This is a genomic window from Kibdelosporangium persicum (genome assembly GCF_013280595.1).
Lineage (GTDB): Bacteria > Actinomycetota > Actinomycetes > Mycobacteriales > Pseudonocardiaceae > Kibdelosporangium > Kibdelosporangium persicum.
This window is the reverse complement of sequence record NZ_JAAATY010000016.1, coordinates 56,643-111,327: the sequence shown is the minus strand read 5'-3', so window position 1 is coordinate 111,327 and position 54,685 is coordinate 56,643. Positions and strand designations below refer to the sequence as shown.

Here is a 54,685-nt window from a genome sequence, read left to right as displayed (position 1 = left end):
ACGACTGGCGGGGACACGATGGCGTGTGACGAGCCGCCGGTGTGCGTGCCGTGTGGCGGTGTCTACCGGGTTGTGTCCAGCCGTGCGGCGCCTCCGCTGCCCTGATAGACCATCGTGCCGTTCGAGGAGCTGATCTAGGTGTAGTAGGGCTCGGGGCGGTTGTCGAAGCCGTGCTGGATGCGTAGCCGGATGGATGGGTGGATGGTGAGTTCCGCCAACTTCGGCTGGTCGATCCAGGCGGCTTCCTTGCTTTCGCTGCTGGTGCGCAGCTCGCCGCCGACTGGGCGGGCGCGGAAGCAGATGGAGAACTCCTGGCGGACTTCGCCGTCGTCGTATTCGATGACGTGCTGGGGGTTGGAGTAGATGCCGATCAGGCCGGTGACCTCGATGTCGATGCCGGTCTCCTCCTGGACCTCGCGTACGGTCGCTGCGGTGACGGTTTCGCCGGGTTCGATACCTCCGCCGGGGATGGCGTAGAGGTCATTGTCGGTGCGGCGGATCATCAGCAGGTGGTTCGCCTCGTCCAGGACGAACGCGCTGACTGCTGCCCTGATGGTGCTGGCGGTGGGTGCGTCGGGGTCGTGGAAGTGGTCGATACGGGCCATGCTGCTTGTCTACCCGGTGTAGGGCTACGACCGGACGGGGAACGCTCTCGATGGCCTGTTCGCGGCCGAGCAGAAAGACGAAGGCCGTCACCCCGTGCAGCGGGTGACGGCCTCGGTCAAGGTCGGGTCACGGGTACATGGCCAGCCAGATGGCGATGTAGTGGCAGATGGCGGCCAGGATCGTGGCGGCGTGGAAGAACTCGTGGTGGCCGAAGTGGCCGGGCCACGGGTTGGGCCACTTCGTGGCGTAGAAGACGGCGCCGACTGTGTACAGCAGGCCACCTGCGAGCAGCAGCACCAGTGCCGTCATGCCCGCGTGCGTGAGCAGGTCGGGCAGCACGAAGACGGCGACCCAGCCGAGGGCGATGTAGATCGGGGTGCCGAGCCAGCGTGGGGCGTGCGGCCAGACGAGCTTGAGCGCCACACCCGCGAGCGCGCCGCCCCAGACCACGGCCAGCACGACCAGGCCGGTGTCGCGGGGCATCGCCAGCAGCGAGAAGGGCGTGTAGGTACCCGCGATGAACAGGAAGATCATCGAGTGGTCCAGGCGCTTCATCCACGCCCGTGTTCGTTCGTTCTCCCACCAGGTGCGGTGGTACACCGCGCTCACGCCGAAGAGGCCGAGCACTGTGGCGCCGTAAATCGATGTCGCGACGGCGGCCGTTGTCGATACGGTCGAGGCCGCGAACGAGATCAGCGCGGCGCCGGTGGCGATCGAGACGAAGAAGGACCAGAAGTGGAGCTTGCCCCGCATGCTCGGCTTGTCGGCAGGTGTGGGCGGCCGTTCGAGTGTCGATGCGGTCACGAGTAGCAAGGCTACGGGACCGTAACCTCGTCCTGAAGTCCCCAGCGCTCGTTCCACAGAGAACTCACAGCTTTACTCTGTGCGACAACAGATGCGCCTGAGGCATAGGGCACACTGGCCTGGTCCGGGCGGCTCGGCCGTGCTACCGGCCGAGGCTACGCCGTGCAACCCAGTACCCTCGTTCGACGTGGGTCGTCGGAGCTGGATCAGAAGGCGTGTCGCGGACGTTCTGTACCGCTTGTACGAGGCACGGCTGTCGTCACAGGTGAAAGGCCTGCAACGGCGGCCGAGGCACATCGGTGTGATGTTGGACGGCAACCGCCGCTGGGCGCGGGCGGCCGGGTTCACCGACGTCGCGGACGGGCATCGGGTGGGCGCCGCCAAGATCGCGAAGCTGCTCGAGTGGTGCCAGGAGTCCGGTATCGAGGTGGTCACGCTGTGGCTGCTGTCGACGGACAACCTCAACCGCCCGGAGTCCGAGATCGTCCCGTTGCTGGAGATCATCGGCGACGTCGTCGACGAGCTGGCCGAGCCGGGTTCGCCCTGGCAGCTGCGGATTCTCGGCGCACTGGACATCCTGCCGACGCAGACCGCGGACCGGCTGACCGCCGCCGCGGCCCGGACCAAGGGCAGGCCGGGGCTGACCGTGAACGCCGCGGTCGGTTACGGCGGGCGCCAGGAGATCGCGGACGCGGTGCGCAAACTGCTGCTGACCCACGCCGAGCAGGGCACCACCATCGAGGAACTGGCCGACGTGCTGAGCGTCGACCACATCGCCGAGCACCTGTACACGTCCGGCCAGCCCGATCCCGATCTGGTCATCCGTACATCAGGTGAACAACGGATGTCGGGTTTCCTGCTGTGGCAGTCCGCCCACTCGGAAATGTGGTTCTGCGAGGCCTATTGGCCGGACTTCCGGCGGACCGACTTCCTGCGCGCATTGCGTGACTACGCCATCCGCCATCGGCGTTTCGGATCCTGAACAGGACCGCCTGCCTGGCCACCCCCTCGTGAGTGTTTATCGGTGTTAGAACACGGATAAACACTCACGAGGGGTACTCCTCAGTGGCCGTCGCCGTTGTCGGAGGCGACGGCGGCGTCACACGAGTCGGCGATGCCGCTCGGGCTGAGGATGTCGAGGACCGCGAGGAGGCCGATGTTGATGTCGTTCAGACAAATCGGGACGGTGACCTCGTCGAGGATGTCGACATCGCCGGTGTTGATGAGGCCGAACTGCTCCTTCTCGATATTGGTGCTGCTGCCCGGGTACCACACCTTGCCGTAGTGGTCGTGGTAGTCGCCCTTGCCGCCGTCGTCGCCAGGCGTGGCCAGCGCGGCGGTACCGCCCAGCATGATCAGGCCAGCCGCTGCGGCGGCCACAACTCCAAACTTCTTCAGCATTCCTGCGAACTCCTTCGTGGCCGATTTCTTGTCGAGCGTTTTCATTGTCGATCCGCTCGCGCAGAGGGTACCCGTCCTGGTCGAATTTTCTCGCTCGGTACCACTATCGTATGACGTTTTTCCCGAATGCCGGTCGGGTGCGAAATGGTGACGGTTCCGTGGTTTCGAGCTCATTCCGTGCACGGCCGGAAGGTCGTGCCGGTGACGTTTCGCCAGGTTTGGGACGGGGATTCCGGCGGACCTGCTCCATGCGAACCGTCCGCTGTCCGTCGTGTGGAGCAGGGAAAGACTTGGGGTGTCCCGGTGAAACCGGAACACCCCAAGTGGCTTCAGTGAGTGTCAGTGGCCATCGCCGTTGTCGGAGGCGACGGCGGCGTCACACGAGTCGGCGATGCCGCTCGGGCTGAGCAGGTCGACGACGATCAACCCGAGGTTGACGTCGTTGACGCAAATCGGGATGGTGACCTCGTCCAGGATGTCGATGTCACCGGTGTTCAGCAGGCCGAACTGCTCCTTCTCAACACTGGTGCTGCTGCCCGGGTACCACACCTTGCCGTGGTGGTGGTGGTAATCTCCCTTGTCGCCGGCCGGCGCGGCCAGCGCTGCGGTTCCGCCCAGCATCATCAAGCCAGCCGCTGCGGCGGCGACAAATCCAGCCTTCTTCAGCACTTCGCACACTCCTTTTTCGGGATTATCCCGAGAGCATCGCCAATTCCTTCGATGAGCTCTCGGGAAGAGATTACTGGTGAACGGGCATTGCGTCGTGTCGAATCCACTATCGTGTGACACCGCAGGCTGATTGTTCCCATTCTAGGGTGTATTTCTCGACAGTTCACTGCTTTCCGTGATTGTCGACGAGCAAAAACCGCACGAGCGACTCCATGTCCCCACCCGATGCGTGGTCACTCGGGTGAGTGTCAGCCGGAGATATGTGACGCAGTGTGATCATCGGCCGTGTCGCGGGCCGCCGGCCGGTCCGGTGACACGCCGGTGACCAGCCGTTATGCCGAAATGTACGGATCGGTCGTGCCCAAGTTGCACGCAGGTGAAAAATCTTGGAATCACCTGCCTGGCTGCCTGCGAAGAGTCCCCGGCACGGGTAACTTCCGAAGTGACGGGTCGTGCACATGCGACTCGTCCCGGGAGGCCCTGGTCGTGGCAGTGACGAGTACGAGGGGGCCGGCACCGGGCCCTCGTCGGCGCTGCGCCTGAACTCAGGCGGAAGTCGTCGAACCAGGGGCCAGGACCGGCCCAACGAGGAAAGCGGACGCCGTGCCGCGTTCGTCAGGGAGTTGCCGTGACCGCACCGCGTCCGGCCAGGCGTTCCGCCGGCCAAGGTTCTTCCCGCAGTTCCTCCCGCGGCGCCTCGCGTCGCACCACCACCCCCACCCGTCATGTCTTCGTGCTGGACACCTCCGTGCTGCTCTCCGATCCCTGGGCGCTGACCAGGTTCGCCGAGCACAGCGTGGTGCTCCCGCTCGTGGTGATCAGCGAACTGGAGGGAAAGCGGCACCACCCCGAACTCGGCTGGTTCGCCCGGACCGCCCTGCGCATGCTGGACGACCTGCGGCTGCGGCACGGCAGGCTGGACAAGCCGGTGCCGATCGGCGACGCCGACGGCACGCTGCACGTGGAGCTCAACCACTCGGATCCGTCGGTCCTGCCCGCCGGATTCCGCACCGACTCCAACGACGCCAGGATCCTGGCGTGCGCGCTCAACCTGGCTGCCGAGGACGCCGGCCAGATCGTCACCCTGGTCACCAAGGACATCCCGCTGCGGGTGAAGGCCGCCGCGGTGGGCCTGAACGCGGACGAGTACCGCGCGCAGGAGGTCACGCCGTCCGGCTGGACGGGCATGGCCGACATGGACGTGCCTCAGGAAGTCGTCGACGCCCTGTTCGCACAGAACGTCGTCGACCTGACCGACTACGGCGTCGAGCAGGCGGCTGAGCTGCCCTGCAACACCGGTCTGCGGCTGCTGGCGGGAACGTCCAGCGCGCTGGGCCGGGTGACGCAGGACAAGCAGGTTCGGCTGGTTCGCGGCGACCGTGAGGTGTTCGGTCTGCACGGCCGCTCGGCCGAGCAGCGGATCGCGCTGGATCTGCTGATGGACCCGGACGTGGGCATCGTGTCGCTGGGCGGCCGGGCCGGGACGGGCAAGTCGGCGCTCGCGCTGTGCGCGGGCCTCGAATCGGTGATGGAACGCGGCCTGCACCGCAAGGTGGTCGTGTTCCGGCCGGTCTACGCGGTCGGCGGGCAGGAACTGGGCTATCTGCCCGGCTCCGAGAGCGAGAAGATGCAGCCGTGGGCCCAGGCGGTCTTCGACACCCTCGGCGCGCTGGTCAGCCCGCCGGTGATCGAAGAGGTGCTGGATCGCGGCATGCTCGAAGTCCTGCCGTTGACCCACATCCGCGGCCGGTCCCTGCACGACTCGTTCGTCATCGTGGACGAAGCCCAGTCGCTGGAACGCAACGTGCTGCTGACCGTGCTGTCCCGGCTGGGCACAGGGTCGCGCGTGGTGCTCACGCACGACGTCGCCCAGCGCGACAACCTGCGGGTCGGCAGGCACGACGGCGTGGCGGCGGTGATCGAGAAGCTCAAGGGTCACCCGCTGTTCGCGCATGTCACGCTGACGCGGTCGGAGCGGTCACCGATCGCGGCACTGGTCACCGAGATGCTGGAGGACTACCCGGGCTGATCCGGCACGCCGGCCCTGGTGCTCAGCCAGGGCCGGCGTTCCCTCCTGGCAACAGCGCGCGGACCGCGTCGATGGTGTCGGCATCGGCGGGGTCCTTGTCCGGGCGGTACCGCAGCACGCGCGCGAACCGCAACGCCACACCGCCCGGATAACGCGGGCTTACCTGCGCACCGTCGAGTTCGATCTCCACGACGAACTCCGGCCGCACATGGACGACGTAGTCCTCGCGGTGCGACTCGATGGCCTGGAGTTCCCGGGTCTGCCACGCCAGCAGTTCGTCGGTCATGCCCTTGAACGTCTTGCCCACCATGATCGGCGGGCCGCCGTCGGGATCGCGGGCGCCCAGGTGCAGATTGGACAGATACCCGGTTCGCCTGCCGTGCCCCCATTCCGCCGCCAGCACGACCAGATCGAGGGTGTGCTCCGGTTTGACCTTCTGCCAGGCGCGGCCCCGGCGGCCCGCCGCGTAGATCGAATCGAGCGCCTTGACCATCACCCCTTCATGACCGGCGTCCAGCGAGTCCGTCAGGATCTGCTCGGCGTTCTGCGTGCCGCCTGGGATTACATGCTCACCGACGGCCTCGTGCAGGGCTTTGTTGCGTTCACGCAGCGGAACGTCCAGCAGGTCGATGCCATTCAGGTGCAGGCAGTCGAAGAAATACGGGCGCAGCAGCAGTTCCCGTTGGTTCGTCGCCCCGAACCGGCTCATGGTCTCCTGGAACGACCGTGGTTTGCCGTCGTCCTTCAACGCGAGCGTCTCGCCGTCGAGAACCACTGTCCGGCAGGGAAGTTCGCGGACGAGCTCGACCAGTTCGGGCACGCTCGCCGTGATCTCCCGGAGCGTCCTGGTGAAGACGCGCACGTCGTCACCGTTCTTGTGCACCTGGATCCGCGCGCCGTCCATTTTGTACTCGACGACGACGTCACCGAGTTCGTCGAGCGCGGTCCGCAGGCTTTCCGCCGGGGACGCCAGCATCGGCCGGACCGGACGGCCCACTTCGAGCCTGAACTCGGCGAGCGCGGCCTCCCCGCCGGTCAACGCCGCCACCGCGGTGACCGGCAACCGGCCGGAGAGCATGAACGCACGCCGCACCGCCTCACCCGGCACCTGCGCCGCCGAGGCGATCGCGTCCAGCATCACGCCCTCGAGGGCGCCCTGTCTGAGTTCGCCGGTCATCAGCCGCCGGAGGAACTCCTGTTCTTCCCGTGTCGCCGCCCCGAACAGCTCGGTGAGCAGGTCGACCCGCTTCTGCACCGACCCCTTGCCGGAGGTCCTGGTGAGCTTTTCAAGCAACTCGTCCGTGCGCTCCACGGTCAGGCCCGGCTCGGCCGCCGGTGGCGCGTCGAGGTCGTAGAGCGTGCGCCAGCCCGCGCCCGTGCGGCCCTGCCTCGGCGCACCGGCGAGGAACGCGACCGCTGGTTCGACCGCCTCCGGCCCGGCCTGGCCCAGCAGCCCGGCCAGGGCCTTGACCTTGGCCAGCCGCGACCGCGTCGCGGCGACCGCGGCGGAGGTGGTCACAACGTCGGCGAGCAACATAGGCCCATCCTGCACCCGACCTCAGCCCTCGTGAGTGTTTATCAGGGTTAGAACACCGCTAAACACTCACGAGGGGGTTTCAGGAGGGGGATATCAGACTTTGGTCGGACGTGGGTGGCTACTTCAGGTGAATGGTCCACGGTCCGCTGTCCGGGCATAGTGGCGGGTGTGAGTCATGCGATCTCCCACCGGCTTCAGTTGCGTCTGCGTCCGCCTGCGAACCAGGTGCATCCGCGGGCGGTGGTGTGGTGGGTGCTGCAGAGTGCGGTGTGGTGGGTGGTTCTGCTGGTGGGCGGCGGGATCGCGATGTTCTTCACCGGGGCTCCGCTCTGGTTGGTCCTCGTCGAGGCCGTGATCGCGGTCCTTGCCGTGGTCGACCTGATCGTCGAGCCGAGACTGCAGTACCGGGCGCATCGGTGGGAGGTCACCGACCAGGCCGTTTACGTGCAGTCCGGCGTGTTGGTGCGGGAGTGGCGGATCGCGCCGCTGTCACGGGTGCAGACGGTCGACAGTGAGCGGGGGCCGCTGCAGCAGTGGTTGAAGCTGGCCACGGTGACGGTCACCACGGCCTCGGCGTCGGGTCCGCTGAAGATCCGTGGGCTCGGCCAGGACGAGGCCGCCGAGCTGGTCGACCGGCTGACCGCCATCACCGAGGCGACGCCGGGGGACGCGACATGAGCTGGCAACAACTGGACAAGCGGACCATCTTCGTCGCGCCGCTGATGCCGTTGGTGTCCGTCATCGGTGTCGTGACCGTGATCGTGCTGGTCCGTGGGTGGGAGAAGGTCGGTTTCTGGGAGCCGGCGATCACCGGGGTGATCGCGGTCGGCCTGTTCGTGGCCAACGCGTGGCACTGGAAGACCACTCGCTACCGGATCACGGACACGCACGTGGAGCTGCACAGCGGCATGATCGTGCGCAAGCACCGGTCGCTGGCCAAGGACCGGGTCCGGGCCGTGGACATGTCCGCGGACGTGTTCCACCGGATGTTCGGCCTGAGCGTCGTCACGATCGGGACAGGCAGGCACGTCGCGGAGTCCGACGACGAGCTGAAGCTGGAAGCGGTGTCCGCGCGGGAGGCCGAACGGCTGCGGGCGCTGCTTCTGCACCGCGCCGGCACGCCGGTCCAGCCGCGACAGCGGGACGGCATGCTGGCGAAGTTCAGTCCGCAGTGGATCCGGTACGCGCCGTTCAGCTGGTTGGGGTTCGTGGCCGTCGCGGTCCTTGGCGGCGGTCTGTTCCAGCTCGCCAGGACCATCGACCTCGACCTGTGGAACACCGGTCCGATGCAGACCTTGTTCCGCTGGTACGAGACTACGCCCTTACTTGTCTCGATCCTGGCCACCTTCGTGGTGGTCATGGTGCTCACCACGGTGCTGTCGGTGCTGCTGTACGCCGTCTTCTACTGGGATTTCCAGCTGACCAGGCAGCACGGCGCGTTACGTGTCCAGTACGGACTGATCAACAAACGCTCGGTGTCCATTGAGGACAAACGGCTGCGCGGTGCCGTGGTCGAGGAACCGTTGCTGGTCCGGCTGACCGGTGGAGCGAAGGTCAAAGCCGTCGCGACCGGGCTAAACAAGAAGAAGGACGACAACGACAAGTGGGAGATGGACGCCGACCTGCTGCTCCCGCAGGCGCCCAAGGAGGATGCTCGCAAGGTCGTCGCGTCGGTGCTCAGTGCCGAGCGCGCGCCCACTGATGTCGCGCTGTCCAAGCATCCCTTTGCCGCCGCCCGCTGGATGGTGCTGAGTACCGTGGCTGTCGCCGCGGTTCCGGCTGTCACGCTTGGCGTCCTGTCGGTTCTCGGCCTGACGCCGTGGTGGATCGCGCAGCTGCTGTTGATCCTGATCCCGCTGGGAGCACTGCTCGGGTACGGCGAATACCGCAGCCTCGGGCATGGGCTCGACGGGGATTTCCTCGTCGTCCGGTGGGGTGTTCTGCCACGGTCCACTGTCGCCTTGCAACGTACAGGCGTGATCGGCTGGAAGATCCGCCAGTCGTTCCTGCAACGCCGCACCGGGTTGATCAGTGTGACCGCGACGATCGCGGCGGGCAGCGGGGCGTACACGATCCGGTACGCCGATCAGGGCGATGCGCTCGACGTCGCCGACACGGCCGTGCCCGGGTTGCTCGAACCGTTCCTGACCAGGGACTGAGGAACTTTTCCCGGCCACTTCGCGATTGGTTGAACCATCGCCGTTACCTGATCGTATCCAGGGTGAGGCGCAGGGAGGACCAGAGGAGTGGTGTATGTCCCTGTTCGGAAGCAACGGCCGGCACCGGAAGCGCGCGACCATCGGATTGGCCGCGATACTCGGCGCCGCGGGTATCGCGGGTGCCGCGTTCGCGTTCAACGGCGCGAGCAGCGAGGCCGCGGAGTCCTGCCAGGGACTGGACACCGCGTTGCAGAACAACCTGAACTTCATCGCCGGCCAGCAGGCGAACCCGGACGCGCAGTCCGAGGCCAGGATCGCCAACCGCCAGGCCGTCGTCGACCAGCTCCAGCAGCGCCGCCAGGCCGCGGGCTGTGCCGGAAACGTTGTGGCGCAGCCGATCAACACGGGCGGCTCGGGTGAGTCGTGTGCGGGGCTGGACAAGGCACTGCGGAACAACCTGACCTTCATCGCGGGCCAGCGGGCCACCCCGGACGCGCAGTCGGAAGCCAGGATCGCCAACCGGCAGGCGGTCGTCGACCTGATCCAGCAGCGCCGTCAGGCCGCGGGCTGCACGGCGGATGTCGAGGCCGGCAACCAGAACAACAACGCGGGCGGTGGCGCGGCCGAGGAAGAAGAACCGCCTGCCGCCGAAGAACCCGCGAACAACGGCAACGGCGGCAACAACAACGCGGCCGGTGAGGTCGTCTGCCCGGGCTCGACCGTGACGCTCTCCGGTGAAGGCGGCGCGCCCGCGGCGTCCAGCAGTGAATTCCCCGTCGGTACCCGGCTGCGAGTGACCAACCTGGACAACAACAAGTCCACCACGGTCGAGGTCACCTCGGTGTCCGGCAGCTGCGCGCTGCTCAACAACGCGGCCTTCGAACAGGTTCGCGAGCCGGGCAAGTTCCTGATCCGTCGCGCCACGATCGAGCGCGTCGGCTGAGACCCTCCACAGGGGGACCCCTCATGAACCCTGCTCATGAGGGGTTCACTGCGGCTTGATCGCGCCGGTCGTTCACGCCACGCAACACGCCCGACATCGCCCCAGCCACGCTGGCTCCAGGGGCAGCGCGAAGATGTCGGCTGCGTGGAGCGGGGTGGAAACGACTGGCTCGGGCGATCAAGCCCGGCGAAGCGGAGCGAGTCATGTGACAGCCACGAATTCGTCGACGGCGGCACGGAGGCGATCGGGTGTGAGCGTCGCGTAGCCGATTACCAGACCGGGGAAGATGGTTTGTGTCGAGTAGTCGGCCAACGCGGGAGCGTTCACGCCACGGGCGGCGAGCGCCTGCGACAGCAGGCGGTCGTCGATCCCGTCCGGCAGTTGGATGACCACGTGCAGCCCGGCCGCGATGCCGATCAGTTTCCAGTCAGGAAGCTTGTGCGCCAACGCTTCCACCAGTGCGTCACGCCTGCGCCGGTACAGCGTCCTGGTGCGCCGCAGATGCCGGTCGTACCCGCCGGACCGCAACATCAAAGCGAAAGCCGCTTGCGGCAGCGTCGCGCATCCCATGTCACTGACGTGTTTGCGGGCGATGACGGCCGCCCGGAACCGGTCCGGGAGCACCGACCAGCCCAGGCGCATCGCCGGTGCCAGCACCTTGCTGACGCTGCCTTCGTAGATCACCCGTGACGGGTCGAGTGCCTGCATGGCACCGAGAGCGGGCCGGTCGTACCGGTGTTCGGCGTCGTAGTCGTCCTCGATGATGAATCCGTCGACGTCCCTTGCCCACGCGAGCAAAGCCCTGCGCCGCTCGGGATGCAACACGGTACCGAGCGGAAACTGGTGTGCCGCGGTGACAAGGACCGCACGGCAGTCCGTCTTCGCCAGCTCCGAGACCCGCAGCCCGTCGCGGTCCACCGGCACGGGAACGGGCTCAAGTCCGTGTGCCGAGACAAGTTCCCGTTCCCCGGGGTGGCACGGGTCCTCCAGCGCGATGGTCCGGTGCCCGGCCAGCCGGAGCTGTTCGCAGGCCAGCCGCAGGCCGTCGGCCGATCCGTTGGTGACCACGATCTGCTCCGGCGTCGCCGAAACCGCCCGCACGCGGCCCAGATAACTCGCCAGTTCGGTGCGCAGCTGGAGGAATCCGGCAGGGTCGGGGTAACCGAGGGCCTCGTCGGGCAGTTCGGCGAGCGCGGCACGGTTCGCCGCCATCCATTCGGCACGCGGGAACGCCGACAACGCGGGCACGCCCGTCCGCAGGTCCAGCCGCCACGGCTCTGGCTTCGCCGGTTCTCCGCCGGTCTCGCTGGGGCTGACGGCCGCGACCGTGGTGCCGGAACCGTGCTTGGCGAGCAGATATCCCTCGGCGACGAGCTGGGCGTACGCGGCCGTGATGGTGCCACGGGCGACGCCCAGTTGGCCGGCGAGATCGCGGCTGGACGGCAGGCGCGCGCCGGGCTGCAGGCGGCCGTCCCGGACAGCCTCACGCAACGCCGACTCGATCGCACGGCCGCGCTTCGGTCCGTCCGGCAGGAGCAGCTCCCGCAAAGTGGTCCAGTTATCGGCCATGGAAGTGGAGCTTAAAGCTGGACCACGTTGTCCGGCAGGCTCGGCGCCGTGAACCGCGTGAACAAGGCGATGATGATGGCCGGGACGGCGAGTGTGCTGGTCGGAGGCTCGGTACCGATCACGGGCATGCTCGACGGCTACCCGATCCTGGCCAACCAGGCGATCCGCTACGGAATCGGCGCGCTGGCCCTGCTGATGTGGCTCAGAGGACGGCTGGTGCTGCCGTCATGGCGAGACCTACCTGGCCTGCTCGGCATGGTCGCAGCCGGAATGCTGGGTTTCAACGCCGCGCTGCTGATCGCGCAGCGCTACGCCACACCCGGGTTCGTCGCCGCGGTTCTGGGCGCCAGCCCGCTCGTCCTCGCGATCGCCGTGCCCGCGCTGGCCGGGAGAAGACCGCACGCTCGCGCGATCGCCGGAGCGATCTTGGTGTTGACCGGTGTCGCCGTGCTGACCGGCGGTGGCTCCTGGCACGGCCCCGGCCTGGTGATCGCTTTGCTCGTGCTGGTCTGCGAGGTCGCGTTCACGCTGACCGGAGTCGGTGTCGTACGGCGGATCGGCCCAGCCGCTGCCTCCACATGGGCCTGTATCGGAGCGGCTGTGGGCGCCTCCGTCATCACGACATGGCAAGGCGGATGGGCGCTGCCAACCTGGCAGCAGGCTACGGCGTTGTTGGTTCTGGGGACGTTGGTGACCGCGGTCGCCTTCGTCTTCTGGTACTCGGGCGTGTCCGTGCTCGGCGCGGATCGCGCAGGCGTGCTGATCGGCCTGATGCCACTGTCCGGACTGGGGGTCGCGGTGATCGTCGGCGCACAGGCGCTGACGATCACCGCGCTGGCCGGAGCCGTGGTGGTCGCGGTCGGATGCGCGGCCGGGCTCAACGGAAACCGTGGTAGATCGCGGACATGTCGGACTTCTCGTGACCACGATCCGCTGCCTGAGTCAGCACCGAGTGGATTGCCCTCACGACCGCCGGATCGGTCCCGGCCTGCCGCATCGCCTCGGTGATCAGTCCGGCGTCCTTGACCGCGCCGTCGAGCCCGAAGGCGGGCGTGAAGTCGCCCTTCAGCATGGCCTTGCCCTTGACCTGCGCGTACGGCGAGTCGGTCGCGCCACCGGCGATGCTGTCGAAGAACAGCGCCGGGTCGATGCCCAGACCCTCGGCGAACGCGATCGCCTGGCCGGTCCCGGCGACCACCGACAGGACCCACGAGTTGAGCACCAGCTTGAGCTTGCTGGCGTCACCGGGTTCGTCCGACACCCACACGGTCCGCTGGCCGATCGCGTCGAAGATCGGCTGGACACGGGACTTCAGCGCCGCCGGACCGGACGCGAGGACGAGCAGTTGGCCGTTCTCCGCCGGTTGCCTGGTCCCGAGCACCGGTGCGTCGACGAATCGGTCGGACAATCGGGCCAACCGAGCCGTCGCGTCGACGCCGACCGTGCTGGACTGCACCCACACCGCGTCCGGGCCGAGGTTGACGTCCTTCATGACCGCGTCGACTGCGTTCTCGTCGAAAAGCATCGTGACGACGACATCCGCGCCGTCGACGGCTTCGGCGGCGGTGCCGGTGACCGTGGCGACGTCCGACAACGGCTCGGCCTTCTCCCGTGACCGGTTCCACACGCGCAACGAAAGGCCTGCCCTGCCGATGTTCCGGGCCATCCCGGAACCCATGATGCCGGTGCCCAGCAGTGCGACAGTCGTCATTTCCCGCCTCCACGAGCCATTTTCAGCACGTCCAGTGCTTCGTCGAGCTGGTCGACGGTCAGCTTGCCGGACTCCACGTGCCCGCGTTCGATGACGACCTCACGGATCGTCTTGCGCTCCTTCAACGACTGCTTGGCGATCGAAGCTGCTTCCTCGTAACCGATGTAGCGGTTCAGCGGGGTCACAATGGACGGTGAGGACTCGGCGTACTCCCTGGCCCGCTCAGTGTCCACTTCGGTGCCTTCGAGCACCTTGCCGGCCAGCAGCCGGGACACCGCCGCGATCAGCCGCGCCGACTCCAGCACGTTGCGCGCGATCACCGGCAGCATCACGTTGAGCTGGAAGTTGCCCTGGCTGCCCGCGAACGCCACCGCCGCGTCGTTGCCGATCACCTGGGCCACCACCATCATCGTGGCCTCGGAGATCACCGGGTTGACCTTGCCCGGCATGATCGACGACCCCGGCTGCAGATCCGGCAGCCGCAGTTCGGCGAGGCCGGTGCGCGGACCGGACCCGAGCCAGCGCAGGTCGTTGGCGATCTTGAACAGCGACACGGCGACCGTGCGCAGCTGCCCGGACGTCTCGACCACGCCGTCCTGCGTCGCCTGCGCCTCGAAGTGGTCGCGTGCCTCGGTCAACGGCAACCCCGTCGCCTTGGCCAGTTCCTCGGACACGAGCGCGCCGAAGTTGCCGGGCGCGTTCAGGCCGCTGCCCACCGCCGTCCCGCCGATCGGCAGTTCGGCCAGCCGGGGCAGGGACGCCCGCAACCGCTCGATGCCGTACCGGACCTGGGCCGCCCACGCGCCCGCCTCCTGGCCCAGCGTGATCGGCACCGCGTCCATCAGGTGCGTCCGCCCCGACTTGACGACGTCCGCCCAATCCCTGGCGCGCTTCTCCAGCGTGCCCGCGAGGTGTTCGAGCGCGGGGACGACGTCCTTGACGACCGCCTCGGTGGCCGCGACGCGGATCGTGGTCGGGAAGGTGTCGTTCGACGACTGCGACGCGTTGACGTGGTCGTTCGGGTGCACGTCCGCGCCGAGCGCGCGGGTCGCCAGCGTGGCGATGACCTCGTTGGCGTTCATGTTCGACGAGGTGCCCGAGCCGGTCTGGAACACGTCGATCGGGAAGTGGTCGTCGTGCTTGCCCTCCGCGACCTCCTCGGCCGCCTGCGCGATCGCGTCGGCCTTGGCCCCGTCCAGCACGCCCAGCTGTTTGTTCACCCGCGCGGCCGCCGCCTTGAGCAGGCCGAGCGCCCTGATCTGGGCTCGCTCGAGGCCACGGCCGGAGATCGGGAAGTTCTCCACGGCACGCTGCGTCTGCGCGCGCCACAGCGCGTCCGCGGGCACCCGGACCTCGCCCATGGTGTCGTGTTCGACGCGGTACTCACGTTCTGCCATACCTCTGAGTCTTCACCCTAGGCCAGTGCTCGCGCTCGTCGTAGGCTCGTGATCGTTCCCACCACCACGGGGGTGTCTGTTGACAGACGTCGACTTGTTGATCATCGGTGCCGGACCGACCGGCCTGTTCGCCGCCTACTACGCCGGATTCCGTGACCTGTCCACCGCGATCGTGGACTCGCTGCCGGAACCGGGCGGCCAGGTGACCGCGATGTACCCGGAGAAGCAGATCTTCGACGTGGCCGGCTTCCCCGCCGTGCGCGGCCGGGACCTGGTCGCGGCGCTGGTCGAGCAGGCCGGGCAGTGGAAACCGACGTACCTGTTGGGGCGCAAGGCAAGCACCCTGACACCGGTGGACGGCGGCGGCTTCGAGGTCGGTCTGGGCGACGGATCGGTGGTGAAGGCGGGTGCCGTGCTGATCACCGCGGGCATCGGCGAGTTCACCCCGCGGCCGCTGCCCGCGGGAGACGGCTGGCTGGGCCGTGGAATGGTCCACTTCGTGCCGGAACTCGACGTGTACCGGGACAAGCACGTGGTCGTGGTCGGCGGCGGCGACTCGGCGTTCGACTGGGCGCTGGCCCTGCACCCGATCGCGGCCAGCGTGAAACTCGTGCACCGGCGGGCGAAGTTCCGCGCGCACCCGCCGACCGTGCGGCAGGTCGAGGCGCTCGGCGTGCCGATCATCACTGACGCCGAGGTCACGATGCTGCGCGGCGAACCCGTCGTCCAGGAAGTCGAGATCACGGTCAAGGGCCAGGAGCCGGTGACGCACCCGGCCGACGTCGTGGTCGCCGCCCTCGGGTTCACCGCCGACCTCGGACCGATCGAGTCGTGGGGCCTCAAACTGAGCCACCGTGCCATCGATGTGGACAGCACCGGCAAAACGGCGATCGACCGCGTCTACGCCGCCGGTGACGTCGCGAACTACCCCGGCAAGGTCAAGCTCATCGCCACCGGTTTCGGCGAGGCCGCGACAGCCGTCAACAACATCGCGGTCGCACTGAACCCGGAGGCACACCTCTTCCCAGGCCACTCCAGCAACGAGGGCTGAACCCCCTCGTGAGTGTTTATCGGTGTTCTAACCCTGATAACCACTCACGAGGGGTTTGGGGTGGTCAGGGCGTTGACGACCGCGTGGGTGGCGTCGCCGAGCATTTCGACCTGCTCGCGGGTGAGGTGGTCGAAGAAGTGCCTGCGCACGGATTCGACGTGCAGGGGCGCCGCGGCCTCGATGGCTCTGCGGCCCGCCTTGGTGAGCACGATCGTCGCGCCGCGCGCGTCGTCCGCGCAGTCCTCCCGGGTGACGAGGCCGCGGTGCTGCATGCGGGTCACGTGGTGCGAGAGCCTGCTCTGGGACCACAGCATGCGTTCGGCCAGCTTCTTCAGCCGGCAGCGGTGGTTCTTGGCCTCCGACAACGCCGACAGCACGTCGTAGTCCGGTTCCGACAGGCCGCTGTCACGGGCCAGGTCGCGGTTCACCTGTGCGTTGAGCAGCAGGAACATCCGCCGGTAGCCGCGCCACGCGCGGTCTTCGGTCTCGTCGAGCCACCGCGGTTGCGTCATACCGGACACTGTAGCGTTTGTTGACATGTCATGTATGTTGCGATGATGGACGACAAGCTGAGGGATCTCCTTGCCACGAGCACAAAAGGCGTGCTCGTGACGCTCAAGCGGGACGGCAGGCCGCAACTGTCGAACGTCAGTTACCGGTTCGCCGACGGCGTCATCCGCATCTCGGTCACCGACGGCCGCGCCAAGACCAAGAACCTGCTGCGCGACCCGCGCGCGAGCTTCTACGTCACCAACGACACCTTCGGCACGTACGTGGTCGCCGAAGGCACCGCGACGTTGTCGGACGTCGCGACCGAACCGGGTGACGCCGCGGCGGACGAACTGGTGGAGCTGTACCGGTCGATCCAGGGCGAACACCCGGACTGGGACGAGTACCGGGCCGCGATGGTCACGGACGAACGCCGCGTGGTCCGGATCCGGGTCGACCGGATCTACGGCCTCGCCATGGACTAAGCCACCACCTGCACACCCGCCTTGACTGGCAGCGCGTCGAAGAAGACCTTGGCGGCGTCGGGGGACAGGTGCACGCAGCCGTGCGACTGCTCGGACAGTGATCCCTCGTGGAACGCGATCCCGCCCGCCGCGAAGAACACCGAATGCGGCATGGGCGTGCGGTAGATGCTGGACGTGTTCTCCGCGTCCTTCCACGCCACCTGGAACGTCCCCACCGGGGTCTCCTCGCCCGGCCTGCCGTGCGTGATCGGAACGGGGCCGTACTCGACCACGCCGTCCTTCACCAACCACGCCAGGTTCTGCGACAGGCTCACACACGCCCTGACCTGAGCCGTACACGGCGGTGACGGCACGGCCACGGGCTGAGGCTCAGGCGTCGGCGTGGAAGGGCTGGGGGCGGCCGTCGAAGACGGAGCCGAAGGCGGGGGAGGCGGCGCGTGAACAGCCTGCGGCGGCGCGCCGGAACAGGCCGCGAGCAGCAGAGCCGCCGTCGAACACAGCAGAACCAGACGCATGAAAAAAACCTTCCCTCTGACGCGTGCAGCCTTACTCACGCGGCAGAGGGAAGGTTGGTTGCACGACCTAGCGGACGACCTCGACCACGTCGCCGACCGACAGCGCGCCGAAGTACTTCTGCGCCGCGGCCATCGACAGGTGGATGCAGCCGTGCGACTTCTCCCGCAGGCTGCCCTGGTGGAACGCGATGCCGCCGTTGAAGAACACCGAGTACGGCATCGGGGCGTTGTTGAAGATGCTGCTGCGGTGGTTCTTGTTCTTGAACGTCACCTTGAACGAGCCGGGCGGTGTCGCGTACCCCTTGCGGCCGTGCGTGATCGGCACCGGGCCGTAGACCACCTTGCCGTTGTCCATCAGCCAGGACTGGTTGGTGGATAACTTGATGCACGCCTTCGCCGCGGTGCTGCACGGCGCCTCGGCCGACGGCTGCGGCTTCGGTGTCGTGGCCTTCGGAGTCGTCTTGGTCGTCGTCGGCGGCTTCGGTGTCGTGGTCCTGGTGCTTGTCCTCGTGCTCGTCGTGGTTTCCGGCGAGGACGTCGGGGTCGTCGTGGACGGGGCCGTCGTCGTGGTCTCGGTCGTGGTGACGGGCACCGACTGTTGGCCCGCCGCCAGGCCGACCGGCTGCTCGGTCGGTGACGAACAGGCGCCGAGCACGGCTGTCGCGGCCACTGCCGCCCCCACGATCAGCTTGCGTAACCGCATTGGCTCTCCCTCGGCCCGGTGATCCCTTGTGTCGGTAAAGACGACTGGTGATCCGCCCGGGTTGCGTGGAAAAGGTCTCAACCGGATCTCGGTGCCGGAACGCCGGGAGCCCGAGCGCGGAGCATCGTTCGAACCACGCTTTCCGCCCGCCCGCAGGCGATCAGGCCGCCGGATGATTCGCCCGGCGGCCCGTCATCGCCGATCCACCACATCGAGCGGCCGTTACGGCAGCGGCGGCAGGTTTTCCTCGTCGTCGGAGTGTTTCGGGTCGAAGTCGACCGTCGAGTACTCGCGCAGCTTGGTCAGCCGGTGGAAACCGTCGATCATGCGCACGGTGCCGGACTTCGAGCGCATCACGATGGACTGCGTGGTGCAGCCGCCGGACCGGTAGTGCACGCCGCGCAGCAGGTCGCCGTCGGTGATCCCGGTCGCGCAGAAGAAGACGTTGTCACCGCTGACCAGGTCGTCGGTGGACAGCACACGGTCGAGGTCGTGGCCCGCGGCGAGTGCCTTCTCGCGCTCCGCGTCGTCCTGCGGCCACAGCCGGGCCTGAATCGCGCCACCCATGCACTTGAGGGCGGACGCGGCGATGATGCCCTCCGGCGTGCCACCGATTCCCAGCAGCATGTCCACACCGGTGTTCGGCCGGGCGGCGGAGATCGCGCCGGCGACGTCACCGTCGGAGATGAAGTGGATCCGCGCACCGGCCCGGCGCACCTCGGTCACGAGCTGCTCGTGCCTCGGACGGTCCAAAATGCACACTGTGACGTCGGAAACGTCGGTGTGCTTGGCCTTCGCGACCCGCCGGATGTTCTCGGCGACCGGCGCGGTGAGGTCGATCACGTCGGCGGCCTCCGGCCCGACGGCGATCTTCTCCATGTAGAACACGGCGGACGGATCGAACATCGCGCCGCGCTCGGCCACCGCCAGAACAGCGATCGCGTTCGGCATCCCCTTGGCCATCAGGGTCGTCCCGTCGATCGGGTCGACCGCGACGTCACACGCGGGCCCGTTGCCGTCGCCGACTTCCTCGCCGTTGAACAACATCGGGGCTTCGTCCTTCTCGCCCTCGCCGATCACCACGACGCCGTTCATGGACACAGTGCCGATCAGCTTGCGCATGGCGTCGACCGCGGCGCCGTCGCCGCCGTTCTTGTCACCGCGGCCAACCCAGCGGCCCGCCGACATGGCCGCCGCCTCGGTGACCCGGACCAGTTCGAGTGCGAGGTTGCGGTCCGGCAATTCGCGCCTGCTGGTGGCATTCGCTGAAGTCATCTTCGGCTCCCTGGTCTGGTCGTCGCGACCCGTCGATCCTCGCAGATCGGCCGGGGGCCGCGGTAACGACGCGTGACGCCGGCTGCGACGATGGAGGCGTGTCGGCCCCATCCCGGTTCAAGACAAGCGCGCGTGACATGGTGCTGTCGCTCGTGGTCCTGCTCGCGATCATCGGTGCGATCGTGTGGCTGACGCAGGGATGTGAGTTCAGTCCCAGCGGCCCGACCGTCGACCCGAGCTCGGCCCCGACCGTCGACGCGTCGAAGGAACTCACCAGCGCCGCACGCCGGGTGGACTATCCCGTGCGGGTGCCCGGAGTGCCGGCGGACTGGCGGTCCAACTCCTCGAACACCATGCCGGTCGGCGAAGGCGCGCAGCGGACGACCGCGGTGCGGGTCGGCTGGATCACGCCCGGCGGCAAGTACTTGCGGCTGAGCCAGTCCAAGGCGCCGATCGACGTCCTGGTGCCGTTCGAGGCCGGTGGCTCGGTGTCCACAGTCAGCACGGGGTCGGTCGACGTCTCGGGGACCACGTGGACGAAGTACCGCGGCCGGGGTGACGAGCCGTCGTGGGTGCTTCCCGTGGACGGCGTGCACCTGTTGATCACCGGCAGCGGCACTGAGGACGAGTTCCGCACCCTCGCGACCGCCGTGCAGAGCGCCACGCCGGTGCCCCGATCCTGACCGATCCAGGTCGCGGGATCAGGCTTTGTCGTCCTTGTCCGCCGCGGCGAGCGCCGCTTCGACGCGTTCACGGGCACCGGCCAGGTGCCGGTCGCAGATCTTCGCCAGCGCCTCGCCGCGCTCCCATAGCGCCAGCGACTCCTCCAGCGAGAGTCCGCCTGCCTCGAGTTTGGCCACGACGTCCGCGAGTTCGTCGCGCGCCTGCTCGTAGCCGAGTTGTTCGTCGCTCACTTGATCATGCTCCCCACGCGCGCGACGGCCATCGCGACGGCCTCGTCATAACCGATGAAGGCTTCGGCGAATTCCGCGCCGTCGCGTTCGGCGACGGCGTCCTCGATGCGTTCACGGGCCCGCGTGATCCGGTTGCGTAGCCGGGACCCGTCGCCGTACCACCAGGCCGAGCCCGCGTAGACGGCGGTCGCGTCGGCCAGTTGGCGCAGCCGTTGGGGCAGCGCACGGCGGCCGGGTGAGTCACAGCCGCCCAGCAGGGCCGCCCAGCACTCCGCGGCGGCCGCGTCCGCTTGTTCGGCGCGGAGCCGCACCACTTCGGCTCCGGTGGTCGCCGCCGCGGTCATCGTCGACGGGAGGAAGGCTGGCCTGGTCGCCCGGCTAGTCGTCACCGCTGCCTCCCCTCCCCGACTCGGATGAATCCTGCTCTTCGGACACGGTCGCGTGCACGGCGCCGTCACCGACCCGGACCCGCAGGCGAGTGCCGGGTGACGCGTCGGTCACCGACCGTAGAACCCTGAGATTTTCATCCAGAGTGACGAATTGCACAACCGCGTATCCCCGGGCCAGAGTGGCGGCTGGACCCAGGGTCGTCAAGCGGGCTTTCGTCCCGTCAATCGAGGCCTGTTCGGCCTTGACCAGCGAGATGATCTCCCTGCGGCCGCGTTCCCGCGCGACTTGTACCTGTTCAGCGTGCCTTTCCAGCGGCTTGAGCGGGTCGGCGAGAACCGGCCTGCTGCGCAGCTGGTCGAGCAAACGCCGTTCACGATCCACCCACCCGTGTAGTGCCCGGCGGGCCCGGTCGCGCAGCGTACGGATGCGCATGCTCTCCTCCGCGACGTCCGGGACGATGCGCTTCCCGGCGTCGGTCGGCGTCGAGCACCGAAGATCGGCGACGTGGTCGATCAGCGGGGTGTCCGGTTCGTGCCCGATCGCGCTGACCACCGGTGTGCGGCAGGCATAGACCGCGCGGCACAGGGTTTCGTCGGAGAACGGCAGCAGATCCTCGACACTGCCGCCGCCGCGGGCGATCACGATCACGTCCACCCGCTCGTCACGATCCAGGATGGACAGTGCTTCGAGGATCTGCGGAACCGCCAGAGCGCCTTGTACCGCAACGTTCTCCACCCGGAAGTCCACCGCGGGCCAGCGGTGCGTCGCGTTCACCAGGACATCGCGCTCGGCCGCCGAGGCCCGGCCGGTGATCAGGCCGACCGTGCGCGGCAGGAACGGCAGCCGCCGTTTGCGCGAGCGCTCGAACAGGCCTTCGGCCGCCAGCAGCCGGCGCAGCCGCTCGATCCGGGCGAGCAACTCGCCGATGCCGACCGCCCGGATCTCGTCCGCGCGCAGGCTCAGCGTGCCGCGGTTCATGAAGAACGTCGGACGGCCGTGCACGATCACCCGCGCGCCTTCGGTCAGCGGCGGCTGGAACTCACGCAGCAGCTGGCCCGTGCACGTCACCGTCATCGACACGTCCGCCGCGGGATCGCGCAGCGTCAGGAACGCCGTCTGGTTGCCGGGCCGCAAGGACAGCTGGGTGACCTGCCCCTCGACCCACACCGCACCGAGCCTGCTGATCCACTCGTTGATCTTGCGGGCCACCGTGCGGACCGGCCACGGCCGCTCCGCGGATGTCTGTTCGGTCACTGCTGATCGGGCGGGGACGCGGCCGCGACGGACGCGATACGCCGGGTCAGCATGCCGATGAAGGACGGCCGCGCGGCGTTTGCCTCTTCGTAGCGCAGGAGTTCCTCGAGCTCGGCCTTGGAGAAGGTGCGCAGCCGGGCCCGCAGCTGGGGCAGCGAGAGTTCGTCGTAGTTCGGCACGCCGGCGGGCGGCGGGGTCCGCTCGGCCTCCGCGATCGCCGACTCCTCCATCTCCCAGGGGTCGGGCACCGCGGCGCCGTTGGTCCCGGCGTCGGCCGGCTCGGGACGGCTGACGTCGTACGCGTCGATGTCCTCGTCGAAGGTGGCCCACTCGGGCGTCTCCTCGACCGGGCGGAACGACGCGAGCGCCTCGTCACCCTTGATCGCCAGCGCGGTGATCTCCTGCTGCACCCGCATGGACAGCTGCATCGCTTGACTGGCAACGGTTACCGGCAGCCCGACGAGCTTTTCCGGCAGCTCACGCGCGCGCTCGATGGCGGTCGCGGCGAGACCGGCGGCGACCCGGAACGGCAGCGGCAAAGACGTCATGCGCATAGCCTGCCGCAGATCACCTGTTTCACCCAACTGGGACACGGGTCACTCTCGGTGTCACCGTACCCTGGGTGGCATGAGCGATACGACCAAACGGGTACTGCTTGCCAAGCCACGCGGGTACTGCGCGGGGGTTGACCGGGCGGTGGTGACCGTGGAGAAGGCGCTCGAAAAGTACGGACCGCCGGTCTACGTCCGCAAGGAGATCGTGCACAACAAGCACGTCGTGGAGACGCTGCGGGAGCGCGGCGTGATCTTCGTCGACCAGACCGACGAGGTGCCTGAGGGCGCGCTGGTGGTGTTCTCCGCACACGGCGTCTCCCCGCAGGTGCACCAGGAGGCGGCGGAGCGCAACCTGCGCACCATCGACGCCACCTGCCCGCTGGTGACCAAGGTGCACATGGAGGCCAGGCGGTTCGCCAGGGACGACTACGACATCCTGCTGATCGGCCACGAGGGCCACGAGGAGGTGGAGGGCACCGCCGGTGAGGCGCCCGACCACGTCCAGCTGGTCGACACCGCCGAGGACGCGGCCAAGGTGCAGGTCCGCGACCCGTCGAAGGTGATCTGGCTGTCGCAGACCACGCTGTCGGTCGACGAGACGATGGAACGCGTCGACCAGCTGCGTGCGCGGTTCCCGATGCTGTCCGACCCGCCCAGCGACGACATCTGCTACGCCACGTCGAACCGTCAGTACGCGGTGAAGACGATGGCGCCGGAGTGCGACCTGGTGCTCGTGGTCGGCTCGCAGAACTCCTCGAACTCCAAGCGGCTCGTCGAGGTGGCGCTGCAGGCCGGCGCCAAGGCGTCGTACCTGATCGACTTCGCGCACCAGATCGACGAGGCCTGGCTGACGGGCGTCTCGACGGTCGGCGTGACCTCGGGCGCTTCGGTGCCGGACAACCTCGTGATGGACGTGCTGGCGTTCCTGGCCGACCGGGACTACCTGGACGTCCAGGAGATCACCACGGCCAACGAGAAGATCGCGTTCGCGTTGCCGCGGGAACTGCGCAAGGACCTCAAGACCGGCTGAGGGCCGAGCTTGGCGAAAGGGCCACCCGGTTCGCCGGAGTGGCCCTTTCTCATGTCAGTAGTCCTCGCGGGGACGGCGTCGCGGCGCCTGTTGCCCCTGCGGAGGGCGTGGCCTGCCGCCGCCGTTGCCCTGGTCGCGGGGACGTGGCGGGTTACGGCGCGGCGGAGCGTCGGCACGGTCCCGGCGGTCCTGGTCGCGGGCCGGACGGCGGACCGGCGGGGCCTGGTCACGCCGGGGTGCCTGTGGCCGGTCGCCCTTCGGCGGACGAGGCCGCTCCTCGTCACGCGCGGACGGCCGTCGTGCTGGCCGTGGCTCGTCGTCGAAGTCACGGTCCTTGTCGCGGGGGCGGCGCGCTGGGCGCTCGTCGTCGTCGAACCGGTCGTCCGAGCCCGCTGCGCGCCCGTCAGGGTTGCGCTGCATGAACAGCCGGATGACGCCAAGCACGATCGTCGCGACAGTGGCGCCCGCCATCCACGGGAACGAACTGGCCAGCGGCAAGGCGACGTTGAAGATCAGCTTGCGGCTGCCGGACTCCGCGGCCCCGGCCGCGTTGCTGTCCCTGGCCAGGAACTGGACCAGCACGAACGTCACGGCGAAGATCAGCGGCGGCTGCACCATCGGACCGAACAGGTTGCGCCGCCGCACGCCGAGGACCGCCAGCACACAGCCGGCCAGGAACAGCGCGTGGTACAGGCCGAACTCGGTCAGGCGCTGATCGTCGACGAGTCTGCCCTTGTCGATCACCGCACCGGCGGCGGTCAACAGGAGTGCCAGCAGAACGGCACCCCACCAAGGCAGCCCGCGACGGGTGCCGAAGACGGGACGTTCGTCCCAGGCGGCCTCTGCCGCGTCCATGTCAAGATCGCTGTCGCGATCGCGCGTGGCGGTCACGCTTCCACACGGTAGACGCTCGCAGGTAAGGGCTGTCGTACCAGCCGCCAATAGCCGTCTGGTTTAGGCCATTAGAGGTGATCTCAGCCACATTTGCCGCTTCGATTATGTCTGTTTTGCTCGGTTGTCACCCCTTCGTCGTGTTGGAGTGCCCGGCCGGTCAGTCGACGACTGCTTCCTCCTCACGTTCGGAAACACCGGTTGTGACCTCGTCCGCGCGCCGGACCTCGGCGATGGGGGTCGGGCTTGCCGAAGCCTCGGTGAGCGGGCTGACGGCCGCGCGGAAGCTCTCCAAGGCGTCGAGCTCGCGGCGCCGGGCGGACAGGAACCGCTGCAGATGGGTACTGGACAGGTTGACCGCGTCGATGGCCGCGCCCGCCGTGCGGTGGGCGTTGGCGGCCGTGGCGCGGACGGCTTCGACGTCGGCGGCGAGCGCACGCTCGGTGGCGGCGAACAACGCACCCGACGCGACGACGGCGAAACCCGTGGGACCGCAGAGGAAAACCCGTCTGTCGAGTAACCAGCGCAACAGGTTCGGGTCGGTGTCCAGCGCCGCGACGACGGCCGCGTCGGACGGCACGAACATGATCGTGCCGTAGATCGCGTCCGCCCACCGCTGGTAACCCTTGGCGGCCAGTTCCGCGGCGCGGGACCGGATGTTGCGGACGTGCACCCGCAACGCGTCGAGTCGCTCCTCGGCGTCGGACGTCTCGACCGCTTCCGCCCAGATCGCCATGGATGCCTTGGCGTCAACGGGAACCCGGCGCCCGTCACCGACGAGCAGCACCAGGTCGGGCCGGGCCGAACCGCCGCCCGCGAGGTCGGTCTGCAACGTGAAGTGGATGCCCTCCCGTAACCCGAGCGCCCTGGCTGTCTCGACGAGCACCTGCTCGCCGAGTTCGCCACGGCCCGAGATGGACGCGAAGGCCACCTCGTAGCGCCGTAGCGCCGTGTGCTGCTCGTCGTAACGGGCGCGTTCAGCCGCGAGCTGCTGCATCGCAGCCTCAGTGCGCCGCATCCCGTCGGTGTAGAGCTTCCAGAGCGCCAGCACCGCACCGATGAGCAGCAGGGACAGAACAACCACTGCCCAAGCCACTGGAGATCCTTTCCGTGCGTCGGTCGCAACAGCTTGGCACGACCCACCGACAGTGTTGGATTGTCCTCGCTTCGCTCGGACGGGCTTGGTCGCCGGGAGCCGGTCATTTCCGCCCCGCCCCACGCTGCCGACACCGCTCGGTGGCTGGTCTCCGTGGTGGTTGGGGCGGTGTCGGGCGTGTTGCGTGGCGTAAATGACCGGCGCGACCAAGCCGTGTTGGATTGTCCTCGCTCTGCTCGGACGGGCTTGGTCGCTGGAAGCCGGTCATTTCCGCCCCGCCCCACGCTGCCGACACCGCTCAGTGGCTGGTCTCCGTGGTGGGCGGGGGCGGTGTCGGGCGTGTTGCGTGGCGTAAATGACCGGCGCGACCAAGCCGTGTTGGATCACGCGCTCGGACGGGCTTGGTCGCTGGGAGTTGGCTGTTCCGCCTCGCCCCACGCTGCCGACACCGCTCGGTGGCTGGTCTCCGTGGTGGGCGGGGGCGGTGTCGGGCGTGTTGCGTGGCGTAAATGACCGGCGCGACCAAGCCAAGGCTGGATCGCCCCAGGTCAGCCCTCGTGAGTACTTATCCGGGTTAGAACACGGACAAACACTCACGAGGGGGTTTGGGGTTTGGCCGGGGACACGCCGGGGGTGGTGCCGGGGATTGTCGGCGCTGCCCCCTAACTTGGACGCATGAGGTTGCTGCACACGTCCGACTGGCACGTGGGGCGGACCTTCCACGGCGCGGATCTGCTGACCGAGCAGGAGTCGGTGCTCGGCGGTCTCGCCGACGTCGTCGCCGACGAGCGTGTCGACGTCGTGGTGGTCGCGGGCGACATCTACGACCGTGCGGTCCCGTCAGCCGAAGCCGTGCAGGTGTACGAACGCGTCCTCGGCAGGATTCGGGAAGCGGGCGCCCAGTTGGTGATCACGCCAGGCAACCACGATTCAGCCCCGAGGCTCGGCGCGCTCGGCGAATTCGCCTCGGCGGGCGGGCTGCACCTGCGCACCAGGATCTCGGACATCGACCGGCCGGTGCTGCTGCGCGACGACCACGGCGAAGTCGCGCTGTACGGAATTCCTTACCTGGAACCGGAAGTCGCCAGGCACTCGCTGGGCATCGCGGAACGCGGCCACACCGGCGTGCTGAGCGAGGCGATGCGCCGCGTCCGCGCCGATCTCGAAACCAGGCAAGCACGATCCGTCGTTCTCGCGCACGCGTTCGTGACCGGGGGAGAAGCGTGCGACTCCGAGCGGCCGATCGCGGTCGGCGGTGTCGAGCAGGTGCCCGGTTCGACCTTCGACGGCGTCGACTACGTGGCACTCGGGCATCTGCACGGCGCGCAGCAACTCGCCGACCACTTGAGGTACTCGGGCAGCCCGCTGGCCTATTCGTTCTCCGAGGCACGGCAGCACAAATCGATCTGGCTCGTGGACATCGACAAGGCGGGCCTCGCCGGGGTGGACCGGCGGATGCTGCCGATCCCACGGCCCTTGGCCAAGATCGACGGCCTGATCCAGGATTTGCTCACCGATCCTGTGTACGAGCAATACCGCGAGCACTACCTGTCGGTCACGGTAACCGACCAAGTGCGGCCGGTGGATGCGTTGCGGCGTCTACAAGAACGGTTCCCGTACGCGGTGCACATGGAGTGGCAGCCCGCGGGCGGCCGCAGCGGGGAGACGTTGCGCTACAGCGAAGCCGTGCGCGGCCGTGACGATCTCGACGTGGCTTGCTGTTTTGTCGCGCACGCACGCGGCGGTGAGCCGACCGAACGCGAGAGCGGCTGGCTGCGGGAAGCGCTGGAGACCGTCACGGCGGCGGAGAGCGAGAAGGAACGATGAGGCTGCACAGCTTGGAGGTGACCGCCTTCGGCCCGTATCCGGGTACCGAGGTGGTCGACTTCGACTTGCTCGGTGCGGACGGATTGTTCCTGCTGCACGGCGAAACCGGCGCGGGCAAGACGACTTTGCTCGACGCGATCGCCTTCGCGTTGTTCGGGAAAGTCCCGGGTGTTCGCAACGACGCCCGCCGGCTGCGTTGTGACTACGCGGACAACGACACCTTGACCGAGGTCAAGCTGGAGCTCACGGTCCAGGGCCACCGGCTCAGGCTGGTGCGCGGACCGGAGTACGAGCGCCCGAAAAGGCGCGGCGAAGGAACGACAAAACAGCAGGCCAGGGCCTCGCTGACGTGGGTGGGCGACCCGCCGGGCGGCTACAGCCGGGACGGCCTGATCCGTATCGACGAGGTCAGCCGGACGGTCGAGCGCCTGCTCGGGATGAGCGCCGAGCAGTTCTTCCAGGTCGTGCTGCTGCCGCAGGGCGAGTTCGCGCGTTTTCTGCGTGCCGACACGCAGGAGCGCGAGCAGCTGCTCGAAAAGCTGTTCAGCACCTACCGTTTCGCCGACGTCGAGCGATGGTTCCGCGACCGTCGCACGGAACGCTTCCGTGACCTGGAAGCCCGTCGCGCGGGCGTGATGCGGCTGGTGGCGCGGGTCGCGCAGGCGGCGGGTGAGGAACCGCCGGAGGACCACTCGGCGGACGGGGAATGGCTCGACCTGATGACCTCGCGGCTCGGTGAGGCCGAGGCACAGGCTCGGGACAAGGCGAAACTCGCCGGGGTCGCGGCGAGCACGGCCGAGCAGGAGATGACCAGGGCACGGGAGCTCGCCGACCGGGTCCGCAGGTTGCGCACCGCCATGGCCGAGCTGGCCGAGTGCGAGCGAATGCAGCCGCAGCAACAGGAGTGGATCGCCGAACGGGCCAAGGCCAGGCGCGCCGTGCCGGTCGTGGTGGCCAACCGTGGCGCCGCCCAGTTGCGCGTCGAACTCGACCACGCCGAGCGCGCCGAACAGGAAGCGATCGCGGCGGCCCGGAAAGCGGGATTCCACCGGGTCGACGCGGATGAGGCCTTCCTGCGCACGGAAGCGGCCCGGCTGACCGAGGAGGCGGGCGGGCTCGCGCAACTGCTGGAGGACGCCAAGCAGCAGAAGAAGGCGAAGCTGCGGCTGACCAAGCTGATCAACGACGGCTGGGCGGCCGAGGAGAAGGTCACCGGTCTGGAAGCCGACCTGGTGGCGTTGCCGGAGAAGCTCAAGGCCGCGTCCGAGGAACTGCTGCTGGCCAGCGAGGCGGCGGCCCGGCTGGACGGTCTGCGGGCCAAGAAGGCGGAGTTGACCGAGCGGGTCCGTCTGCGGCAGCGGCTCGGGGACGCGGAGGAGAAGGTCAAGAGCGCGGAAGCCGTGCTCAGCAAGGCGATCGACGCACACCAGCAGGCCCGCGACCACTCGCTGACGATCCGCGCCCGGCGCCTCGACGGAATGGCGGCCGAACTCGCCAGCAGGCTCGCCGCCGGAGACGCGTGCCCGGTGTGCGGATCGACCGAACATCCGGCGCCCGCGCAACTGGTTCCGGGAGCGGTCAGCGAAGCCGAGGAGGCCGCGGCCGTCGCGGTCGAACAGGAAGCCCAGATCGACCGGGCCAACGCGGAACGCGCGCACCACGCGGCGATCGCGGACCTGACCGCGTTGCAGGAACGGCTGGCCGAGAACGACGATCCCATCGATCTGTCCGAAGTGGACAAACTGCTTGCCGAGACGGCAGCGCTGGCCGCGCGCCGCGAGGAGCAACGTGAGCACGTGGAGGAGCTGGAGCGGCGGTCCGCGACGATCTCGGCCGAGCTGTCGGCCGCCAAGCAGGAGCTCGCCAGCCTGCGCACGGAACGCGAACAGCTCGGCAAAACCGTGGAAATGCGGCAGAAACGACTCGATCCGGCGCGGGGTGAGTACTCCGACGTTCGAGTTCGCCGTGAGCACGTGTTGCTGTCCGCCGCGGCCGTGACGGAGTTGCTGCGCGCGCGTGGGCAGCGTGAGCAACTGTCGCGCCGGTTGACGGCTCAGCAGACCGAGGTGCACGAGGCCGCCATCTCCGCGGGCTTCGCCGAGGTCGCGGACGCTCTGGAAGCGGCACGGGACGAGCTTCGGCTGGCCGACCTCGACCGGATGATCAGCTCGCTGGACAACCGTGCCGCCGGGGCCAAGGCCGTGCTCGCGGAGCCCGATCTGGCCGGCGTCGACCCCTCGGCCGACGTGGACCTGGACAGCATGGCTGCTTCGCTGGCGCAGGCCCGGGAAGTCGCGGATGCCGCGGTGGCGGTGCTGCGTGAGGCAGAGCGGCGTTCGGCCGACGTCAAGGCGTTGGCGGCACGGTTGCGGGCCGAATGGGCGGCTCTGGAGCCTGTGGAAGCGGAATATACCGAGTTTGCGGCGTTGACCGAGGTGGTGAACGGGCGTGGGCAGAACTCGCGCCGGATGTCCTTGCGGTCCTACGTTCTGGCTGCCCGGTTGGAGGAGGTCGCGGTCGCCGCTTCGGCGCGGCTGAACCGGATGAGCCAGGGGCGCTATTCGTTCGTGCACTCCGACGCCCGCGGCTCACACGGGACACGAGGCGGCCTCGGCCTGGATGTCCTGGACGACTATTCGGGCAAGATCAGGCCCGCCAAGACACTCTCGGGCGGCGAGTCGTTCCTGGCTTCGCTGGCTCTGGCATTGGGACTCGCCGACGTCGTGGCCGCCGAGACCGGTGGCGCCCTGCTCGACACCCTGTTCGTGGACGAGGGTTTCGGCACTCTGGACGCCGACACGCTCGACGAGGTCATGGACACTTTGGACGAACTACGGGCAGGCGGGCGTGTTGTCGGGCTGGTGTCGCATGTGGAGGAATTGCGGCAGCGGATTCCGGTGCGGTTGCGGGTTCGCAAGGCCCGCACCGGATCCAGCCTCGAAGTGATCGCGTAGGACGACGGTGCATACCTCGCTGAAGATGGGGTGACCCACACGAGATCGGGAGTGCTTTCCGGTCCGCAACGCACGTACATGAGCGCGTTCTCGGCTTCGGCAAGGAAGTACTGATTCCGGCCCTCGGCAGTGATCATGTACGCACTGCCGTCGAACTCCATACCCCAGCCGATGACTTCGGCGTCGCTACCCGGCTTCGTGACAACAGCGGCGAACAAACGCGGAGCCTGCGCCGCGACAATCGCGGCCGTGCGCTCGCTGACATCAGACATTGTCGACCTCCTCGTGTTCTCGTGAACGGACATGCAGGTGGCGGTGTGCGGTCAACCAGACATGGACATGGCACGGGAATCTTCTGCTCCGATGGTGCGCGGACCGCCCGCGCACCTCGGCTCGCAATCGAAAGCCGATTGACGCGCTTCATGTCTGATTTCCACCCGGCTCCACCGAGCGGACCCGGGCATGGGAGTCGGCGGAGCGGGCCCGGCGACCGCTTCGCCGGTGTATGTAAATCACACCGTGAAACGTACATGCCGACATAACACGGTTGGGCGATCGCTCGCAGAGGGCCTCGCGTTCGGTGGGCAAACTGTCACCTACCTATGACCCAAGGAGTCCTGCTTGTCCGATGACGAACTCGGCCCTGCGATTCGGCGCCGCCAGCTCGGCAGACAGCTGAGGGAACTTCGGCTGGCAGCTGACTGCGACACGCTGAAGAAAGCCAGCGAACGCTCGGGGTTGAGCACGGCGACCATCAGCCGCGTGGAACGTGCCGAACAGGCGATCACGGCAAAACGGTGCGTTTGCTGTGCTACGCGTATGGCGTTGGTCAACCACTTCTCGATCACTTGGTACGACTGGCCGAAGAGTCCGAAGACCGTGGTTGGCTTGTCGAGTACAGCGCCCAGGTTGCCAACTGGTTCACGAGGTATCTCGGTGAGGAGACCGACGCCAACGAGATTTGGACGTATCAAACCCTATGCGTCCCGGGCCTGTTGCAGACGGAAGCGTATACGCGGGCGATGATAGTGGGCGCTCGTCCGAAGGTCGACCCGGTTGGGTTGCGGCGCGAGCTGGAAATCCGGAGGCGCCGGCAAGAGCGTCTTGTCGGGGACAACCCGCCGAAGATGATCGCGATGATCGATGAGGCCGCTGTGCGACGTGTCGTCGGTGGCCCCGACGTGATGCGCAGGCAATTGCTGCACTTGGTCGAACTCGCCGGGCGCGAGAACGTCACCGTTCGAGTCGTACCGTTCGCCGCGGGCGCGCATCCAGCGATGATCACCGCGTTCAATCTGTTGCATTTTCCGGGAGAACTGGGTGATGCCACCATCTACGTCGAGCTGTACGGCGGTGCCGTTTACCCGGATGGGCCCGATGAGATGGACCGCTACACGTGGATGTGGCGGCGGCTCTTGAGCTTGGCCCTGTCTCCCGGCCACTCGGCGGAGTTGCTCATTAGGCTGGCAGCGGAGTTGGACTCGGGCAAATGATGACTGAGAGGCGGTGCCGAGATGGGCCGACCGGCGACGGGGACATGGAAGAAGTCATCGCGCAGCGGTGGACAAGAGGGCGGTGGTGACTGTGTTGAGGTCTGCGGCGATCTGTGGGCTGTTCCGGACACCAAGAACCCAAGCGAGCCCATCTGCGTCGACGTAAGGGCGTTCGTGAACGCTGTCCACAGTGGGGCTCTGACACGTCCATGACGAGTTGACGACATGTGCCCCCAATTGCATGGTTTTGGGGGCACAGTCCGTCACCAGGGCAACGCCACGGAACTTTTAACTCTCTGGTTCCCGGATGGGTGTGGCATCTTCGTGGGTGAGCAGCCACTGCTTGACCGTCAGGCCCCAGCGGAAGCCGCCGATGCTGCCGTCGGTCCGCAGAACTCGGTGACACGGCACGAAAAGCGCGACAGGGTTACGGGCACAGGCGCTCGCCGCGGCCCGGACTGCGGCCGGACGGCCGGCCAGGTCGGCGAACTGCGCGTACGTGACGGGAGAACCGGCGGGCACGGTTCGGAGCACCTTCCAGGCGTGCTGGATGAACTCGCCGGATCGCTGGTTGACCGGGACGTCCTCGATCGCCTGCACGTCACCCTCGTGGTATGCCCGCACGGCCCGCGTGACGCGGCCGAGGTCGGGGCGCTGGGAGACCTCGGCCGGCCGGAGGGACGGGTGGATCAGGCCGACGAGGTCGTTGACGTCGGCCGTCCAGCCGGACGCGATCACCTCGTCGTCCCGGACGACCGCGGTGAACGGCCCGATCGGCGTGTCTACTGTGGAGTATGAAGTCATGATTCCCTCGAGTCTGCTCGCCAGAGGTGCATGCCCGCGTAGGAGCGCCACGGCGCCCACGCCGCGGACCGGGTGGCGAGGTCGGTGATTCCCAGGCTCGCGGCTCCCTTGCGCAGCGCCACATCACCGGGGAGCAGGATGTCAGGCGACCCGAGCACGCGCATCTTCACGTACCCGGACGTCCACGGACCGATGCCGCTGAACTTCTCCAGCGACGCCGTGAGCTCGTCCGGGTCGGCGCCCACGTGCACGTCGAGGTCGCCGGACGCGATCGCCGCGCTGACCGCGACGATCGTGTCGATCCGCTTGCGGGGACCGGTCAGCACTTCGGCGCCGTGGTCCGCGATCGCCTCAGGCGTGGGGAACAAGGTGGTCAGGGTGCCGTCCGGCACTTCGAGACGCTCACCGAGGGCTTCGGTGAGACGGCTGAGTGCCGTGCGGGCGGCCGCGACCGTGATCTGCTGGCCGATCAGGGCGCGCAGCACGATCTCCGGGCCGTTCACGCTGCCGGGAACGCGGATACCAGGCGTTTTCAGCACTGATGGCGCCAGTGCCGGGTCGGTGGACAACAGCTCGTCCACCGCGCACGGGTCGGCGTCCAAATCGAACAGCCGGCGTAGCCGGGACACCGCGCTGCCGAGATCTCGCATGTCCGACAAGCGAAGCGTGCAGTCGATGTGGTCCTCGGCAGGGAAGAGCCGGGCTGTGCCGGTACCGTGCGGCAAGCGGAGGGTGCGGGCGTACGAGCCGTCGACCTCCTCCACTCCCTTGACGGCGCGTGCTTTCAGGAAGTCGAGAATGCCCGTGCCGTCGAAGGGTTTGCGGAACGCCAGACGCAGGTTGACCTTGCCCGCTGTCGACAGTGGACGGTGTCGCTTCGCCCCGATGCGCAGCTGTGTCGGCGTTGCCGCGAACACGGCGCGGATCGTGTCGTTGAACTGCCGGATGCTGGCGAACCCGGCCGCGAACGCCACATCGGCGAACGGCAGCGTTGTGGTCTCGATCAACAGCCGTGCTGAATGGGCCCGATGCGCCCTGGCCAACGCCAACGGACTCGCGCCCAGTTCGGCGGTGAGCATCCGGGTGACGTGGCGCTCCGAGTAGCCCAGCCGCGTGGCCAGACCGGGGACGCCCTCCCGTTCCACGATGCCGTCCGAGATCAACCGCATCGCGCGTCCGGCCAGGTCAGCACGCAAATTCCACTCCGGTGAGCCGGGGACCGCGTCGGGCAGGCAACGGCGGCACGCGCGGTATCCGGCTGCCTGAGCCGCTGCCGCGGTCGCGTAGAACTCGACGTTGCGGCGCTTGGGCGTGGTCGCCGGGCACGACGGCCTGCAGTAGATCCCGGTGGTGCGGACCGCCAGGATGAACTGGCCGTCGAACCGTGGATCCCGGGAGGCGACGGCGCGGTATCCGCGCTCCGTGTCGACGAACATGTAATGACCGTACGTCCGCCGACGGTCCGGAACTAGCGGGAATCAGACATGGCCGTGGGCGGGTACGCCGGGGCGACTTCCGCGTAGCGCTCGGTCCATCGTGGCAGCTCCTCGCCGGCGAGCTGTGCTTCGAGACGGTCGAAAAACGCGTGCGTGCCAGGCAGGAAGCCCTGCGCGTTGCGCATGCTCAGTCCGCGATGCGTGAAGGTCAGGACCGTTTCGCCGCCGTCCGGGGCCAGTTCGTAGCGGACCACACCCGCTTCGACGATTCCTTGGTGCCATTCGTGTTCGAGCAGCCGAGGCGGCTCCCAGGCGAGGATACGACCCGTCATCCGCTTCATCTCGGGTGGCGCGGGCGTGCCCGAAGGCATCATCTCGATGGTGCCGTTCTCGATCGTGGTCTCGCCGAACCAGGCGGCGCGTTGCGCGGGGTCGGTGATGGCGGCCCACACTCGCTCGATCGGGTACGGCAGGCGCCGTACGAACGTCATGACGGCATGCTCGCCGTCGCTGGTCAGTGTTCCGAGCCGGTCGGTCACGTGTCCTCCTGGTTGGTCAGATGCTGGTGCAGTGCGTCGAGATGATCGGCCCAGTAGCGCCGGTACCTGCTGACCCAGCGGTCGATCTCCACCAGGCCGTCCGCGCGCAGGGCGTAGATGCGGCGCTGGGCGTCCGGGCGGACTTCGACCAGGCCGACCTCGCGCAGGATCCGCAGGTGCCGGGACACCGCGGGCTGGGTCAGGTGCGGCAGCGTGGCGACCAGTTCGCCCGCCGAGCGCTCGCCGCTCGCCAGCAGATCAAGCAGTGTTCGCCGGTTGGGCTCGGCGATCGCCTCGAACACGTCCACGCAGGGAAGATAACAAGTAGCGTATATAGAATCAATCAGATATACGGGGTCGTTAGACTGGTTCGTCGTGAGCCTCACCCTTGGGATCGTCGGCCTGCCGAACGTGGGCAAGTCGACCCTGTTCAACGCGCTGACCAACAACGATGTGCTGGCGGCCAACTACCCGTTCGCGACGATCGAGCCGAACGTCGGCGTCGTCCCGCTGCCCGACCCTCGGCTGGACAAGCTGGCGGAGATCTTCTCGTCCGAGCGGACCGTGCCGGCGACCGTGTCGTTCGTCGACATCGCGGGGATCGTCAAGGGCGCGTCCGAAGGCGCGGGGCTGGGCAACAAGTTCCTGGCCAACATCCGTGAGGCCAACGCGATCTGCCAGGTCATCCGGGTGTTCGACGACCCCGACGTGATCCACGTCGACGGCACCGTCGACCCGTCGAGCGACATCGAGACGATCAACACCGAACTGATCCTCGCGGACCTGCAGACGCTGGAAAAAGCGTTGCCGCGGCTGGAAAAAGAGGCCCGCACCCGCAAGGAGGCCAGGCCCGCGCTGGAAGCGGCGCAGAACGCGCAGGAAATCCTCAACTCGGGTCGTACGCTGTTCTCCGCGAGCGTCGACGGGACGCTGCTGCGCGAGCTGAGCCTGTTGACACTGAAGCCTTTCCTGTACGTCTTCAACGCCGACGAGACCGTGCTGACCGACCCGGCCCGGCGCGCGGAGCTGGAGAAGCTCGTCGCGCCCGCGGACGCGGTGTTCCTTGACGCCAAGGTCGAAGCGGAGCTGCTGGAGCTGGACGAGGAGTCCCGCCGGGAACTGCTCGAGTCGATCGGCCAGGAGGAGCCCGGCCTGTACTCGTTGGCCCGCGCCGGTTTCCACACCCTCGGCCTGCAGACGTACCTGACCGCGGGCCCGAAGGAAGCACGCGCCTGGACGATCCGGCAGGGCGACACCGCCCCGCAGGCGGCGGGCGTGATCCACTCCGACTTCGAACGCGGCTTCATCAAGGCCGAGATCGTCTCCTACGACGACCTCCTGGCGGCGGGCTCGATGGCCGCCGCGAAGGCCGCGGGCAAGGTCCGGATGGAAGGCAAGGACTACGTCATGGCCGACGGCGACGTGGTCGAGTTCCGATTCAACGTGTAGCCACTTGGCCCGCTGGTCAGCGCCTGAACGGGTGCTGACAGCGGCTGTCCTTGCCTTCTAGATTGTTGATCTGTCACGTTTCTGATCGCGGCCGGGGGAATCGCTTCGCTCCGCGACAGTGCGTTCGGGCACAGGGGGAGGGGCAGCATGAGAGGGCGGTTGGCGGCGTGTGCCGCCACTGTGGCGTTACTTGTTCCGCTGGCGGGGACAGCCAGCGCGGACGTGCCGTTGGCGTACGGGACGATCACCGCCAGGTTCACGGGTCAGCCAGTGCCTGGTGCGTGTGTCGTGTTGTACGACGAAAACGAGACCGAAGCAGCCCGGGCATGCGCCAACGAGGTGGGTGAGTACCAGGTCAGTGGTGCGGCTTCCGGGTATTACAAGATCAAAGTCTCCGCGCCGGGCTATGTCGACACTTGGAACGCGGGCCTCGATGGTGACGCGCGTGATTCGGCCGGTGCGAAGGCCATGTATCTGTACGGGGGTTCTCTCGACCTCGGACTTCGCCCGCCGGGTGAAGGCGCGTTGAGTGGCCGGGTGACGGCTGCCCACCCGGTTCGCGGCCAAGTGACGGTGAGCGCTTACGACATCGACTATCCGCAGCAGCGCATCGCTCCAGTCACCGTCGCCGCCGACGGTACGTACCGAATCGCAGGACTGTGGTCCGCGCACTACCAGCTGAAGATCAAGACCTGGTACGACGGAGAGCAGTGGTATCACCAGAAAGAGGCGCAGCGGGAGGCGGACGTGGTCACCGTGCCCGCCGGGCCGGACACCGTCGTCAACGAGCAGATCATTCCGCCTGGCACCGTCGAGCTGACTGTCGCCGATGAGGTGACCGGCGCTCCGGTCAAGGAGTTCTGCGTCTTCACGCCGGGAATCGGCGCTGAACGGCCGTGCACGACGAACGGGCTGATCAACTACCAACTGGTGCGCGGCACGTACACCCTCGCCATCGCCACGCAGAAAACCCACTTCTCGTTCGACCAGCCTGGGGTCACCGTCAGGCCCCGCGAGGTCACAAAGGTCGTGGCGAAAGCGAAGCCGGCCATCGCGATCCAGACGAAGGTGACGGACGCCAAGTCCGGTTCCCCCGTGGCGGGCACTTGTGTGGAACCAGTCGATGTCACAAGCCATGGCATTCCGGGCGTGCGGAACACGGACTGGTGCAGCGACGAGTCCGGTGTGGTCACCATCGGCCCGCTTGACCCTGCTGTGTACCGGCTGTTCGTCCGGCCGGGCGGCACCATGTACGGCATGCAATGGGTGGGCAGGCTGAGCGGCGGCACAGGCGATCAGGAACACGCTCGCAAGGTCGACGGCAAGCCAGGCGTCTACACCAGGGTGCCACCCATTCGCTTGGACCTCGCGGGCACGATCTCGGGCACTGTCAAGGACAAGCAAACCGGCAACCCGGTTTCCGGCGTCAAAGTGTTCCCGTACGCCGCGACGAGTGCCTACGACTCCGGCGGGGCTCAGACCGACGGGCAAGGCGCCTACACGGTGACTGGGCTTGGCCCCTACTGGTGGCCGCTCGAGTTCACGTCCCTGTCCGGGACACACGCGTGGCAGTGGTCGGGCGGCGCGGCCGACCGGTTCGGCGCGGTCAAGGTGAAGGTCAACTCAGGCGGTGACACCAAGGCTGATGAGACGCTGTCAGCTGGCGGCGGTTTCAGCGGGACGACCAGCGTCGAAGGGACGGAATACGGCTGGGTCGAGGTGACCCCGGTGAACGCGCGGACAGGGGACGTCGCTGGTGAGGGCGATACGGACCACAGTTTCGGCTACACCATCAATGGCCTGGCGGCGCAGGAGGTCAAGGTCCACTTCAGGGAAGTGTCCTCCACCAAGTATCGGCAAGTGTGGTACAAGGACGCGGCGTCCTTCGGGTCCGCCGCGCCAGTGCGGATCACCGCCGGTGAGCTGACCAGCGGCATTGATCAACACCTGAAGTGACCACCAACGAGGTTGCTCCATATCGGAACTCCGTCGAGCTCCGCTTCAGCGTGTGACCGTACGTTGCGGTGACGATTCATCGCTGATTGTTACTTTCATTGGACGCAGCATATACTGCGTCCAATGAAAGCTTCGCCGAGTCTGCTGCCACTGCTCCGTTCGCGCATGCAAGGTGAGCTGCTCGCGCTCGTTCTGCTGCATCCAGACCGCGAGTACAGCATCACTGAGCTCGCCGAGGCTTGTGGTGTCACGCCCACCGCTGTGCTGCGTGAGGTTGAGCGACTGACCCGCGGCGGCATTCTGGAAGATCGGCGAGTGGGCCGGAGCCGTCTCGTCAAAGCCCGCACGGACACCCCTCTCTACCGGCCGTTGAGCGATCTCATCGCGGTCACCTTCGGACCGATGCCGCTGCTCACCGAGGCCTTGTCCGGGCTGGCGGGCGTGAGCGAGGCCTACATCTACGGGTCTTGGGCCGCGCGTTACAGCGGCGAACCGGGACCGCCGCCTGGGGATGTCGATGTCCTCGTTGTCGGTTCGCCTGATCCGGACGCGCTTTTCGACTTGGCCGAGCGCGTGTCGCGGCGGTTGGGACGCGAGGTCAACGTCCATCGGATCTCACCGGAGTCGTGGGCTGCGAGCACGACAGATCCCTTCATCACCAGCGTTCGTGAGCGTCCGCTGACCCAGTTGAATCTCAACCAGGAGACTCGATGACCCGGTGGAACCAAGGGCGCGAAACGGTTGACGCGCTCATCGCGCGCGGCGCCATCGAACACGTCCCGGCCTCGCAGGAGACTGCCGAAGCGGAGCTTGCCAGAGCCCGCACACACATCGCTTCGGCGCGGCAGTTGCTGGACTCGGACCCGGAAGGTGCCTACACGCTGGCGTACGACGGCGCACGTCGTGCTTTGGCGGCCGTATTGCAGAACCAAGGCCTGCGTGCGACAAGCCGTGGCGGCCACATTGCCATCTAGGAGGCCGTCTTCGCCCAGCTTGATCCGCCGCTGGGACCGGTTTTGCGCGTGGGTAAGCCGAGTCACGACACGGCCGTGCCATGACCGCTGCGGGGTGATCATGAAGACGAGAGCTCCATCGATCAGTTCCGTGTGCCGCGGTGCCTCGGGCAGGTGGTCCAGGTCGTCCGCGAACCAGCCCTCGGCGCGGGGAGGGCGCATCCAGTCCGGTAGGGCGGTCACACGTCAACGGTAGCGACTTGCCACGCAAGCAAGCCGCTTGCACCCGCGGTTGTCATCCGGCGGGTTCCCGGAACGCTCGACGAACTCGTTCGCGCGGATGAACTTCGGAACTGGCCGAGCGGTGACCGCACCAGGAACGGGAAGACGATCGCCGATCAGCACTCGCAAAGTGCTGAGCACACCGGTGGTCACTGTGGGTGACGCCAGGTCGTCGCTGTCGAAGTCAGCTGACCGTAGGTTTCGACCATCGTGGGAACGGAAACTCCTCAGGTGTCCCCCTTTGGAGGTGTCATGATCATTCTTGGTGCGATCCTGCTGGTAATCGGTTTGTTAGCCAACATCGGGATCCTGACGACGATTGGCGGGATCCTGCTCGTGGTCGGCCTGATCCTCACGCTGCTCGGGGCCGTCGGCCGGCCGATCGCGGGCCGCCGGACCTTCTACTAGCCCACATGCCGAAGGTGCCCGCGCTGAACCGGCGGGCACCTTCCCGCGTGCCGTGACGGCCCGCGGTACCAGAAGACGCGGTACCGAAAGACATTCTGTGGACGGGACGGGCAAAACCGTGCCCTGCCGGGATTATCGGCAGGGCCGGTGTTTGCTCTCTTCGGCGCGGCGCCGCTGAGCGATCTGCTCAGGCTCGCAGGAGCTGGTAGGCGGCGGCGCCGATCAGCTCAAGGGAAACCTGAAGGCGCTCAAGGCTGATGTTGTCCTCGATGGTGTCTTCCGGTGTGTGGTAGGTCGGTTCGAGCAGTGCCGGGCCACCCTCGCCGCGCCAGCTGAAGTTGGCGGCGGGAACGCCCTTCTCGTGGAACGGCACGTGGTCGCTGGAACCACGGGCGACCGGGCCGCGTGTCCGCGGCTCGTAGCCGAGGCGTTTCGCCGCCGCCGCAACGGCTTGCGTCGTCGCGTTGTCCGCGCCGTCGAGGGAAAGCAGCCAGTAGATGTGGGCCGGATCCCACGCGGTGGCCACCATGTCGTTCTGGAACGTGCCGGCGATCCGCTTGATGTCCGGTTCGGACAGTTGGTTCACGTAGTACCGCGAGCCGATCAGGCCGTACTCCTCGGAACCCCACAACGCGAAGCGAACTGCCTTGTTGGTCGGCAGATGCCGCAGCACCCTGGCCAGTTCGAGGCACAACACGGTACCGCTGCCGTCGTCGTTGGCCCCGGGCGAACCCGGCACGCTGTCGTAGTGCGCGGTCACCATGACGACCTTGTTGTCCGGGTTGTGGAACGTCGCCGGACGTTCGGCGATCACGTTGTAGGACGTCAGATTCTTGTGCTGGACCGCGGAAACGCCGAGCCGCACGGTGCCCTTGGCGAGCCGCTCACGGAGCCGCTCGGCCTGGACCTGTGCGAGGCCGAGCACCGGAATGGTGACCGGCGTCGGCAGAGTCGGGGAGAACGCCGACAGCCTGCGCAGTGGATCTGCCCCGATTCGGCCCAGCAGCACGGCGATCGCGCCTCGCTTAGCCGCGGTCAGGTACGCGTCCGCGACGTTCGTCACCGCCGCGATGAACACGATCTTGCCGCTGACATCCGCCGGGATCGACGACCCGTCACCGACGTCGACGACGACACCCTCCCGTGTGACGTCCTGCAGGCCCTGCGGCGACGAACCCGTCTGCCAGGTGTCCCTGCCGACCCGGACCGAACCGAGGAACTTGTCGGCGATCGCGAACGGCTGCAACGTGACCTGGTACCGCAGGTCCCGCAGTACCTTCGCGATGTAGTCCTTGGCCCGCAGTTCGCCTTCGGTACCGGCGATCCGAGGCCCGATCCGGTCACTCAGCACCCGCAGGTGCTCCAACGCGCGCCGCGCCCGAACCCGCGCGACCACAGGGAGATCGCCGAAATCCAGAGACGGCCCGTGCTGGGCGCCCGTACGGTGCCGCGTCGCCTGCGCGGCCGCCACCGGATTGAGTCCGATCGTCGCAGCCCCTGCCAGTGCCACCGCGCCGGTGACGACGCGACGTCTGCTCAGATCAGCCATGAAACATCCCTCGCTTCCGTGAATCCCCCATTCCGGTAGCTAAACGGCATGTTCACAGTGTGAACAACCTCCGATCGGCCCTTTTTGAGACGGGTGGGCCGGAGGTAGACACGTCGCTCGCCGTGCCCGGGCGGTGACGGATCGTCCGCCGTGTCACCCGGTCTGACAGTTCTCGATGACGGCGTCGATCTCGGTGGCCAGTGAGGTGTCCTTGGCAGTCAGTCCGCCCGCCGAATGCGTGCTCAGGACGAATCGCAGCGTGCGCCACCTGATGTCGATGTCCGGGTGGTGGTCGTCGTTCTCGGCGATCTCGGCGACCCGGTTCACCACCTGGATCGCCTGCGAGAAGCTCGCCAGCTGCACGGTCCGTTCGATCGCCGAGCCGGACCGGCGCCAGGCGGTCAGGTGGTTCAGCGCCGAGGTCAGCTCGTCTTCGGTCAGCAGTTCGGCCATCTGTCCATGGTGCATCTATGCTCACGGTTCTGCCACGGGAGTCCGGTGCCGACCGGGCTGAGAGGAGGGCGGCCAGCCCTCGACCGTATGAACCTGATCCGGGTCATGCCGGCGCAGGGACGGGAGGATGAAACGTGCTGAAAGCAGTAGTCGTAGCGGCGACTGTGCTGGTCACGGCCAGTTGCTCGCTGGCCACCGAACAGCCGCGGCCGGGCAACGCGCAGACCGTCACGTTGGTCACACACGACTCGTTCGCGGTCCGCAAGGAGCTGCTGGACGAGTTCCAGAAGAACAGCGGGATCACGGTCGAGGTACGCAAATCGGGTGACGCGGGCGCGTTGACCAACCAGCTCGTGCTGACCAAGGCCAATCCGATCGGGGACATCGCCTTCGGAGTCGACTCGACGTTCGCCTCACGCGCGCTGAACGAGAACGTGTTCCAGCCGTATCAGAGTCCGGACGCCAACAAGCGCTACCAGTTGGACGACACGAACCGGCTGACCGCGGTCGACATCGGTGACGTGTGCGTGAACGTGCACACCACGGGCCTCAAGGGAGTGCCGGAGCCCACGACGTTCGAGGACCTGGCCGACCCGAAGTACAAGGACATGCTCGTCGTGGAGAGCCCGGCCACGTCCTCACCCGGGCTGGCGTTCCTGCTCGGCACGATCCTGCACTTCGGCGCGGACGGCTGGCAGGACTACTGGACCAGGCTGAAGGCCAACGGCGTCAAGGTCGTCAGCGGCTGGGAAGAGGCCTACAACCAGGAGTTCTCCGGTACGGGCAAGGGCACGAGGCCGCTCGTGGTGTCCTACGCCTCCAGCCCGGCCGCGACGCCGGACACGAAGGCGTTGCTGGAGACGTGCTACCGCCAGATCGAGTACGCCGGCGTGCTGCAGGGGGCGAAGAACCCCGAAGGCGCCAGGAAGGTCCTGGATTTCCTGATCTCCCAGCAGTTCCAGGCCGAGGTGCCGGACCAGATGTACGTCTACCCGGTGCGTGAGGGCGTCGCGTTGCCGGAGGCGTGGCAGAAGGCCGCGCCGATGCCCACGGACACGGAGGCGACGCTGCCCGCGCAGGAGGTCGACCGCAACCGGGAGAACTGGGTCAACCAGTGGCGCTCGCTCGTCCAAGGGTAGGGATCATCCTGGTGGCCTTGGTGCCACTGGGGTTTCTCACCTTGTTCTTCGCCTGGCCGGTGGTCGCGATCGTCGGCCTCGGCGCGCGTGCCGCCATGCTCGACACGCTGGCCAGTTCCGACACGTGGCAGCTGGTCGGGTTCACGCTCGGCCAGGCCGCGGCGTCCACTGTGGTCGCGATCGCCGCCGGGATGCCGCTGGCGTTCCTGCTGGCCAGGTGCAAGCTGCCGGGCCGCGGGCTGGTCCAGGCGATCGTGCTGGTCCCGTTCGTGCTGCCGGCGGTCGTGGTCGGACTGGCGTTCCGGGGCCTGATGCCGGACGGCGGCGTCTGGTCGATCATCCTGGCCAACGCGTTCTTCAACGTCGCCGTCGTGGCACGGACGGTCGGCGGCCTCTGGGCGAACACCGACAGGCGTGCCGAGGATGCCGCGCGAGCTCTCGGAGCGAGCAGGCTCAGGGCGTTCACGGCGGTCACGCTGCCCGCCCTCACACCGGCGATCGGCTCCGCGGCCGCGGTGGTTTTCCTGTTCTGCTCCACCAGTTTCGGCGTGGTGCTGATCCTGGGCGGCGCTGAGTACCGGACGCTGGAAACAGAGATCTACCTGCGTACGGTCCAGCTGTTCGACCTGCCGGGCGCGGCGGCGTTGTCCATCCTGCAGCTCGCGGCCGTGGTCGCGGCACTGGTGATCGGAGCCGTGGCAAGAAAACGGCGGCAGGCGGCGCTGAAGCTGCGTGGCAGGCAAGAGACCGCGCGCAGGCCGGTCGGCGGGGAATGGGTTGTCGTCGGGATCGCGTACGGCGTGCTCGTGCTTCTCCTCACGCCGATCGTCAGTCTCGTCAGTCAGTCCAGTGTGGAGGGATTCAGGGCGCTTTCCGGCACCGGGCACGACAACAGCCTCGAAGTCACCGGGTTGCGGGCCGCGATGAACTCGTTGAGCACGGCGACCGACGCGACCGTTCTCGCGTTGATCCTGGGGGTGCTCTCCTCGATCGCGTTGATGCGGCTGGGCAGGAGCGCCGAACTCGTGGACGTGGCGATGATGCTGCCGCTCGGCGTCTCCGCGGTCACGGTCGGCTTCGGCTACCTGATCACCCTGGACGCCCTGCCCGGCGATCTCAGGACGTCGCCCCTGCTCGTCCCGCTCGCCCAGGCGATCGTGGTGACGCCCCTGATCATCCGGATCCTGCTGCCAGTGCTGCGATCCATCGACGACCGGCTCAGGCAGGCCGCGGGCACGCTCGGCGCCAGTCCGCTGCGGGTCTGGCTCGAAGTGGATCTCCCGTTGGCCGGTCGTTCGCTTGTCACCGCGGCGGCGTTCGGGTACGTCGTCGCGCTGGGCGAGTTCGGCGCGACCAGCTTCCTGGCCAGGCCGGACGCGCCGACGCTGCCGATCGCGATCGGCCGGTTGATCTCCCGGCCCGGCGAGCTGAACACCCAGATGGCGTACGCCGCCTGCACCTTGCTGATGGTCGTCACGATCGCGGTCGCCGTCCTGATCGAACGTTTCCGGACCACGGTGGAGGAGTTCTGATGCGGATCGGGAACCTTGCGATCAGGAAGCTGACCGTCCGGTTCGGATCGCTGACCGCCGTCGACGACGTCGACCTGGACATCGGCAACGGCGAAGTCGTCGCCTTGCTCGGTCCGTCCGGCTGCGGCAAGTCGACGCTGCTGCGCGCGGTCGCGGGCCTGGAACCCCAGGCCGAAGGCACGGTCCGGCGCGGTGACGAGGACCTGGCCAGGATGCCGGTGCACAAGCGCGGCGTCGGTCTGGTGTTCCAGGACGGGCAGCTGTTCCCGCACCGCGACGTCGCCGGGAACATCCGCTTCGGCCTGCGCATGCACAAGATCAACGACCCCGGACGGGTCGACGAGCTGCTCGACCTGGTCGGGCTGAGCGGGTACCAGCGCCGGAAGGTCACCGAGCTGTCCGGCGGTGAGCAGCAGCGAGTCGCCCTTGCCCGAGCGCTTGCTCCGAGACCGGGCCTGCTGCTGCTCGACGAACCCCTCTCGGCCCTCGACCGGGCGCTGCGCGAACAACTGGCCCTCGACCTGGCCAGGATGCTGCGGAAAGCGGGCACGTCGGCGCTGGTCGTCACGCACGACCACGACGAGGCGTTCACGCTGGCCGACCGTGTCGCGTTGATGCGCGAAGGCAGGATCGTCCAGACGGGCACGGCCGAAGAGGTCTGGCGGCACCCGATCGACGAGCCCACCGCGACCTTCCTGGGCTGCGGCCTGATCCTCGACGCGCGGATCATCGGCGGCACGGCCAGGTTCGACCTCGGTGACGTGCACCTTCCCTGGGCGCCGGAAGGCACGCACAAGATCGGCCTACGCCCCCACGCCCTCGTGGCCGACCCCGATGGGCCGCTGCAAGGGGAGGTGAGCGGGCGCGTACACCGCCGCGATCACGTCCGGCTCCTGGTGAAACTGGAGCACCGGGAAGTGGACGCGGTCGCGACCATCGCGGACGCCCCCGAACCCGGCCACCCCGTCAGGCTCCGCCTCGACCCGGACGGATTCGCCCTGGTAGGACCTCGTGAGCGTTTATCCGTGTTCTAACCCTGATAAACACTCACGAGGGGATCAGCTGTCTTTGGTGACCATGCGGGCCAGGGCCAGGGAGTAGCCGATCACGATGTAGCAGAGCGCCCGCAGGAAGCCGGTCGTCAGGTTCTCCCACGGCATCGGGTCGCGCAGGACGTCCACTATGGAGTCCCAGCTCTCGGTGATCAGGAACGGGTGCAGCCAGTCGAGCACCGGGATCGAGCTGAGCAGGCCGAACACGAACAGCCCGCCGATCACCGACGCCATCACCAGCAGCGGGTGCTCGGTGGCCGCGGACACCGCGAGCGCGATCGCCCCGATCGCCCACATCTGCACGATCACCCACCCGGTCGCCACGACGACCCGCCAGAGCCCGTCGGCCAGCGGCAACGTCGTACCGGAGAACGTCACCAGGCTGTCCGGCCCCGCGATGATCAGCCCGGTGACGAACGCGATCAGCGCGGTCATCACCGCCGCGCCCGCGGACACCACAGCGACACCGAACGCCTTGACGGCCAGCAGCCGGATCCGGCTCACCGGAGCCAGCAGCAGGCCGCGCAGAGTGCCGTGCGACGCCTCGCCCGCCAGCGCGTCGGACGCCGTCATGGTCGTGCCCAACGGCAGGAAGAAGACCATGGTCGTGGACAGCACGATCACCGGCAGCATCATCGCGTTGCCCGCCACGGCCGCGACGACCGACTGGTCGCCGTTCGCCCGGACCGGCGCGTCGACCACCTGGGTGCCGATACCGAACAAGATCGGGTACAGCGCCAGCAGTCCGAGCAGGATCAACGTCCTGGGCCGCCGGTAGATCCAGCGCAGCTCGGAGCGCAGCAACCGGAGAATGGGCGCCCGCACGGGCGCGAGCGTGGTCATGGCGTCTCCGTGAGCTGCGCGAAGAGGTCTTCCAGGCCGGTGCGCTGGCGGTGCACCTCGTACACCGGGATGTCGGCACGCACCAAGGTCGCCACGACCTCCGGCGCCGAGGTCGCGGCGAGGTCCACCAGAATCCCGTCCGGTACGGCCCTGGCCGGAATCCGGTTGTCCCGCAGGGCGTCGACAGCGGCGGTGACCTCAGGCGTGGACACCAGCAGGCCCGCGTTGGACGCCTCCAGCAGGTCCTTCAGCTCGCCCTGAGCGACCACAGTTCCCTGGTGCAGCACGGCGACGTGCGTGCACGTCGCCTCCACTTCGGACAGCAGGTGCGACGACACCAGCACGGTCGTCCCGCTCTTGTGCAGGTCCGCGATCACCGCACGGACCTCGCGGGTCCCGGCGGGATCGAGGCCGTTCGTGGGTTCGTCCAGCACGACGAACCGCCGTGGCACGAGCAAGGCCGCCGCCAGGCCCATGCGTTGTTTCATGCCGAGCGAGTAGCCGCGGTAACGCCGGTTGGCGGCGTCCGACAGACCCACCCGCTCGAGGGCTTCGCTGACCGCGGCCGGGATCGCCGCGGACTTCAGCAACGGCTCAGCGGCGGCGCAGCGCAGCAGGTTCTCCCTGCCGGAGAGGAAGGGATGGAAGCCAGGGCCCTCGACCAGCGCCCCGACCTGCGGCAGCACCGACTGGGCGGCCTCCGGCAGCCGGGCTCCGAACAGTTCGATCTCCCCGGCGGTCGGCGTGGTCAGCCCGAGCATCATCCGGATGGTCGTGGTCTTGCCCGAGCCGTTCGGGCCGAGCATGCCCAGCACCGCGCCTTCCGGGACGTCCAGGTCGACGTGGTCGACCGCGACCGTGTTGCGGTAGAGCTTGCGAAGGCCACGCGTTCTGGCGGCCAACACAGGGGTGGGCACGGCATCAGCCGTGCCCACCCCCGCGGTTTCAGCGAACGTCACTTCACCTGTCCGAGCGCCTCGACGAGAACCTGCTCCGGGACGGCGCCGACCGCCACCCGGCCGTCAGTGGTGACCAGTGCGGTCGCCACCTTCGTCGAGAAAACGTACCCGGTGCCGTACGGACCCGAGACCTCCTTGCCGAAGGACTTCAGCAACGAGGTGACGTCCATGTCCCGAGCCTTGCCGTTGCCGTCGCCGCGGGCCTGGCCCAGCATCGAGTTCAGGTCACCAGGCAGCTTGGCCACGAAGGTCGTGTCCCAGCCGTCGCCCACGGTCTGCAGGTTCAGGCCGCTGACGAAGTCCTGCAGGCCCTTGCGGCCCTCAGCCTCGTTGTGCGGCTTGCCCGCGTCGGTGCGCTCCTTGACCGTCGCACCCTGCGGCGGCGTGAACTGGAACAGCTTGGCGTCCTGCGGGCCGACGGTCAGTTCGGTGAACTCGACCTTCAGCGCCGGGTCGGCCTGGCCGTTGGCCAGCACCTGCAGGCGCAGCGGCAGCCGGGTCTCCGAGTCGACCGCCACGCGGACCTCACGCAGCAGCGTGCGCTCGGTCGGCTTCGGCGTCACGACCAGCTCGTACGCGGGGCGCGTGGCCACGCGTGCGGTGCCGTCGACCTTGACGTCGCTGTACTGGCGGACCAGGCCGAGCAGGTCCTTGCCCAGCGTCGCCGGGTCCTTGCCGGCCAGGTTCTCCGGCGTGGCCTGCTGGCCGTGGCTGTGCTTGGTGACCGTGTTCTTCTGCGAGTCCCAGGTCCACAGCGTGCCGCCGTCCTCGACGAGGGTCCGCTCCGAGGTCCTGCCCGGCACGGTCGCCCGGAACCGGTTCTGGCCGTCGGCCCAGACCGTGGCCGAGTTCATGCCGTCGAGCACCTTGATCGGCAGGCCCAGGTTCTCCTGGGCGGAGACCTTGCCGTTCAGCGCCGGGATCTTGGCGTTCGCCACCGACTCGACCAGCTGTTCGGCGGTGATCGACGGCAGCACTGGCGGCGGCTCGTCCGCGCCGGCCGGAACGGCCAGGATGCCCAGCCCGACCACGCCGGCGAGCACCCCCGCTCCCGCCACGGCCAGTGCCGTCTTCTTGGTGTTCATCCGTCAGCTCCCCGTTGTCGCGTCATGTGATGTTCCCGCACCACAGAGACTGCCCGCCAGCACCTGAGACGAGGCTGAGGAGCTGAGAGAAAGCTCAGAAATCCCGGCCTGGCGGCGGGCGGACAGGCATGCTGTGCGCGTGAGACCTCGGGTACTGGTGGTTGACGACGAGCCGGGCGTACGCCGGGCGCTGCAGCGTGGCCTGACCGCGGAAGGCATGGACGTAGTGGTGGCCGCGGACGGCCCCAGCGCACTGCAGGTCGCGCGGACCGGCTCGTTCGACGCCATCCTGCTCGACATCATGCTGCCCGGATTGTCCGGTTATCGCGTGCTGCAGGCACTGAGAGCCGAGGGCGTGCGCACGCCCGTGCTGCTGGTGTCCGCGAAGGACGGCGAGATCGACCAGGCCGACGGGCTGGACCTCGGGGCCGACGGTTACCTGGTCAAACCGTTCTCCTTCGTGGTGCTGGTCGCCCAGGTCCGGGCGTTGCTGAGGCGTGGCGCCGTGGAGGGCACGGGTCAACGGCTCCGGCTGGGGGATCTTGTCGTCGACCGGGCCGCGCGGCAGGTCAGCATGGCCGGTGAGCCGGTGTCGCTCAGCCCGCGTGAGTTCGCCGTGCTGGACGTGCTCGCCAGCCGCGCGGGCTCGGTGGTCACCAAGGACGAGCTCCTGCGTGCCGTCTGGGGCGACGAGCAGGCGGCGACGCGTAATGCCGTCGAGGTCTATGTGGGGTATCTGCGGCGCAAGCTTGACGCCGTTGGCGCGGGGTCCATCGTCCGTACCGTGCGCGGTCACGGCTATCTGGCGTCCACTGGCGAGATCGACGCAGTGATGGGGTCGTGAATAAGCTCAAGGAAGCCTGGTTCCGGCGATCCATCCGGTTCCGGATCGCGACCATGGCCACGGCGGCGACTCTGGTCATCCTGCTGGCGCTGGCCTGGTACTCCGGTGGCCGGATCGGCAGCCTGCTGATCGACTCGGCGGACCGTGAGCTGCAACCGATCCTCGACGCCGCGATCGCGGACGTCGCCGCGGGCCGCACACCGGCTCCCGACAAGCCGTACGTGCAGGTCAGAGTGCTCGACACGGCAGGCCAGCCGCAGGACGGCGGGCTTGATCCGGGGTTGAGGGACTGGGCGATCCGGGACTTGAAAGGCGCGGAGCCGGTCCTGCAGTACTCCGACGACCCGCCGACGCGCTGGATCGGCACGGTCGTCACCGCACCCAACGGCCAGCAACGGCTCGTGGTCGCGGGCGCCGGTCTCGCCGGCTACCAGCAGGCACAACGACACGGCCTGAACTGGCTGTTGATCGCCGGTGTGCTCGGCGCGACCGCCACCGGGGTCGCCACGTGGTTCGCCGTGCGGTCCTCCTTGCGGCCGGTGGAACGCATGCGGCTGGCTGCGGCGCGACTGCCTGCCGGAGAACGCTTGCCCTTGCCGGACGCCCATGACGAGTTGCATTCGTTGGCCGGTGCGTTGAACGGTCTGCTGGATCGCCGGGACGAGGCGACCGAGCGTCTGCGGCGGTTCACCGGGGACGCCGCGCACGAGCTGCGCTCGCCGGTCACGTCCATCCGGGTCCAGGCCGAGGTGGCCGTGGCGAACCCGGATCCCGTGCTGTCGCAGGAAGTTCTGGCCGACATCGTGCACGAGTCCGAACGGCTGTCCACTTTGGTGGATGGCTTGCTCACGCTCGCCCGGTCGGACGCGGGCGAGCTGCCGATCGCCCAGCCGGTCGACCTGGTGGCCGCAGCCGAGGCGGCGATCTCCCGGTGCACCAGCGAAACGCCCCGCGTGACGTTGCAGGCGCCGACCGGATCGGCGTGGGTGCTGGCCGCACCGGCCGAAGTGGACCTTGTCCTGGACAACCTGTTGCGCAACGCGGTGCTGTACGCGCGCGCCCAAGTCACCGTCGGGGTGTTGCCCGCGGGCGGATTCATGCGGTTGGTTGTGGACGACGACGGTCCCGGTGTCGCGCCGGAACACCGCGAGAAGGTGTTCGACCGGTTCTACCGGGTCCAGGACGACCGGGCGAGGCAGACCGGTGGGTCCGGCCTGGGGCTCGCCCTGGTCGCCGAACTCGTGCGACGGCGTGGCGGATCGGTCCTGGTCACCGAGTCCCCGGACGGCGGCGCACGGTTCCAGGTCCGGTGGAAGTCCGTGTGATGATCAGTCTGAGCTGAGCTTCACCGCTCCCGACGGGCACAACGTGGCGGCCTGCCGGACCACGTTCTCCTCGTCCGCGCTCGGCACCGGGTGCAGCACCTGCACGATGCCCTCGTCGTCCTGATCGAACACCTCGGGTGCGGTCAGCACACACATCCCCGCGCCGACGCACACATCACGGTCACCTTCTACGTGCATATCCCACTCCTACCACTACTCCCGGCCGTCGGACGCCTTCGTCAGGACAATGTCAGGAAAACCGGGCCACGGCGTCGTCCCGATACGGGATCTGTGGACAAACCGCGGCCAATGGATCTTGACGGGGCCGGGATCGTCGGTACCCACCGCTACGCTGGATTTCGGGGGCCGGAGGCCGCCGGGTGTGCGGGTGCCGATCTCGCAGCGCGGCGGATGGCGCTGGCCGGTAGGGCAAAACGCCAGGTCATCGCCTTCTTTCCGCGATCCGGGACTACACTTCGCCGGGTGCAGGTCGATCATCGGAAGGGTCCGCGCAGACGCGGTGAGGCGCTCGAGGAGGCGATCATGCGCGCGGCCGTCGACGAGCTGGCCGAAGTCGGCTACACCGCGGTGAGCATGGAGCGCATCGCCATCCGGGCGCGCACCAGCAAAGCGGCGCTCTACCGGCGGTGGACCGGCCGGGCCGACCTGATCATCGACGCCTACTTCCGGTTCGCCGCGGCCGAGCTGGAAGTGCCGGACACCGGCAGCCTGCGCACGGACGTCATCACGTTGCTGCGGCGGACGGCCGACCGCGCCACGCCCGCCATGCTGCACCTGGTGTTCGGTGTGCTGGCCGACGCGGGCATGAACGACGACCTGCGCCGCAAGATCCGGGAACGCCTCTCGATGATGAAACCCAAGCAGATGCACGGGATTCTGGAACGAGCCGAGGCACGCGGCGAGGTCCGCGGTGATCTGCCGGAACGCCTGCGCACCCTGCCGCTGGACCTGATGCGCAACGAGATCCTGCAGCACGGCGGTGGCCCCGCCGTTCCGGACGAGACGATCGAGGAGATCGTCGACCAGGTCTTCCTTCCGTTGGTACGCATCTGATGCCCGCGCTGCGAACCACCGCGTTGATCGACGCGCCCGCACGCACGGTGGCGGGCGCGTTCATCGAGCTCGCGTCCAAACGTGCGCACGTGGTCTCGGTGTCCGACGACATGATCGCCGCGGTCCTGCCGGGCAGGCCGTTCCGCGCCGCGCGGCTGACCGGGAAGTGCGCATCGACCGAGGCCGGGACGTTGCTCACGTGTGAGCTCTCGTGGTTGTCGCCCAACGCTTTCGTGGACGGCATCGCGGTACGCCGCCCGGTGTTGTCGTTGCTCGGCTCGGTCGCCGAGTCGACTCGTGCGCGGGCCGTGGAACTGACCGGCGCGCCCGTGATCGTCGGCACCGCGATTGTCCGGGACGGCCGGATTCTGGCTCAGCGGCGGGCTTTTCCCGCCGAGATCGCGGGGATGTGGGAACTGCCGGGCGGCCGCGTGGAGCCGGGGGAGAGCGACCAGGACGCCGTCCGCCGGGAATGCCGGGAAGAACTGGGCGTCGACGTGTCACCCGGCGAGGCGGCCGGGCCGGATGTCGTGCTGCCCGGGGGCAAACTGCTGCGGATCTACCAGGCGACGACCGACGGCGAACCCAAGGCGGTCGAGCACGAGGCGGTGCGCTGGCTCAGCCGGGACGAACTCGGCGACGTGGACTGGCTGCCCGCGGACCGCATCCTGCTGCCGGTGTTCCGTGCCCTCGTGGATGCGGGCACCCACGAGGGCACGTGATCTTCAACCGAGACCGGCCAGCCGCAGCACGGACTCCAGCCGGTGACGGCCGCGCTCCGCGGCCCGCTGGGCCCCGGTCGCCCGGATCCGGTCGAGCTCGGCCGGATCACCCAGCAGGTCCTCCGTACGTTTTTGCACGTCCCGCAGTTCCTCGATGACGGCGTCGGCCACGGTCTCCTTCAGCACACGGTAGGAGTCGATGCCCGTCGCGGCCTGCTGCGGCGACCGGCCGGTGCACGCGCCGAGGATCTCCAGCAGGTTCGCCACACCCGGCTGCTCGTCCGGCCGGTACTCGACCCGGTCGGCGGTGTCGGTCACCGCGCGCCGGAACTTGCGGCGGATCATGTCCGGGTTGTCCAGCACGAACACCACTCCGGCCTCGTCACGGGTGGACTTGGCCATCTTGCGGTCGGGGTTGGCCAGGTCACGAATCCGCGCCGCGACCGTCGGCGTGACCGCGCGCGGCACCACGAACGCTTCGCCGTACGTGCTGTTGAACCGCCGTGCCAGCACCCGTGCCAGTTCCACGTGCTGCGCCTGGTCCTCGCCGACCGGGACCTCGGCCGCCCCGGGCAGCAGGATGTCGGACGCCATCAGCACCGGGTACGTCAGCAGGCCCAGCCGGACCGTCTTGGTGCCCGCGGACTTCTCCTTGAACTGGATCATCCTGGACACCTCGCCGAACGTGCACGTGCACTCCAGCACCCAGGTCAGCGTGGTCAACTGGCTCGCGATGTCCGACTGCACGAAGACACGCTCCGGTTTGATGCCCGAGCCGATCAGCACCGCCAGCATTTCCCGGCTCAGCGCTCTCAGCCGTTGCGGGTTGTACGCCGTTGTCATCGCGTGCATGTCGCTGACGAAGTACAGGTCGTCCTCGGCGCCCTCGCGTGCCCACCGGCGGACTGCCCCCAGGTAGTTGCCCAAGTGTGCACGCCCGGACGGTGTCATCCCGGACAGTCTGGTCATGATGTCCTCCCTCTCTCGGCTTGGCCGCCGCCGGCAGGGAGACACAAAGAAGGCCGCCCGGTCGGGGCGGCCCTTGGCTGGCGTGCACAGTCAGCGCACGGTCGGTCGGCCGCCTCTCGCGGCCCACCACATCCCGGGGTTGCTGTGCATGACACCGAGGGTAGCAGGGACACATAAAGAACGCGTATATGCCGCTCGGACGTCATTCCTGTTGTGCTGTCCCGGGCGTACCGTAAATCGCATGTACATCGTGATGCTCGCTTACAAAGCGCCAATTGAAGAGATCGACTATCTGCTGCCCGATCACATGGAATGGCTCAGCAGGCACTACGACGCCGGGCACTTTCTGTGTTCGGGCCGCCGTCCCGAGCGGACCGGGCGGGTGATCATCGCCCGGCCGATGCCCCGGGTGAAGCTGGAAGCCATGCTGGCCACGGATCCGTTGCACACCGCACGGATGGTCCAGCACGAGGTGGTCGAGTTCGAGGCCACCCGCACGGCGCCGGAACTCGCCAAGGTCAACGAGGCGCTCGTCGGTTAGTGAAAAGTGTCGGTTCGTCATATTTCGGTACGCACCGAACTGCCCGGATCGACCGCCTCAAGCCGGTCCGGGCCGGTCATCCGGAAATGGGCTTGTGAACGACTTTTTACTTTCCCGTGCCGAACTCCGGCTCGGTTCGCCGGCGCCGACGGTGCGCGGGAGCGGCGTGCGTCACGAGATGAACTCTGGGGGAACGGTCAGGCGGCCTTCGTGGCCTGGGCGTCCTTGGCCCGGCGCAGGGCGAGGACCGGGCACTTGCCGCAGCGGTCCTTCGACTTGCAGCACTTCTTCTTGACCTTGCCCGCCTTCATCAGGTTGCGCACGGTTTCCGCGGGCGTCTTGCCCACGTACTTGGCCTTGATCTTCTTCTTGCCCACACGCGCTCCAACCTCGGCTGACGAGTTGAAGTAAGGCTAGGTTAACCTTCCTTGATCGTCCTGTGCGGCTGATCACACCTCAGGTCAGGGTAACCTTTCCGGTGGGCCTCGTCCGCATGCAAGCGTGGGGCCATCCCCGTAACTTGAGGTACAGGAGCTCTCGCGTGCCCGCATCGGCCACTGCCAGCAGGACCAGGACGGACCTGCGCAACGTCGCCATTGTGGCGCACGTCGACCACGGCAAGACCACTCTCGTCGACGCCATGCTGCGCCAGTCCGGCGCCTTCGCCGAACGCGCCGAGGTGGTCGACCGCGTGATGGACTCCGGCGAGCTCGAGCGGGAGAAGGGCATCACGATCCTGGCCAAGAACACGGCCGTACGCAGGCAGACCCCGGACGGCGTGGTGACCATCAACGTGGTCGACACCCCCGGGCACGCCGACTTCGGCGGTGAGGTCGAGCGCGGCCTGGCCATGGTGGACGGCGTGCTGCTGCTCGTCGACGCCAGCGAGGGCCCGCTGCCGCAGACCCGCTTCGTGCTGCGCAAGGCGCTGGCCGCCGGCCTGCCGGTGGTGCTCGTGGTGAACAAGGTGGACCGCCCGGACGCCCGGATCGAGGAGGTCGTCAGCGAGAGCCACGACCTGCTGC

General features: G+C 68.0%; 58 protein-coding genes, 1 pseudogene and 1 riboswitch (1 of these 60 running past the window's edge). Of the genes and pseudogenes, 29 read left to right on the top strand and 30 right to left on the bottom strand.

Going from position 1 to position 54,685, the window contains the following annotated elements; translation table 11 throughout:
* Positions 1-134: 134 nt before the first annotated feature.
* Both GC106_RS26590 and trhA read right to left on the bottom strand, forming a co-directional pair.
* Positions 135-605, bottom strand: coding sequence for an NUDIX hydrolase (locus tag GC106_RS26590; RefSeq protein ID WP_173136148.1), 471 nt, complete (start codon positions 603-605; stop codon positions 135-137).
* A 127-nt stretch (positions 606-732) separates the two neighbouring features.
* Positions 733-1,359, bottom strand: coding sequence for a PAQR family membrane homeostasis protein TrhA (gene trhA, locus GC106_RS26585; RefSeq protein ID WP_173136327.1), 627 nt, complete (start codon positions 1,357-1,359; stop codon positions 733-735).
* 238 nt (positions 1,360-1,597) lie between these two features.
* Here trhA and GC106_RS26580 point away from each other — a divergent pair, with 238 nt between their 5' ends.
* The gene (locus tag GC106_RS26580) at positions 1,598-2,392 is read left to right on the top strand and encodes an isoprenyl transferase (protein WP_376777769.1); all 795 of its coding nucleotides are present in this window, start codon (positions 1,598-1,600) and stop codon (positions 2,390-2,392) included.
* 80 nt (positions 2,393-2,472) lie between these two features.
* On the opposite strand, the gene GC106_RS26575 is transcribed toward GC106_RS26580, so the two are convergent.
* The gene (locus tag GC106_RS26575; RefSeq protein ID WP_173136144.1) at positions 2,473-2,811 is read right to left on the bottom strand and encodes a hypothetical protein; all 339 of its coding nucleotides are present in this window, start codon (positions 2,809-2,811) and stop codon (positions 2,473-2,475) included.
* Positions 2,812-3,150: 339 nt separating this feature from the next.
* Positions 3,151-3,480: a hypothetical protein gene (locus tag GC106_RS26570; RefSeq protein ID WP_173136142.1), complete on the bottom strand. Its 330-nt coding sequence runs from the start codon at positions 3,478-3,480 to the stop codon at positions 3,151-3,153.
* Positions 3,481-4,213: 733 nt separating this feature from the next.
* Here GC106_RS26570 and phoH2 point away from each other — a divergent pair.
* Positions 4,214-5,509: an RNA 5'-3' helicase PhoH2 gene (phoH2, locus tag GC106_RS26565; protein ID WP_376777770.1), complete on the top strand. Its 1,296-nt coding sequence runs from the start codon at positions 4,214-4,216 to the stop codon at positions 5,507-5,509.
* Between the two features lie 22 nt (positions 5,510-5,531).
* Here the strand turns inward: phoH2 and GC106_RS26560 are convergent, their stop codons facing one another.
* The gene (locus GC106_RS26560) at positions 5,532-7,046 is read right to left on the bottom strand and encodes an ATP-dependent DNA ligase (RefSeq protein WP_173136138.1); all 1,515 of its coding nucleotides are present in this window, start codon (positions 7,044-7,046) and stop codon (positions 5,532-5,534) included.
* A 168-nt stretch (positions 7,047-7,214) separates the two neighbouring features.
* On the opposite strand from GC106_RS26560, the gene GC106_RS26555 reads away from it, so the two are divergent.
* The 3 genes from GC106_RS26555 (at position 7,215) to GC106_RS26545 (ending at position 10,148) form a co-directional block, all read left to right on the top strand.
* The gene (locus GC106_RS26555) at positions 7,215-7,724 is read left to right on the top strand and encodes a PH domain-containing protein (protein ID WP_173136136.1); all 510 of its coding nucleotides are present in this window, start codon (positions 7,215-7,217) and stop codon (positions 7,722-7,724) included.
* On the top strand, positions 7,721-9,205 hold the full coding sequence (locus GC106_RS26550) for a PH domain-containing protein (RefSeq protein WP_173136133.1): 1,485 nt from the start codon (positions 7,721-7,723) through the stop codon (positions 9,203-9,205). Before GC106_RS26555 ends, GC106_RS26550 begins: the two co-directional genes overlap by 4 nt.
* Before the next feature lie 94 nt (positions 9,206-9,299).
* Positions 9,300-10,148 (top strand): SCO2207 family protein, encoded by an 849-nt coding sequence (locus tag GC106_RS26545; protein ID WP_173136132.1) that lies wholly within the window; start codon positions 9,300-9,302, stop codon positions 10,146-10,148.
* Positions 10,149-10,349: 201 nt separating this feature from the next.
* On the opposite strand, the gene pdxR is transcribed toward GC106_RS26545, so the two are convergent.
* Positions 10,350-11,717 carry a MocR-like pyridoxine biosynthesis transcription factor PdxR gene (gene pdxR, locus GC106_RS26540; RefSeq protein WP_173136130.1) on the bottom strand — a complete coding sequence of 456 codons (1,368 nt, stop codon included), beginning with the start codon at positions 11,715-11,717 and terminating at the stop codon, positions 10,350-10,352.
* 69 nt (positions 11,718-11,786) lie between these two features.
* Here pdxR and GC106_RS26535 point away from each other — a divergent pair.
* Positions 11,787-12,575 (top strand): annotated as a pseudogene (locus GC106_RS26535) (DMT family transporter); the annotation flags it as partial.
* A gap of 19 nt (positions 12,576-12,594) precedes the next feature.
* On the opposite strand, the gene GC106_RS26530 reads toward GC106_RS26535, so the two are convergent.
* Together GC106_RS26530 and GC106_RS26525 are read right to left on the bottom strand one after the other, a co-directional pair.
* A complete protein-coding gene (locus GC106_RS26530) occupies positions 12,595-13,428 on the bottom strand; it encodes an NAD(P)-dependent oxidoreductase (RefSeq protein WP_173136128.1) in 834 nt (277 codons plus the stop codon).
* Positions 13,425-14,825, bottom strand: a complete 1,401-nt coding sequence (locus tag GC106_RS26525) for a class II fumarate hydratase (protein WP_173136126.1) — start codon at positions 14,823-14,825, stop codon at positions 13,425-13,427. Before GC106_RS26525 ends, GC106_RS26530 begins: the two co-directional genes overlap by 4 nt.
* Positions 14,826-14,904: 79 nt before the next feature.
* On the opposite strand from GC106_RS26525, the gene GC106_RS26520 reads away from it, so the two are divergent.
* Positions 14,905-15,876: an NAD(P)/FAD-dependent oxidoreductase gene (locus GC106_RS26520; protein WP_376777768.1), complete on the top strand. Its 972-nt coding sequence runs from the start codon at positions 14,905-14,907 to the stop codon at positions 15,874-15,876.
* Positions 15,877-15,920: 44 nt separating this feature from the next.
* Here GC106_RS26520 and GC106_RS26515 read toward each other — a convergent pair whose 3' ends face one another.
* Positions 15,921-16,388, bottom strand: a complete 468-nt coding sequence (locus tag GC106_RS26515; protein ID WP_173136124.1) for a MarR family winged helix-turn-helix transcriptional regulator — start codon at positions 16,386-16,388, stop codon at positions 15,921-15,923.
* 42 nt (positions 16,389-16,430) lie between these two features.
* Between GC106_RS26515 and GC106_RS26510 the strand changes: the two genes are divergently transcribed.
* Positions 16,431-16,850, top strand: a complete 420-nt coding sequence (locus GC106_RS26510; protein ID WP_173136122.1) for a PPOX class F420-dependent oxidoreductase — start codon at positions 16,431-16,433, stop codon at positions 16,848-16,850.
* Here GC106_RS26510 and GC106_RS48095 read toward each other — a convergent pair.
* On the bottom strand, positions 16,847-17,209 hold the full coding sequence (locus tag GC106_RS48095) for a L,D-transpeptidase (protein ID WP_312872866.1): 363 nt from the start codon (positions 17,207-17,209) through the stop codon (positions 16,847-16,849). The two genes, GC106_RS26510 and GC106_RS48095, sit on opposite strands and share 4 nt — an antisense overlap.
* Before the next feature lie 223 nt (positions 17,210-17,432).
* Positions 17,433-17,720, bottom strand: coding sequence for a L,D-transpeptidase family protein (locus GC106_RS49450; RefSeq protein ID WP_312872865.1), 288 nt, complete (start codon positions 17,718-17,720; stop codon positions 17,433-17,435).
* A 16-nt stretch (positions 17,721-17,736) separates the two neighbouring features.
* Between GC106_RS49450 and GC106_RS49445 the strand changes: the two genes are divergently transcribed.
* Complete coding sequence (locus GC106_RS49445) at positions 17,737-18,090, top strand: hypothetical protein (RefSeq protein ID WP_312872864.1); 354 nt, start codon at positions 17,737-17,739, stop codon at positions 18,088-18,090.
* Positions 18,091-18,290: 200 nt separating this feature from the next.
* Here the strand turns inward: GC106_RS49445 and glpX are convergent, their stop codons facing one another.
* Positions 18,291-19,343 carry a class II fructose-bisphosphatase gene (gene glpX, locus GC106_RS26495; RefSeq protein ID WP_173136116.1) on the bottom strand — a complete coding sequence of 351 codons (1,053 nt, stop codon included), beginning with the start codon at positions 19,341-19,343 and terminating at the stop codon, positions 18,291-18,293.
* A gap of 98 nt (positions 19,344-19,441) precedes the next feature.
* Here glpX and GC106_RS26490 point away from each other — a divergent pair, with 98 nt between their 5' ends.
* On the top strand, positions 19,442-20,026 hold the full coding sequence (locus GC106_RS26490) for a DUF4245 domain-containing protein (protein WP_173136114.1): 585 nt from the start codon (positions 19,442-19,444) through the stop codon (positions 20,024-20,026).
* Between the two features lie 18 nt (positions 20,027-20,044).
* Here GC106_RS26490 and GC106_RS26485 read toward each other — a convergent pair whose 3' ends face one another.
* Genes GC106_RS26485 through GC106_RS26470 form a run of 4 tightly spaced genes read right to left on the bottom strand, consistent with a single transcriptional unit; the run spans position 20,045 to position 22,449 of the window.
* Positions 20,045-20,257 carry an exodeoxyribonuclease VII small subunit gene (locus GC106_RS26485; protein WP_173136112.1) on the bottom strand — a complete coding sequence of 71 codons (213 nt, stop codon included), beginning with the start codon at positions 20,255-20,257 and terminating at the stop codon, positions 20,045-20,047.
* Complete coding sequence (locus GC106_RS26480; protein ID WP_312872863.1) at positions 20,254-20,646, bottom strand: sugar ABC transporter substrate-binding protein; 393 nt, start codon at positions 20,644-20,646, stop codon at positions 20,254-20,256. Before GC106_RS26480 ends, GC106_RS26485 begins: the two co-directional genes overlap by 4 nt.
* On the bottom strand, positions 20,636-21,901 hold the full coding sequence (gene xseA / locus GC106_RS26475; protein ID WP_173136110.1) for an exodeoxyribonuclease VII large subunit: 1,266 nt from the start codon (positions 21,899-21,901) through the stop codon (positions 20,636-20,638). Before xseA ends, GC106_RS26480 begins: the two co-directional genes overlap by 11 nt.
* On the bottom strand, positions 21,898-22,449 hold the full coding sequence (locus GC106_RS26470; protein ID WP_173136108.1) for a lipid droplet-associated protein: 552 nt from the start codon (positions 22,447-22,449) through the stop codon (positions 21,898-21,900). Before GC106_RS26470 ends, xseA begins: the two co-directional genes overlap by 4 nt.
* Before the next feature lie 79 nt (positions 22,450-22,528).
* Between GC106_RS26470 and GC106_RS26465 the strand changes: the two genes are divergently transcribed.
* Entirely contained in the window at positions 22,529-23,485 is a 957-nt protein-coding gene (locus tag GC106_RS26465; RefSeq protein ID WP_173136106.1) for a 4-hydroxy-3-methylbut-2-enyl diphosphate reductase, read from the top strand.
* Positions 23,486-23,539: 54 nt separating this feature from the next.
* Here the strand turns inward: GC106_RS26465 and GC106_RS26460 are convergent, their stop codons facing one another.
* Both GC106_RS26460 and rmuC read right to left on the bottom strand, forming a co-directional pair.
* Positions 23,540-24,376, bottom strand: coding sequence for a DUF6542 domain-containing protein (locus GC106_RS26460; protein ID WP_173136104.1), 837 nt, complete (start codon positions 24,374-24,376; stop codon positions 23,540-23,542).
* 160 nt (positions 24,377-24,536) lie between these two features.
* Entirely contained in the window at positions 24,537-25,472 is a 936-nt protein-coding gene (rmuC, locus tag GC106_RS26455) for a DNA recombination protein RmuC (RefSeq protein ID WP_312872861.1), read from the bottom strand.
* Positions 25,473-26,147: 675 nt separating this feature from the next.
* Between rmuC and GC106_RS26450 the strand changes: the two genes are divergently transcribed.
* The 4 genes from GC106_RS26450 (at position 26,148) to GC106_RS26435 (ending at position 31,959) form a co-directional block, all read left to right on the top strand.
* Entirely contained in the window at positions 26,148-27,299 is a 1,152-nt protein-coding gene (locus tag GC106_RS26450; RefSeq protein WP_173136103.1) for an exonuclease SbcCD subunit D, read from the top strand.
* Positions 27,296-30,253, top strand: coding sequence for an AAA family ATPase (locus GC106_RS26445; RefSeq protein WP_173136101.1), 2,958 nt, complete (start codon positions 27,296-27,298; stop codon positions 30,251-30,253). Before GC106_RS26450 ends, GC106_RS26445 begins: the two co-directional genes overlap by 4 nt.
* Before the next feature lie 797 nt (positions 30,254-31,050).
* Positions 31,051-31,746 carry a DUF5753 domain-containing protein gene (locus tag GC106_RS26440; RefSeq protein ID WP_173136099.1) on the top strand — a complete coding sequence of 232 codons (696 nt, stop codon included), beginning with the start codon at positions 31,051-31,053 and terminating at the stop codon, positions 31,744-31,746.
* Positions 31,747-31,767: 21 nt separating this feature from the next.
* Positions 31,768-31,959: a DUF397 domain-containing protein gene (locus tag GC106_RS26435; RefSeq protein ID WP_173136097.1), complete on the top strand. Its 192-nt coding sequence runs from the start codon at positions 31,768-31,770 to the stop codon at positions 31,957-31,959.
* Positions 31,960-32,034: 75 nt separating this feature from the next.
* Here the strand turns inward: GC106_RS26435 and GC106_RS26430 are convergent, their stop codons facing one another.
* From GC106_RS26430 to GC106_RS26415, 4 genes are read right to left on the bottom strand one after another with little or no spacing between them, the layout of a single operon-like run.
* Positions 32,035-32,550 carry a methylated-DNA--[protein]-cysteine S-methyltransferase gene (locus tag GC106_RS26430; RefSeq protein ID WP_173136095.1) on the bottom strand — a complete coding sequence of 172 codons (516 nt, stop codon included), beginning with the start codon at positions 32,548-32,550 and terminating at the stop codon, positions 32,035-32,037.
* Complete coding sequence (locus GC106_RS26425; protein WP_173136093.1) at positions 32,547-33,986, bottom strand: AlkA N-terminal domain-containing protein; 1,440 nt, start codon at positions 33,984-33,986, stop codon at positions 32,547-32,549. The genes GC106_RS26430 and GC106_RS26425 overlap by 4 nt, the downstream gene beginning before the upstream one ends.
* 32 nt (positions 33,987-34,018) lie before the next feature.
* Positions 34,019-34,525, bottom strand: a complete 507-nt coding sequence (locus tag GC106_RS26420) for an SRPBCC family protein (protein WP_173136091.1) — start codon at positions 34,523-34,525, stop codon at positions 34,019-34,021.
* Entirely contained in the window at positions 34,522-34,833 is a 312-nt protein-coding gene (locus tag GC106_RS26415; protein ID WP_173136089.1) for an ArsR/SmtB family transcription factor, read from the bottom strand. Before GC106_RS26415 ends, GC106_RS26420 begins: the two co-directional genes overlap by 4 nt.
* A gap of 67 nt (positions 34,834-34,900) precedes the next feature.
* Between GC106_RS26415 and ychF the strand changes: the two genes are divergently transcribed.
* From ychF to GC106_RS26390, 5 genes are all read left to right on the top strand, one after another.
* Positions 34,901-35,974 (top strand): redox-regulated ATPase YchF, encoded by a 1,074-nt coding sequence (gene ychF, locus GC106_RS26410; RefSeq protein WP_173136087.1) that lies wholly within the window; start codon positions 34,901-34,903, stop codon positions 35,972-35,974.
* 147 nt (positions 35,975-36,121) lie between these two features.
* Entirely contained in the window at positions 36,122-37,930 is a 1,809-nt protein-coding gene (locus GC106_RS26405) for a carboxypeptidase regulatory-like domain-containing protein (RefSeq protein WP_173136085.1), read from the top strand.
* Positions 37,931-38,053: 123 nt separating this feature from the next.
* The gene (locus GC106_RS26400; protein ID WP_173136083.1) at positions 38,054-38,644 is read left to right on the top strand and encodes an ArsR family transcriptional regulator; all 591 of its coding nucleotides are present in this window, start codon (positions 38,054-38,056) and stop codon (positions 38,642-38,644) included.
* Positions 38,641-38,904 (top strand): hypothetical protein, encoded by a 264-nt coding sequence (locus GC106_RS26395; protein WP_246366755.1) that lies wholly within the window; start codon positions 38,641-38,643, stop codon positions 38,902-38,904. Before GC106_RS26400 ends, GC106_RS26395 begins: the two co-directional genes overlap by 4 nt.
* A 513-nt stretch (positions 38,905-39,417) precedes the next feature.
* Positions 39,418-39,573: a DUF6131 family protein gene (locus GC106_RS26390; RefSeq protein WP_173136081.1), complete on the top strand. Its 156-nt coding sequence runs from the start codon at positions 39,418-39,420 to the stop codon at positions 39,571-39,573.
* 187 nt (positions 39,574-39,760) lie between these two features.
* On the opposite strand, the gene GC106_RS26385 is transcribed toward GC106_RS26390, so the two are convergent.
* Together GC106_RS26385 and GC106_RS26380 are read right to left on the bottom strand one after the other, a co-directional pair.
* Complete coding sequence (locus tag GC106_RS26385; RefSeq protein ID WP_173136079.1) at positions 39,761-41,122, bottom strand: M20/M25/M40 family metallo-hydrolase; 1,362 nt, start codon at positions 41,120-41,122, stop codon at positions 39,761-39,763.
* A gap of 153 nt (positions 41,123-41,275) precedes the next feature.
* Positions 41,276-41,575 carry a 4a-hydroxytetrahydrobiopterin dehydratase gene (locus tag GC106_RS26380; protein WP_173136077.1) on the bottom strand — a complete coding sequence of 100 codons (300 nt, stop codon included), beginning with the start codon at positions 41,573-41,575 and terminating at the stop codon, positions 41,276-41,278.
* 24 nt (positions 41,576-41,599) lie between these two features.
* A riboswitch (TPP riboswitch) is annotated at positions 41,600-41,713 on the top strand.
* On the opposite strand from GC106_RS26380, the gene GC106_RS26375 reads away from it, so the two are divergent.
* The 3 genes from GC106_RS26375 to GC106_RS26365 all read left to right on the top strand — a co-directional run bounded on the left by GC106_RS26375 (position 41,710) and on the right by GC106_RS26365 (position 45,280).
* On the top strand, positions 41,710-42,714 hold the full coding sequence (locus GC106_RS26375) for a thiamine ABC transporter substrate-binding protein (protein WP_173136073.1): 1,005 nt from the start codon (positions 41,710-41,712) through the stop codon (positions 42,712-42,714). (Overlaps the previous riboswitch by 4 nt.)
* A gap of 11 nt (positions 42,715-42,725) precedes the next feature.
* Positions 42,726-44,246: an ABC transporter permease gene (locus GC106_RS26370; protein ID WP_376777766.1), complete on the top strand. Its 1,521-nt coding sequence runs from the start codon at positions 42,726-42,728 to the stop codon at positions 44,244-44,246.
* A complete protein-coding gene (locus GC106_RS26365) occupies positions 44,246-45,280 on the top strand; it encodes an ABC transporter ATP-binding protein (RefSeq protein ID WP_173136071.1) in 1,035 nt (344 codons plus the stop codon). The genes GC106_RS26370 and GC106_RS26365 overlap by 1 nt, the downstream gene beginning before the upstream one ends.
* A 24-nt stretch (positions 45,281-45,304) precedes the next feature.
* On the opposite strand, the gene GC106_RS26360 is transcribed toward GC106_RS26365, so the two are convergent.
* From GC106_RS26360 to GC106_RS26350, 3 genes are read right to left on the bottom strand one after another with little or no spacing between them, the layout of a single operon-like run.
* Positions 45,305-46,141 (bottom strand): ABC transporter permease, encoded by an 837-nt coding sequence (locus tag GC106_RS26360; RefSeq protein ID WP_173136070.1) that lies wholly within the window; start codon positions 46,139-46,141, stop codon positions 45,305-45,307.
* Positions 46,138-47,100 carry an ABC transporter ATP-binding protein gene (locus GC106_RS26355; RefSeq protein WP_173136068.1) on the bottom strand — a complete coding sequence of 321 codons (963 nt, stop codon included), beginning with the start codon at positions 47,098-47,100 and terminating at the stop codon, positions 46,138-46,140. Before GC106_RS26355 ends, GC106_RS26360 begins: the two co-directional genes overlap by 4 nt.
* Positions 47,097-48,185, bottom strand: a complete 1,089-nt coding sequence (locus tag GC106_RS26350) for a LolA family protein (RefSeq protein WP_173136066.1) — start codon at positions 48,183-48,185, stop codon at positions 47,097-47,099. The genes GC106_RS26355 and GC106_RS26350 overlap by 4 nt, the downstream gene beginning before the upstream one ends.
* Positions 48,186-48,324: 139 nt before the next feature.
* On the opposite strand from GC106_RS26350, the gene GC106_RS26345 reads away from it, so the two are divergent.
* Entirely contained in the window at positions 48,325-49,029 is a 705-nt protein-coding gene (locus GC106_RS26345) for a response regulator transcription factor (protein ID WP_173136064.1), read from the top strand.
* On the top strand, positions 49,026-50,354 hold the full coding sequence (locus GC106_RS26340) for a HAMP domain-containing sensor histidine kinase (protein ID WP_446684944.1): 1,329 nt from the start codon (positions 49,026-49,028) through the stop codon (positions 50,352-50,354). Before GC106_RS26345 ends, GC106_RS26340 begins: the two co-directional genes overlap by 4 nt.
* A gap of 3 nt (positions 50,355-50,357) precedes the next feature.
* Here the strand turns inward: GC106_RS26340 and GC106_RS26335 are convergent, their stop codons facing one another.
* Entirely contained in the window at positions 50,358-50,552 is a 195-nt protein-coding gene (locus tag GC106_RS26335; RefSeq protein ID WP_173136062.1) for a ferredoxin, read from the bottom strand.
* 285 nt (positions 50,553-50,837) lie between these two features.
* Here GC106_RS26335 and GC106_RS26330 point away from each other — a divergent pair, with 285 nt between their 5' ends.
* Both GC106_RS26330 and GC106_RS49440 read left to right on the top strand, forming a co-directional pair.
* A complete protein-coding gene (locus GC106_RS26330; protein WP_217280986.1) occupies positions 50,838-51,428 on the top strand; it encodes a TetR/AcrR family transcriptional regulator in 591 nt (196 codons plus the stop codon).
* Positions 51,428-52,150 (top strand): (deoxy)nucleoside triphosphate pyrophosphohydrolase, encoded by a 723-nt coding sequence (locus GC106_RS49440; RefSeq protein WP_312872857.1) that lies wholly within the window; start codon positions 51,428-51,430, stop codon positions 52,148-52,150. Before GC106_RS26330 ends, GC106_RS49440 begins: the two co-directional genes overlap by 1 nt.
* A gap of 3 nt (positions 52,151-52,153) precedes the next feature.
* Here GC106_RS49440 and trpS read toward each other — a convergent pair whose 3' ends face one another.
* Positions 52,154-53,119 carry a tryptophan--tRNA ligase gene (gene trpS, locus GC106_RS26320; protein ID WP_173136060.1) on the bottom strand — a complete coding sequence of 322 codons (966 nt, stop codon included), beginning with the start codon at positions 53,117-53,119 and terminating at the stop codon, positions 52,154-52,156.
* A 241-nt stretch (positions 53,120-53,360) separates the two neighbouring features.
* On the opposite strand from trpS, the gene GC106_RS26315 reads away from it, so the two are divergent.
* Complete coding sequence (locus tag GC106_RS26315) at positions 53,361-53,660, top strand: YciI family protein (RefSeq protein WP_173136058.1); 300 nt, start codon at positions 53,361-53,363, stop codon at positions 53,658-53,660.
* A gap of 197 nt (positions 53,661-53,857) precedes the next feature.
* On the opposite strand, the gene GC106_RS26310 is transcribed toward GC106_RS26315, so the two are convergent.
* Positions 53,858-54,037 carry a hypothetical protein gene (locus tag GC106_RS26310; RefSeq protein WP_173135955.1) on the bottom strand — a complete coding sequence of 60 codons (180 nt, stop codon included), beginning with the start codon at positions 54,035-54,037 and terminating at the stop codon, positions 53,858-53,860.
* Between the two features lie 164 nt (positions 54,038-54,201).
* Between GC106_RS26310 and typA the strand changes: the two genes are divergently transcribed.
* A protein-coding gene (gene typA, locus GC106_RS26305) for a translational GTPase TypA (RefSeq protein WP_312872856.1) crosses the window boundary here: on the top strand, positions 54,202-54,685 show its 5' portion. It continues 1,415 nt past the right edge of the window; the window shows 484 of its 1,899 coding nt (coding positions 1-484); the start codon lies at positions 54,202-54,204; its stop codon lies off the right edge, out of view.

Bases quoted from the DNA above. Each gene is read 5' to 3' on its own strand.
- glpX (WP_173136116.1), bottom strand. From the start codon at position 19,343: ATGACTTCAGCGAATGCCACCAGCAGGCGCGAATTGCCGGACCGCAAC.
- GC106_RS26575 (WP_173136144.1), bottom strand. From the start codon at position 2,811: ATGCTGAAGAAGTTTGGAGTTGTGGCCGCCGCAGCGGCTGGCCTGATC.
- GC106_RS26405 (WP_173136085.1), top strand. From the start codon at position 36,122: ATGAGAGGGCGGTTGGCGGCGTGTGCCGCCACTGTGGCGTTACTTGTT.
- GC106_RS26560 (WP_173136138.1), bottom strand. From the start codon at position 7,046: ATGTTGCTCGCCGACGTTGTGACCACCTCCGCCGCGGTCGCCGCGACG.
- GC106_RS26380 (WP_173136077.1), bottom strand. From the start codon at position 41,575: ATGGCCGAACTGCTGACCGAAGACGAGCTGACCTCGGCGCTGAACCAC.
- GC106_RS26550 (WP_173136133.1), top strand. From the start codon at position 7,721: ATGAGCTGGCAACAACTGGACAAGCGGACCATCTTCGTCGCGCCGCTG.
- GC106_RS26315 (WP_173136058.1), top strand. From the start codon at position 53,361: ATGTACATCGTGATGCTCGCTTACAAAGCGCCAATTGAAGAGATCGAC.
- GC106_RS26545 (WP_173136132.1), top strand. From the start codon at position 9,300: ATGTCCCTGTTCGGAAGCAACGGCCGGCACCGGAAGCGCGCGACCATC.
- GC106_RS26395 (WP_246366755.1), top strand. From the start codon at position 38,641: ATGACCCGGTGGAACCAAGGGCGCGAAACGGTTGACGCGCTCATCGCG.
- GC106_RS26525 (WP_173136126.1), bottom strand. From the start codon at position 14,825: ATGGCAGAACGTGAGTACCGCGTCGAACACGACACCATGGGCGAGGTC.
- GC106_RS26470 (WP_173136108.1), bottom strand. From the start codon at position 22,449: ATGACGTCTTTGCCGCTGCCGTTCCGGGTCGCCGCCGGTCTCGCCGCG.
- GC106_RS26445 (WP_173136101.1), top strand. From the start codon at position 27,296: ATGAGGCTGCACAGCTTGGAGGTGACCGCCTTCGGCCCGTATCCGGGT.
- GC106_RS26335 (WP_173136062.1), bottom strand. From the start codon at position 50,552: ATGCACGTAGAAGGTGACCGTGATGTGTGCGTCGGCGCGGGGATGTGT.
- GC106_RS26430 (WP_173136095.1), bottom strand. From the start codon at position 32,550: ATGACTTCATACTCCACAGTAGACACGCCGATCGGGCCGTTCACCGCG.
- GC106_RS26590 (WP_173136148.1), bottom strand. From the start codon at position 605: ATGGCCCGTATCGACCACTTCCACGACCCCGACGCACCCACCGCCAGC.
- GC106_RS26390 (WP_173136081.1), top strand. From the start codon at position 39,418: ATGATCATTCTTGGTGCGATCCTGCTGGTAATCGGTTTGTTAGCCAAC.
- GC106_RS26385 (WP_173136079.1), bottom strand. From the start codon at position 41,122: ATGGCTGATCTGAGCAGACGTCGCGTCGTCACCGGCGCGGTGGCACTG.
- GC106_RS26365 (WP_173136071.1), top strand. From the start codon at position 44,246: ATGCGGATCGGGAACCTTGCGATCAGGAAGCTGACCGTCCGGTTCGGA.
- GC106_RS26435 (WP_173136097.1), top strand. From the start codon at position 31,768: ATGGGCCGACCGGCGACGGGGACATGGAAGAAGTCATCGCGCAGCGGT.
- GC106_RS26515 (WP_173136124.1), bottom strand. From the start codon at position 16,388: ATGACGCAACCGCGGTGGCTCGACGAGACCGAAGACCGCGCGTGGCGC.
- trpS (WP_173136060.1), bottom strand. From the start codon at position 53,119: ATGACCAGACTGTCCGGGATGACACCGTCCGGGCGTGCACACTTGGGC.
- GC106_RS26530 (WP_173136128.1), bottom strand. From the start codon at position 13,428: ATGACGACTGTCGCACTGCTGGGCACCGGCATCATGGGTTCCGGGATG.
- GC106_RS49440 (WP_312872857.1), top strand. From the start codon at position 51,428: ATGCCCGCGCTGCGAACCACCGCGTTGATCGACGCGCCCGCACGCACG.
- GC106_RS26510 (WP_173136122.1), top strand. From the start codon at position 16,431: ATGATGGACGACAAGCTGAGGGATCTCCTTGCCACGAGCACAAAAGGC.
- trhA (WP_173136327.1), bottom strand. From the start codon at position 1,359: ATGCGGGGCAAGCTCCACTTCTGGTCCTTCTTCGTCTCGATCGCCACC.
- GC106_RS49450 (WP_312872865.1), bottom strand. From the start codon at position 17,720: ATGGACAACGGCAAGGTGGTCTACGGCCCGGTGCCGATCACGCACGGC.
- GC106_RS26425 (WP_173136093.1), bottom strand. From the start codon at position 33,986: ATGTTCGTCGACACGGAGCGCGGATACCGCGCCGTCGCCTCCCGGGAT.
- GC106_RS26450 (WP_173136103.1), top strand. From the start codon at position 26,148: ATGAGGTTGCTGCACACGTCCGACTGGCACGTGGGGCGGACCTTCCAC.
- GC106_RS26400 (WP_173136083.1), top strand. From the start codon at position 38,054: ATGAAAGCTTCGCCGAGTCTGCTGCCACTGCTCCGTTCGCGCATGCAA.
- GC106_RS26360 (WP_173136070.1), bottom strand. From the start codon at position 46,141: ATGACCACGCTCGCGCCCGTGCGGGCGCCCATTCTCCGGTTGCTGCGC.
- GC106_RS26465 (WP_173136106.1), top strand. From the start codon at position 22,529: ATGAGCGATACGACCAAACGGGTACTGCTTGCCAAGCCACGCGGGTAC.
- pdxR (WP_173136130.1), bottom strand. From the start codon at position 11,717: ATGGCCGATAACTGGACCACTTTGCGGGAGCTGCTCCTGCCGGACGGA.
- GC106_RS26350 (WP_173136066.1), bottom strand. From the start codon at position 48,185: ATGAACACCAAGAAGACGGCACTGGCCGTGGCGGGAGCGGGGGTGCTC.